General features: G+C 59.8%; 51 protein-coding genes and 2 pseudogenes. 23 read left to right on the top strand and 30 right to left on the bottom strand.

What is annotated here, in order from left to right:
* Window positions 1–426: transposase (locus ESO89_RS12075; RefSeq protein WP_164932792.1), on the top strand; the 426-nt coding region annotated here is incomplete at its 5' end.
* Window positions 427–988: 562 nt separating this feature from the next.
* On the opposite strand, the gene ESO89_RS12065 is transcribed toward ESO89_RS12075, so the two are convergent.
* On the bottom strand, window positions 989–1315 hold the full coding sequence (locus tag ESO89_RS12065; RefSeq protein WP_128905736.1) for a hypothetical protein: 327 nt from the start codon (window positions 1313–1315) through the stop codon (window positions 989–991).
* A gap of 145 nt (window positions 1316–1460) precedes the next feature.
* Window positions 1461–2189: a hypothetical protein gene (locus ESO89_RS18790; RefSeq protein ID WP_206731758.1), complete on the bottom strand. Its 729-nt coding sequence runs from the start codon at window positions 2187–2189 to the stop codon at window positions 1461–1463.
* A 662-nt stretch (window positions 2190–2851) separates the two neighbouring features.
* Here ESO89_RS18790 and ESO89_RS12055 point away from each other — a divergent pair.
* Entirely contained in the window at window positions 2852–3160 is a 309-nt protein-coding gene (locus tag ESO89_RS12055; RefSeq protein ID WP_128905734.1) for a hypothetical protein, read from the top strand.
* Window positions 3161–3162: 2 nt separating this feature from the next.
* Window positions 3163–3771: a hypothetical protein gene (locus ESO89_RS12050; protein WP_241686215.1), complete on the top strand. Its 609-nt coding sequence runs from the start codon at window positions 3163–3165 to the stop codon at window positions 3769–3771.
* Between the two features lie 316 nt (window positions 3772–4087).
* On the opposite strand, the gene ESO89_RS12040 is transcribed toward ESO89_RS12050, so the two are convergent.
* Entirely contained in the window at window positions 4088–5233 is a 1146-nt protein-coding gene (locus ESO89_RS12040; protein WP_122107030.1) for an ISH3 family transposase, read from the bottom strand.
* Between the two features lie 256 nt (window positions 5234–5489).
* Window positions 5490–6182 carry a hypothetical protein gene (locus ESO89_RS12035; protein ID WP_128905733.1) on the bottom strand — a complete coding sequence of 231 codons (693 nt, stop codon included), beginning with the start codon at window positions 6180–6182 and terminating at the stop codon, window positions 5490–5492.
* 155 nt (window positions 6183–6337) lie between these two features.
* Here ESO89_RS12035 and ESO89_RS12030 point away from each other — a divergent pair, with 155 nt between their 5' ends.
* The 5 genes and pseudogenes from ESO89_RS12030 (at window position 6338) to ESO89_RS18570 (ending at window position 13982) form a co-directional block, all read left to right on the top strand.
* On the top strand, window positions 6338–8695 hold the full coding sequence (locus ESO89_RS12030; protein WP_128905732.1) for a hypothetical protein: 2358 nt from the start codon (window positions 6338–6340) through the stop codon (window positions 8693–8695).
* A 44-nt stretch (window positions 8696–8739) separates the two neighbouring features.
* Window positions 8740–10776 (top strand): hypothetical protein, encoded by a 2037-nt coding sequence (locus tag ESO89_RS12025; RefSeq protein WP_128905731.1) that lies wholly within the window; start codon window positions 8740–8742, stop codon window positions 10774–10776.
* Between the two features lie 1404 nt (window positions 10777–12180).
* Window positions 12181–13221, top strand: a pseudogene (locus tag ESO89_RS19395) (AAA family ATPase); the annotation flags it as partial.
* A gap of 431 nt (window positions 13222–13652) precedes the next feature.
* A complete protein-coding gene (locus tag ESO89_RS19215) occupies window positions 13653–13775 on the top strand; it encodes a hypothetical protein (RefSeq protein ID WP_277750269.1) in 123 nt (40 codons plus the stop codon).
* Window positions 13776–13814: 39 nt separating this feature from the next.
* On the top strand, window positions 13815–13982 hold the full coding sequence (locus ESO89_RS18570; RefSeq protein ID WP_164932785.1) for a hypothetical protein: 168 nt from the start codon (window positions 13815–13817) through the stop codon (window positions 13980–13982).
* A 22-nt stretch (window positions 13983–14004) separates the two neighbouring features.
* On the opposite strand, the gene ESO89_RS12005 is transcribed toward ESO89_RS18570, so the two are convergent.
* The 4 genes from ESO89_RS12005 to ESO89_RS11990 all read right to left on the bottom strand — a co-directional run bounded on the left by ESO89_RS12005 (window position 14005) and on the right by ESO89_RS11990 (window position 16174).
* Complete coding sequence (locus ESO89_RS12005) at window positions 14005–14583, bottom strand: hypothetical protein (RefSeq protein ID WP_128905729.1); 579 nt, start codon at window positions 14581–14583, stop codon at window positions 14005–14007.
* 12 nt (window positions 14584–14595) lie between these two features.
* The gene (locus tag ESO89_RS12000; RefSeq protein WP_128905728.1) at window positions 14596–14808 is read right to left on the bottom strand and encodes a hypothetical protein; all 213 of its coding nucleotides are present in this window, start codon (window positions 14806–14808) and stop codon (window positions 14596–14598) included.
* Between the two features lie 268 nt (window positions 14809–15076).
* Window positions 15077–15556: a DUF7342 family protein gene (locus ESO89_RS11995; protein WP_128905756.1), complete on the bottom strand. Its 480-nt coding sequence runs from the start codon at window positions 15554–15556 to the stop codon at window positions 15077–15079.
* 93 nt (window positions 15557–15649) lie between these two features.
* Window positions 15650–16174: a sugar phosphate nucleotidyltransferase gene (locus ESO89_RS11990; RefSeq protein ID WP_128905727.1), complete on the bottom strand. Its 525-nt coding sequence runs from the start codon at window positions 16172–16174 to the stop codon at window positions 15650–15652.
* Window positions 16175–16330: 156 nt separating this feature from the next.
* On the opposite strand from ESO89_RS11990, the gene mntA reads away from it, so the two are divergent.
* Together mntA and hepT are read left to right on the top strand one after the other, a co-directional pair.
* Complete coding sequence (gene mntA / locus ESO89_RS11985; RefSeq protein WP_128905726.1) at window positions 16331–16771, top strand: type VII toxin-antitoxin system MntA family adenylyltransferase antitoxin; 441 nt, start codon at window positions 16331–16333, stop codon at window positions 16769–16771.
* The gene (gene hepT / locus ESO89_RS11980; RefSeq protein WP_128905725.1) at window positions 16772–17200 is read left to right on the top strand and encodes a type VII toxin-antitoxin system HepT family RNase toxin; all 429 of its coding nucleotides are present in this window, start codon (window positions 16772–16774) and stop codon (window positions 17198–17200) included.
* 27 nt (window positions 17201–17227) lie between these two features.
* Here the strand turns inward: hepT and ESO89_RS11975 are convergent, their stop codons facing one another.
* The 5 genes and pseudogenes from ESO89_RS11975 to ESO89_RS11955 form a co-directional block, all read right to left on the bottom strand.
* Window positions 17228–17482 carry a UPF0175 family protein gene (locus ESO89_RS11975; protein WP_128905724.1) on the bottom strand — a complete coding sequence of 85 codons (255 nt, stop codon included), beginning with the start codon at window positions 17480–17482 and terminating at the stop codon, window positions 17228–17230.
* A gap of 50 nt (window positions 17483–17532) precedes the next feature.
* Complete coding sequence (locus ESO89_RS11970) at window positions 17533–17682, bottom strand: NTP transferase domain-containing protein (protein ID WP_128905723.1); 150 nt, start codon at window positions 17680–17682, stop codon at window positions 17533–17535.
* A gap of 178 nt (window positions 17683–17860) precedes the next feature.
* Window positions 17861–18367, bottom strand: a complete 507-nt coding sequence (locus ESO89_RS11965; RefSeq protein ID WP_128905722.1) for a metal-dependent hydrolase — start codon at window positions 18365–18367, stop codon at window positions 17861–17863.
* A complete protein-coding gene (locus tag ESO89_RS11960; protein WP_128905721.1) occupies window positions 18360–18875 on the bottom strand; it encodes a hypothetical protein in 516 nt (171 codons plus the stop codon). Before ESO89_RS11960 ends, ESO89_RS11965 begins: the two co-directional genes overlap by 8 nt.
* Before the next feature lie 222 nt (window positions 18876–19097).
* A pseudogene (locus ESO89_RS11955) lies at window positions 19098–19220 on the bottom strand (NAD-dependent epimerase/dehydratase family protein); the annotation flags it as partial.
* Window positions 19221–19686: 466 nt separating this feature from the next.
* On the opposite strand from ESO89_RS11955, the gene ESO89_RS11945 reads away from it, so the two are divergent.
* Window positions 19687–20415, top strand: a complete 729-nt coding sequence (locus ESO89_RS11945; protein ID WP_394345379.1) for a DUF7437 domain-containing protein — start codon at window positions 19687–19689, stop codon at window positions 20413–20415.
* A gap of 9 nt (window positions 20416–20424) precedes the next feature.
* Window positions 20425–20955, top strand: a complete 531-nt coding sequence (locus ESO89_RS11940) for a hypothetical protein (RefSeq protein WP_128905720.1) — start codon at window positions 20425–20427, stop codon at window positions 20953–20955.
* Between the two features lie 309 nt (window positions 20956–21264).
* Here ESO89_RS11940 and ESO89_RS11930 read toward each other — a convergent pair whose 3' ends face one another.
* From ESO89_RS11930 to ESO89_RS11920, 3 genes are read right to left on the bottom strand one after another with little or no spacing between them, the layout of a single operon-like run.
* The gene (locus ESO89_RS11930) at window positions 21265–21624 is read right to left on the bottom strand and encodes a hypothetical protein (RefSeq protein ID WP_128905718.1); all 360 of its coding nucleotides are present in this window, start codon (window positions 21622–21624) and stop codon (window positions 21265–21267) included.
* Window positions 21621–22622: a hypothetical protein gene (locus tag ESO89_RS11925; protein WP_128905717.1), complete on the bottom strand. Its 1002-nt coding sequence runs from the start codon at window positions 22620–22622 to the stop codon at window positions 21621–21623. Before ESO89_RS11925 ends, ESO89_RS11930 begins: the two co-directional genes overlap by 4 nt.
* Window positions 22623–22669: 47 nt before the next feature.
* Window positions 22670–23665 carry a hypothetical protein gene (locus tag ESO89_RS11920; protein ID WP_128905716.1) on the bottom strand — a complete coding sequence of 332 codons (996 nt, stop codon included), beginning with the start codon at window positions 23663–23665 and terminating at the stop codon, window positions 22670–22672.
* 246 nt (window positions 23666–23911) lie between these two features.
* On the opposite strand from ESO89_RS11920, the gene ESO89_RS11915 reads away from it, so the two are divergent.
* Window positions 23912–24592 carry a winged helix-turn-helix domain-containing protein gene (locus ESO89_RS11915; protein ID WP_241686212.1) on the top strand — a complete coding sequence of 227 codons (681 nt, stop codon included), beginning with the start codon at window positions 23912–23914 and terminating at the stop codon, window positions 24590–24592.
* Window positions 24593–24621: 29 nt separating this feature from the next.
* On the opposite strand, the gene ESO89_RS18785 is transcribed toward ESO89_RS11915, so the two are convergent.
* The 3 genes from ESO89_RS18785 to ESO89_RS11900 all read right to left on the bottom strand — a co-directional run bounded on the left by ESO89_RS18785 (window position 24622) and on the right by ESO89_RS11900 (window position 25961).
* Window positions 24622–24915, bottom strand: a complete 294-nt coding sequence (locus ESO89_RS18785) for a hypothetical protein (protein ID WP_206731756.1) — start codon at window positions 24913–24915, stop codon at window positions 24622–24624.
* A gap of 100 nt (window positions 24916–25015) precedes the next feature.
* Entirely contained in the window at window positions 25016–25300 is a 285-nt protein-coding gene (locus tag ESO89_RS11905; RefSeq protein ID WP_241686211.1) for a nucleotidyltransferase family protein, read from the bottom strand.
* Between the two features lie 55 nt (window positions 25301–25355).
* On the bottom strand, window positions 25356–25961 hold the full coding sequence (locus ESO89_RS11900; RefSeq protein ID WP_241686210.1) for an aminopeptidase: 606 nt from the start codon (window positions 25959–25961) through the stop codon (window positions 25356–25358).
* A gap of 55 nt (window positions 25962–26016) precedes the next feature.
* On the opposite strand from ESO89_RS11900, the gene ESO89_RS11895 reads away from it, so the two are divergent.
* From ESO89_RS11895 to ESO89_RS11880, 4 genes are all read left to right on the top strand, one after another.
* The gene (locus ESO89_RS11895) at window positions 26017–27291 is read left to right on the top strand and encodes an RNA-guided endonuclease InsQ/TnpB family protein (protein WP_241686209.1); all 1275 of its coding nucleotides are present in this window, start codon (window positions 26017–26019) and stop codon (window positions 27289–27291) included.
* Window positions 27292–27445: 154 nt separating this feature from the next.
* Entirely contained in the window at window positions 27446–28540 is a 1095-nt protein-coding gene (locus tag ESO89_RS11890; protein WP_128905713.1) for a DUF4330 family protein, read from the top strand.
* Between the two features lie 70 nt (window positions 28541–28610).
* Window positions 28611–29303 carry a hypothetical protein gene (locus tag ESO89_RS11885; RefSeq protein WP_241686208.1) on the top strand — a complete coding sequence of 231 codons (693 nt, stop codon included), beginning with the start codon at window positions 28611–28613 and terminating at the stop codon, window positions 29301–29303.
* A 56-nt stretch (window positions 29304–29359) separates the two neighbouring features.
* Window positions 29360–30199, top strand: a complete 840-nt coding sequence (locus tag ESO89_RS11880; protein WP_128905712.1) for an undecaprenyl-diphosphate phosphatase — start codon at window positions 29360–29362, stop codon at window positions 30197–30199.
* 105 nt (window positions 30200–30304) lie between these two features.
* On the opposite strand, the gene glmU is transcribed toward ESO89_RS11880, so the two are convergent.
* The 7 genes from glmU to ESO89_RS19210 all read right to left on the bottom strand — a co-directional run bounded on the left by glmU (window position 30305) and on the right by ESO89_RS19210 (window position 39097).
* Window positions 30305–31528: a bifunctional sugar-1-phosphate nucleotidylyltransferase/acetyltransferase gene (gene glmU, locus ESO89_RS11875; protein WP_128905711.1), complete on the bottom strand. Its 1224-nt coding sequence runs from the start codon at window positions 31526–31528 to the stop codon at window positions 30305–30307.
* 215 nt (window positions 31529–31743) lie between these two features.
* A complete protein-coding gene (locus ESO89_RS11870; protein ID WP_128905710.1) occupies window positions 31744–32271 on the bottom strand; it encodes a hypothetical protein in 528 nt (175 codons plus the stop codon).
* Window positions 32272–32282: 11 nt separating this feature from the next.
* A complete protein-coding gene (locus ESO89_RS11865) occupies window positions 32283–32864 on the bottom strand; it encodes a DUF7437 domain-containing protein (protein ID WP_206731755.1) in 582 nt (193 codons plus the stop codon).
* Window positions 32865–33266: 402 nt separating this feature from the next.
* Window positions 33267–34607, bottom strand: coding sequence for a phosphoglucosamine mutase (gene glmM / locus ESO89_RS11860; RefSeq protein WP_128905708.1), 1341 nt, complete (start codon window positions 34605–34607; stop codon window positions 33267–33269).
* 660 nt (window positions 34608–35267) lie between these two features.
* Window positions 35268–37064 (bottom strand): glutamine--fructose-6-phosphate transaminase (isomerizing), encoded by a 1797-nt coding sequence (gene glmS, locus ESO89_RS11855; protein ID WP_128905707.1) that lies wholly within the window; start codon window positions 37062–37064, stop codon window positions 35268–35270.
* Window positions 37064–38275, bottom strand: a complete 1212-nt coding sequence (locus ESO89_RS11850) for a sugar phosphate nucleotidyltransferase (RefSeq protein WP_128905706.1) — start codon at window positions 38273–38275, stop codon at window positions 37064–37066. The genes glmS and ESO89_RS11850 overlap by 1 nt, the downstream gene beginning before the upstream one ends.
* Window positions 38276–38650: 375 nt before the next feature.
* Complete coding sequence (locus ESO89_RS19210) at window positions 38651–39097, bottom strand: VanZ family protein (protein ID WP_128905705.1); 447 nt, start codon at window positions 39095–39097, stop codon at window positions 38651–38653.
* A gap of 238 nt (window positions 39098–39335) precedes the next feature.
* Between ESO89_RS19210 and ESO89_RS11840 the strand changes: the two genes are divergently transcribed.
* The 5 genes from ESO89_RS11840 to ESO89_RS11820 all read left to right on the top strand — a co-directional run bounded on the left by ESO89_RS11840 (window position 39336) and on the right by ESO89_RS11820 (window position 45772).
* Complete coding sequence (locus ESO89_RS11840) at window positions 39336–40574, top strand: RNA-guided endonuclease InsQ/TnpB family protein (RefSeq protein WP_128905704.1); 1239 nt, start codon at window positions 39336–39338, stop codon at window positions 40572–40574.
* 371 nt (window positions 40575–40945) lie between these two features.
* The gene (locus ESO89_RS11835) at window positions 40946–42118 is read left to right on the top strand and encodes a tubulin/FtsZ family protein (RefSeq protein WP_128905703.1); all 1173 of its coding nucleotides are present in this window, start codon (window positions 40946–40948) and stop codon (window positions 42116–42118) included.
* Between the two features lie 153 nt (window positions 42119–42271).
* Window positions 42272–43603: an FtsZ/tubulin family protein gene (locus ESO89_RS11830; RefSeq protein WP_241686207.1), complete on the top strand. Its 1332-nt coding sequence runs from the start codon at window positions 42272–42274 to the stop codon at window positions 43601–43603.
* 315 nt (window positions 43604–43918) lie between these two features.
* The gene (locus tag ESO89_RS11825; protein ID WP_128905701.1) at window positions 43919–44998 is read left to right on the top strand and encodes a tubulin/FtsZ family protein; all 1080 of its coding nucleotides are present in this window, start codon (window positions 43919–43921) and stop codon (window positions 44996–44998) included.
* 75 nt (window positions 44999–45073) lie between these two features.
* Window positions 45074–45772, top strand: a complete 699-nt coding sequence (locus tag ESO89_RS11820) for a phosphoglycerol geranylgeranyltransferase (protein WP_128905700.1) — start codon at window positions 45074–45076, stop codon at window positions 45770–45772.
* A 42-nt stretch (window positions 45773–45814) separates the two neighbouring features.
* On the opposite strand, the gene ESO89_RS11815 is transcribed toward ESO89_RS11820, so the two are convergent.
* Entirely contained in the window at window positions 45815–46465 is a 651-nt protein-coding gene (locus ESO89_RS11815) for a riboflavin synthase (RefSeq protein WP_128905699.1), read from the bottom strand.
* A 127-nt stretch (window positions 46466–46592) separates the two neighbouring features.
* Between ESO89_RS11815 and ESO89_RS11810 the strand changes: the two genes are divergently transcribed.
* Window positions 46593–46880, top strand: coding sequence for a DUF7533 family protein (locus tag ESO89_RS11810; RefSeq protein ID WP_128905698.1), 288 nt, complete (start codon window positions 46593–46595; stop codon window positions 46878–46880).
* A gap of 57 nt (window positions 46881–46937) precedes the next feature.
* On the opposite strand, the gene ESO89_RS11805 is transcribed toward ESO89_RS11810, so the two are convergent.
* The 3 genes from ESO89_RS11805 to ESO89_RS19505 all read right to left on the bottom strand — a co-directional run.
* Complete coding sequence (locus ESO89_RS11805) at window positions 46938–48413, bottom strand: M24 family metallopeptidase (protein WP_128905697.1); 1476 nt, start codon at window positions 48411–48413, stop codon at window positions 46938–46940.
* Window positions 48410–50254: a UvrD-helicase domain-containing protein gene (locus ESO89_RS11800; RefSeq protein ID WP_128905696.1), complete on the bottom strand. Its 1845-nt coding sequence runs from the start codon at window positions 50252–50254 to the stop codon at window positions 48410–48412. The genes ESO89_RS11805 and ESO89_RS11800 overlap by 4 nt, the downstream gene beginning before the upstream one ends.
* Before the next feature lie 122 nt (window positions 50255–50376).
* A partial coding sequence (locus ESO89_RS19505; RefSeq protein WP_449404944.1) for a DUF7563 family protein occupies window positions 50377–50485 on the bottom strand: 109 nt, incomplete at its 5' end.

Raw genomic sequence — 50485 nt, 5'->3', positions numbered from 1 at the left:
TACCACGCGCCCGATATCGCACAGCTCTATCGGGCGCGCTGGGAGATTGAGCTGCTGTTCAAGGAACTCAAATCGCGCTTCGGTCTTGATGAGATCAATACGACGGATCCCTACATTATTGAAGCGCTGATCATCGTAGCGGCGCTCTCGCTGCTGATGAGCCGCGTTATTGTGGATGAACTCCGCAAATTAGACGCAAAGCGGCAGGGAAGCGACGACGACGCAGCGGCGTCGTCGACGCGTCTCCCACGCCGTCGGTGTTCTCACGCGCTCGAACGTCACGCACACTTGGTCCAACTGTACCTGATGCTAGATCTGGGGTATGAACTGCCAGATCTCGACGAATTGCTGTTGTGGTCGTCACGGGATCCAAATCCACATCGAGCAAGATTACGTGAGCAGGTTGAGTCAGGCGAGTTCTGGTAGAAACTCGCCTGACAAGCCGGTCAGCTCAGACGTTGGTAGTAGTGACAGCTCTGGATCGGCGACGCACTCACCGGAGTGAGTGCGCCGCCTTCAGAGAGTGACACAGATCTCATCATCCGAGACAGAAGAACATCCGTTCAGTTCTCCGATCACACTTCATCAGCGATTGGACTCAACACCGTCTTGGTCAACTATCCGCACAAACACCGCCTCAACGCGCCGCTAAACTACAACGGATGGATACGGAGAAGCATGTTCAGAAAGTTCTTGCTTGAGCGATTCCTCGCCTGCGTCTGGCCCATGCGGGCGAGGAACGATAGTTACGCACGACCACAGCGACGAGTCTTCGTCTAGATGCTCAAGAACACGCTGGCTTCCGTGCTTCACGTAGTATCCACGGCTGCCTTGTTCAGGGTACTTGTTTGAGTCGACGTGGTTCTGAAGTTCGTGCTTACAGACATTTGTCGTTGTGAGGTGGATGGTGTCTTTCAAGAGTTCCCACTGAGTCGTGTTCGCAACCGCGATCAAGGAACTCGTATCTGCCAGTATCGGATAGCGAGCCTCACTCGCCATTGCGTCCCGTCAGAAATTCAGATGTGTCTCGTTCCATAGCTGCCTCGAACGACTTGTTTTCTTCTTCCATTCTATCGAGCTTTTCACCAAGAAGAACACGAGCCACATCCTCACCAATCTCATCACGACTATATCGTTCGTAGACCGCGATCTTGTCCTGTTCATCTAATGACTGCCGGAGCATTTCGGCCAAGCCGACGCGAGCGAGTTCGCTCACGTTGACGCCACCGATATGAATCTCATCAAGGAGTTCCGCGGCCTCTTTTTCGGCTCCGGCACGGAACTGGATCACCTTATCATAGCTTGATCCGCTCATACACTACCGTTCGATGTAGAGGGAGATATATGTTATGACGTGTAACTATTTGTTACTACAAAAGGCGAAAAATGTCAATTCAAGTATATATTTCTCAAAGAAAGAATGTGTATCTGGAATTCTGTCGAACTATTATCTCACTGAATTACTCCCCGTCGAAGCCACTCCCACCCATACGCTCGACATCAGTGACCGGTTCACGACCAACTGGCCGCCAGCGACAGCCGGTCCACTCGTCGTCAATCCGCCACCAGCCGGGTCCGTCGTCGCGTTCGACGAACCGGATCCGACGACGTGACGACCTCGCGGGAACGAACGTGACACCGATCAATCCTGTACCAGGAGTGGACTCCGGACTACCGTCCGTCTCAGTCGCAGTGCTTGGCTCGTCGTCACGAGGTGACGAGTTCGGAATTTCTCCCTGATCGCTCGCAGCGTCCGACGTAGCTTCCACAGGCTCGTCGCCGTCGGCAGCCGGTGAGGGCTCGTGCTGGCGATACTTCTCGCTTTCTGGCGTGCCGTCGTCGTCGCCGAACAGCCGTTCTGCCTCCTCACTGGTCAAACGCGGCCCCTCGTAGTACTCCTTATAGTGCGTATTCCAAGCGTTACGGTGTTCGATCGGGAGTTGCCGGTGCCACTGCCGGTAGGGCGGCTTGTCCACCTTGTGGATATGGACGTGACAGCTCTGACACAGCGGGATCACGTTGGCGACGCGATCGTCGGTGTCATCTCCGTTGAGATGATGGAGCGAGAGCTTGTCTTGCCGCCGCTCGCCGCTGGTGGTGTTGAGCCAGCCCTCGGGAGACCGCCCACAGACAAGACACGCGTCGCCCCAAGCGTTGCGGACAGCCTGTCGGAACTCGTCGTCGCTCATTGTTTCTGTGCCTCCTTGGGGTTCGATGGTGACTGAGAACCTGCTCGTCGGTGGCCGACTGTCGGCCATTGTTCGGGTTCTCGCGGCCGAAGCGCTGCGTGACTCGATACAACTGGAACTCGTACACGTGTGACGGGACCCCACGTCGATAGTGTCGCCGTCAACGGGGGCAGAGCCACACGCATCGATCTCGTTGGTTGTTTCATTTCAGTGCGAGAGAGCGCTGGGCATCACTCTCACCCACCTCCCTCGCACCCAATTCGAGGGATACAAACGGAGCCAGTACCGGACCGCAGCCCATTCGGCTCGACGAAAGTTAACCAACAGAATTGGTCGTTATGTTGGTTAAGGTGGGTACTTTGACATCCAGTGGTGGGAGAATGGAGACTACAAATACCACTATCGGGAGGATGGACTAGAGTTTAGGTTCGGCCGCGAGGCAGCGAATGAAACCACCAGTAAGCCGGTACGGCACTTTCATCCGCCAAGCGATCTCGACGCACATAGACAATCCTGTATGGGGATTGAAATCCTCTCCTTCAGACATATTCTCGCCTGAATTAGCCGGCCGATGAGAGTTGCGTATTGACTATTGAGAATTTGTACTGACATGGATGGCACGTCACAACATCTATGAGGGTGGAGAGAGAATGTAGGGTAAGATGGCCACAAACAACGACAAGATCCAGTTTCGGGGGAAAACTGAAAAGAAGGCGACTCAGATTGTCGATCAGATGCGCCTTGGTGGGATCAACATTAGTGAGCTTGCTCGACAGGGTCTTCAAGAGAAACTCCGAGAAGTCCTCTCGGAGGAGGAGAAGATCACCCTCCACCAGCGATACAAGCAGGGAGAGCTTTCTGAGGAGGTTGCAGAGATCCTTCTTGATGGTGCCTTGGAAGAGATTGAGCGGGAGAGGGAGGCCTTCGAGGAGGCTACGGAGCTTGATACGACTGGAGTTTTCCAGAAGTGAAGATGGTGGACGATGATGTCCGCCATCCAGTTATTGTTGATACAGACGCACTAATCGCTGTAGCGAACACGTGTTTCTGGTCTCGAATTACGGACAATATCCGGCTGACGACGACTAACGTGTGTTATCACGAACTCAAGCGCCACGTTCGGGAGATGTCTGAGTACGCGCCTGAAGGGACGAGAGAGCGGTGGGTTCACGATGGGAGCAAGAGGGCACTTGAGCCGTTCGACGAAGAGGAGAAGCCGTTTACGGTCGTTCCGTGTGTCCCTCGACCGCATGGGGAGGATGCTGGGGAGAAGTCCGTGAAGATGGAAATCGAACAGCATACAGAGCTGTATCGGTTCGCTATTTTGATGGATACGCACGGGCGTCGGGCCATTAATCGAGTATTCGATGACGCAGAAGAGGCAACTGGGAAGGCAGTTGCTCCTACGTTTTTGCTGTATCTGTTACTAGACGAGGGAAAGTGTACTGTAGCGGAGTTTTGTCAGGCCTGTGGCGAGATGCTTCGAGGGGAAGGCTGGACAGGGTATCAAGCGATTCAGGCAGCATGGGAAGCGATCCCGGTCGATTGCTCGCAGTATCTCCCGAACGATCTACTTCCATGAATACTCCTAAATAACGAACCCGCATTATCAACTACTGTCAATCTGTCTAGCTATCTGTACTTCAGCTGTACTGACCACAACCGGGGCAGAATCTATCACTTTCTGAGGATTTCAGAGCCGTTAGCCCAGACTCAGTCGATCACATCGACAGCCGCGTAATCTCGTCTGATGGCGATGAATCAGATGGAACTGGTCGTGGCGCGTCTTCGAATCGCTGGTGAGTGTGATCTTCAGGATGGACCGTCGCTGTCGGCGGCGCACTGCCGCCGACGCGACAGTGTCGTCACTCACGACCGCTATCTAAATCGGTGGACAGCTACCGGAAGAATCGGCTGTCGAGTGGCTGGTTCGCTGGAATGGACCTACGTACACCAAGCGCTGTCCAAGCGGCCCGCAGCACCATCTCACAGAACTCCGTGAACGGCCACCTCCAGAGGCGGCGCCCCCCGCGGCGGGGCGCCGCCACGTACCGCCAGTGTAGATACCGCCAGCTATTCTGGAGCAGTAGGCTCACCACAAACATCACCAGCCGTAGCCCAGCGTCCTGAGAACTGGTGAATGCGAGGCTCTGCTTGGCTAATCGGTAGCTCGACTCGATGCCGAAGCGCTTGCTGTAGTGTTCTCGGGCATCCCGTGGTGTGTCGATAAACGGCGCGTCAGCGGCGTAGCCGTGACGCGCCACCCCGTGTTCGTCGTATCGTCCCTGTTGGTAGACGCAGTCGATGAACACAGGGAACGTTACCTTGCCGGCGAGATCGTGTTCGATCTCGCGGCTCCAGCCGCTACTGAGTTCGTCTTGGATCGTTTCACCCCACTTGACGATCGGCATCACGTAGGCGTAGTTGTGCGTGGACAACAGCCCAAGACAGGTGCTGTTGTAGAATCCGCGATCGAGATAGACGGCCTTGACGCCGAGGTCAAGGCCGTCGAGGAGTTCGAGAAACTCACCAAGGACGTCGCTGGTGGTGTCGCCAGCGACAAGCTGGCGCACCGCCAGCGTGTACCGCTTGTTGCGTACCCGCGCGTACAGCGTCGCGTACGCGTGAAACGTTGTGGTTCCTCGTTTCGCCTGTGAGAAGTACAGCGCTTCTGTTTCGTCTTCATCGCCGTAGTAGGGGTCGAGGTGGAGGTCTGCACAGACCTCCACCGGTCGATCTGGAAGCGTCTCAAGCGTATCTCGTTGAAGTAGCGTGTCCCCAACCGCCTCAACGGAGTCAAGTTCGAACTGCTCGGTGAGATGTCCTCGAACGGTGTTGGCGTGTGGCGAGTCCTCGGTCGTTTCGCAGACGTGATTGATCGAGGTCCCGCCGGCGCTGGCGCCGGCGAGGACCTCGTACAACGTCTCTGTCGTGACCTTGACGTTCTCGTCGAGATCTATCGCAAGCTCTTCGTTGAGGCTGTTGACGACAAAATTAAGGAGGTGCTCTTCTTCTATCTCGCTGTCTGCTTCGGTAGCTTCCACACCCTTCCCAAGCAGACACTTTCACTCAAACCCGATGTGATCGACTGAGACTGCTTTAGTCCCACAGCATGGGTTCGCTAATGAGCAAATCACATGGCTTCACGGTGAGCAACCCACTAATGAGTTCGGTAAGGATTTGTCCCCACATTGGACTGAGTCAGTCGAATAGCGTGTTTGCGCCGACAAAACCAACGGAATTGAGAATTTTACTGCTATGTCGAGACGAATCTGAAGAGGCTTGCTCACCCGTTGTATCTCAATTGTCGTTAACGAGATGTTGGAACTCAGATGGGACAGACAGTTTTCGTGGCCCATCTTCAGTTTGGATGTCTGCGATTGCTGCGTGGATATTTGCAAGCGCGATTTGTCTTGCTTCGGAGGGTGGATAGCGTCCAGATTCATAGAGTTTCTCGCCAGTTTCTGGGTCTGTCCAGTTCCCGTATTCTCTCCATTGGTGATACATATCTGCGATACTGATTTCTTCAGTTGGAGGTATCTCGTAGAGAGTCTGTCGTGGGGACACATCTGAGTTCGGGGAGTTGAACCAGTCAGTATACTCTCGCGCTGTTGTTACACCGTCAGCGAGAGCGGTTTCGAAGGTGAGAAATCGGTGGGCGCCAGCCTCGTGACCCGTGGTAATGGCATGTTGGAGGTATTCTTGTTCATTCGCGAGCGTATACAGAAAGGCGATCCCGTACGAGAGACTGTCTGGGTAGGCACCCTCATGACGAAGGCCGACGAGAATATCACGGAGCAGTGATTCAGGAAGCTCCTCCGTGAGCAGTTGAAAATCACGAAGCGCGTTCGTCACACGCTCTTGAATTGCTTGCCGACGTTGGTAGTCACGCTGATTGGCGGTCCCTGGGGTCGATCCATCCGTTTGTTCGCGGAGCCATTCGCGATCAGTAGCTGTGAGAATACCACGATCCCTGTCGTCGTGTGACGCCATCACTATCGCGATTTCCTTGATACAGTATATAAATCCCTGACGATCCGCCCCAACTCAGCCTAGTTTTGACGAAAGGATCCATCAAATCGGCTGGATTTGCTTAGCCGACTACGGGCCAATAGTAGCACACACGTCGACGCAGTCGGCGCACCACCATGTCAATCCAACCCAAGCAACCGACCAACGAATCGGGACCGACGAACCACAACGACGAGTTACCGCCACCAGAACACGTCCCGGACGGTCAGACGGAAGTCCCGGATCTCACCGGCGCGCCAACCCAACGCAAGAACGCCCTCCGAATCCGGCTCCCACGGGATCCAGCCAAACGCGAGGAACTCCCCGCAGCAATCAACGGCGTTCTCACGTGGGTCCTGAGCGATGTCTGTGGAGAATCCATCATTGAGAGCGTCGAGATCCTCATGTTCCCGGGGCCCCAGGGCTTGGAGTTCGTTCTCCACCCGCGCCCGTTCGCACTTGATGGCCGCAGCGACACGCAATCAACTCTCGACGACTTCACCAAAGAGCTCTACTCGCGGCCGCTAAGCGTCCTCACGCAGGCAGTCAAGCGCCGCTACCCCGAATCGGTCAACGTGGAAGTCGGCCACCTCGATCTCGAACCGGTCGGGGTCACCGACGTCACAACGACGCGACTCTACTCGATCGAAGACGGGAACCGGCCGATCCCAGGCAACACCAAAGCAAAGCCGCTCGAGGAGCTGTTCAAGGCGCTCCGAGAGGGCCACGACCCGTTCATCTATCAGGTGATCGTCGCCGGCGAGGACGGCAGCTACAACATGTCAGTGCGGCTCGCAACCTACCGCCCAAAGGACAACTACGTCGGCGACCGCGGGTTCGCCAAACTCGTCGCCGACGGCAAACCAACCGACCTCGAACGAGTCTTCGGGAATGGAAACCTCGTCTCGAACCACGATCCTGTCCTCGCGAACCGCTACTGGAAAACCAACTACACCCACACCATCGACGGACCTGATAGCTACGAGGCCAGATACGACTACGCGCTGGCTAACCAGTACAACCCGCGTTCGGAAATCCGCCGGCACGCAGAGACGGTCCGAACAGTCGTTCTCGGGAAGAAAGAACATCGACGACTCCTGAACGGTGACACAAGTACTGAACCCCTACTAAAAAACGAATTCAGTCGCTACGGATGGGTTTCACTGTTCGAGCCGCAGTTGCTCCCGTTCGTCTGGACGGTCACCCAGCGGTGGGAGACGAACCCCTGGCGTGCCGTTAAGGGCCGGTCCGCGCCGGTATTCAACTCGGTGAAGCCGATTACAATCGAAACGCCCAGTCAGTTCGGCGTTGGGGAAGGACTGGCGGACGCGGCCCCGGACGAGACGGCCGTCGCAAACGAGGGCGGCGCCGGCCATGGCTCGCTCGAACAGTACACTATCCGGGCCTTCACTGAGGGCGGTGATGAGATTCACAAAGTCGATCAAAACGCTGATTCGGTGCCGGATGAGCGACTCACAGCCGTCGATGGCATGATCGAGACCCTCGGCATCGAGGTTGACTCAGACATCGTGGCCATCGAGTGTGAAGACGAAAACATCTCCAAGGGCTCGAACACGCTCATCAACGCCGAGCGGGCGTACGCAGCCGGCCGACACGTCGTCTTCGTCTACAATCAAGAGGACGTCGAACGGGGCTACAGCCATCTCGATAAACCGTATAAATACACCGAGGACAACGGCATCATCACATACAACAGAACAGATCCAGTTCGGTCGCCGGACGGGCGAGCACTTGTTCGGGCCGGCGACGGGAACACAACCTACCGGGTCGCAGGCCAGACGATCAGCGTCCGTGATGACGACGGCGAACTGACCCGCGGGCCCGTAACTGATGATGTCGGTACCTTCGAGTGGCCGACAGAGCCAACCGAGGATGACACCACGGCAACGAGTACAGAGGCGAGCGAGACGCAGTGTGGGTACTACCGGAAGACTGACGATGGAACTCATCGCGTCGAAACTGCCGACGGGACGGTCATTATGGAGTACAGCGAAAAGCAGGCATTCCTCGCCGACTGGACGCAGATCCGAGAACCCCATGTCTCGATTGCGCTGAGCTATCTCGACTTCGTCACCGTCGCCTACCGAGACGAGAAGACGGACCAGCTGCGGGTGTATGATCCCCGGCCCGACTGGGAGACCACCGACAAAACCGAGAGTCAAAAAGCGGGGGTACAGCAGTTCTGTGAGGAATTCATCGTCGAGCGCGACGGGCCCGAGCTGACCTACGACGACCTCGAAGCAGCGCTTGCGCCGTGGTTCGAAGGCCAGTCCCAGTACCCAGCGCCAGTCCGGTCGGTGATCGGCGGGCATCTCCCCGACGAACTGAAAGACGCAAAAACGAGCGGGACCGGGAACGCCTATCGCTATTTCGATGGGTTCGATTGGCTGTTCAAGCCCGGAATCGACTCTCCACATCAGGCGGACGCCCCAGCCGATTACGACCCAGATGACGACACCGAAGAGACCGACTAACCGCAGCCGACACCGCTCACAATCCACCCTTTTTAGTCAAACAGATGACAGCGACAGCCGACCACCCGTGGCAAGCCCTCGAAATCGTCCTCAACCCGAATAGCGACAAGCCGTCGTACGCCACACCGATCGAACGAACCCTCGCAGCCGTGATCCATGAGGCACTCTGGACGTACGACTGTGGCCCGATCACGTACCTATCGCTGCCCGGGGTGACCCGCCAGCGAACACTGGTGTGGGCTGGATCCGCGCCAACACCCGACAACGCGACGACACTCCCGTCGCTCCCGACAGTCGAGACAACGGACGTAACGCCTGCGACACGGACACTTGCGAGTTGCCTCCACCAGCGGTGTACCGATCGAGTTGGGATCAGCGTCGTCACCGTCGATCCAAGCCCACTTGGCGCCAGTAGCGCTGCCACCCAACGAGTACTCATCCCAACAGAGACCACATCGCCGAGATTCGACACGGCCCCACCAGCCGTAGAAACAGCCCTCGCGGCCGTTGGTGACCGGCCGCACGCGCTTGCGGTCGTCGCGAGCCGCGGGCCAGATGAGACCACCAACATCGCCGTTCGGCTGGTCGATTTTACACCGACATCCCAGATCGACACCCGCGAGACGCTCGCGCAGTCGCGTGCCGATCCACCCATCGCAGTAAGCGAGCATCTCGGCGGCTCCAAGACGCTCACCAACTGGGACCTCCTCGAGGAACACGGCTGGGAGCTGACGACCGACGACCGACTGCCCGGCAATGAGAATGAAACTCCCGTCCTCCGAAAGTCGTTCCTCCCGTCATATGAAGCGTGGCGAGCCGATCGAGCGGCCGACCTCGCTGACGCCACCCACGAATACGCACAGGTGTTCGCACAGGCTCCCAGCGATCCCCGTGCCGACGCGTATGAACGCCTCGGGGTGACCGGCCAACTGCCCGTCGCAGCCGAGCAGTTGCCGGCGTTGTTCCCGGTTGTCCGCCGCCAGTACCCGCGATCGGTCTGGGACGACGTCGCTGGGCGGACAGCAGTTCGCATCCGGCCTGTGACACCAGTCGCTGTCCCGGATACGATGGCTGTCGCTGACCAAGATCCAACAGCGAAAGCAACACGAACAACACCAGCATCGGTCGATGGGGCAGCGTCGCCGTTCGAACGGGCCGTGCTGCGATGGTGTTTCGAACACGGTATCGACGTTGCCGAGACTGACTGCTCGCTGTCGCCGGTACCCTTCGAGCTGGAGATGCCATCAGGCACCCACACGCTCGCGTATCTCGTGGCTGAGGAGTTGAATCGCGGCCAACTGCTCGCCAGCGTCTGGCAGGTGTCTCACGATCCGACACTCGCAGGCGTCCGCGTCTTTACCGAGACACGCGCCACCGCGAAACAGGCGGCAATGACGCTGCTTCAACCGTTCAAAGACGCACGGCCGAGTGAGACTGAAACACCACTCTACCGCCAGCCCGCACTGTTACACGGGACTGCTGGGGTCGTTGTGCGGCCACCAGACACCCCACCAGAGCAGTGGGTCGTAACCCCGACAAACGACCTCCAGTGCCAGGTGGACGGTGCCATCGTCGCCCAGGGAGACTTCCTCGGGCCACTTGAGGTGATTGCGGACGAGCTTCCGCAGTTGGAGTCGACCACTGGAACAGCCACACTAACGCATCCTACCGACGGCGACCGGCACGTCTATGAGAGCCACGACGCCGCGCAGGCGGCAACAACACCGATCCACCGGCCGGCCCGACCGGCATCCCTCGCAACAGGGCTTGAATCCGCCACCGTCTTCTCGCAAGCGGGGTCGAACTTCGAGCAGTACCGCCCAACCGACTCCTGGAACAGCAGGCTGACGGCAACGCCTGAAGCTGCCGCCGCACGGATCTTCCGAGATACCTACACGGTATCGGACTCCGGCACAACGCTCTCGCGTGCGACGTTACGTCCGGAGCTTGTCTCGTATCTCTCTCAGCGGATGGACCGTCGACTCCCGCCATCAATTGTGACAGGGTCGATAGCCGATCGGCTGGCGCTGCGGACAAACCGTCGCTGGCGCTATCGACCGCCGACACACCTCGAAAGATAGAAATGTTCGTAACCGGCCTCGTGGATGTTCGATCCGATCGCTGTGTGGTGGGCGTGAGATCCCGGGAGTGACTGGACGAGTAGCTGTGAGTGTGATATGTATCAAACATATCATGGTACAATAAGAGAGGCAGCGTCCTCGTGATCAGATCCGCAGGAGAACTCGCACGCGACAAGACGACCTAACGAGATCTGTTCCAAGCCGCCGGCCCCCGCAATTAGATGGGGGGTGAGAGGGGGTGCGAACAGGGGTCGTAGAAGTGGTAGGGGTTTCCACTGGAATTGCGTCGTCGTCATGCGGTTAGGGGGTCGCAGATCCGACTGATAAGAAGAAGAAGATCCAATCCGTAGCAGGGGTTTCCCTTGATCAATACCGTCCTCTCAGGGCGGAGCCACAGCCCAACCAAGTACCGCGGCCGTGCCAGCAGAACACCCACCGTCCGCCGGAAGAATTACTTCCGGAAATAATATGTTTGGTTCGATATAATTCGTTTGGGAGCTAGATGAGTTGTGGCGGTACCACTATTTCGGGTCGGGACAGGAATCTGTAGCATCGACCTTCGGCGAGTATTTTTCCCAAATTCCATATGGTTTTGTGAAGGCCTATCGATCGATGCGGGGGAGACTGAGAGAGGTCCCGTTCCCAACAGCACTCACCAGCCTCGGCCGCAACCCCGAAGCACCTGAGAGTAGCGCAAGTCCGCATACCGGATCAGTCATTAGGTGGGAGGCTTCACGTATGTAGTTCGGTTTGTGTTGTTCTGGCCTCCGCGCTGATCTCTATGCGTTTGTTCACAGTCGGCTATTGATGCGGGACTCTTCTTCTTCTAATCAGTCGGAAGTGAGGCCCTCTAACCACCCCCCGTATGGTGGATTCCCACTTGTTTCCCCTCATCCTGACACAACACCCTCTAACGGGGGTGTTAACTGGAGATCGCGTTTACTCTCCGCCGAGCAGGCTGGAACCTCACCCCAAGTGTGTCCGTTCGCGATCGCTTCCAAGATGTACTGGGCATGCTCGGTCTAGTCCCCGATCGTGTTCTCCAACCGACCGCACTAGCCACGATTCCGGGCGACCTCAATATGGGCGTCTGTAACTGGCGTCTCGCCGCACCGCACTAACAGAGAGTACGATTCGTCTGTCTCGGGTGCGAACTGTGGGTCCCGCCTATACTGTGATAAACGGCCCATGCCACTCTGCCTCCTCACGTCGTTCATGGAAAACTGACATGACCGATCGAGGACGTGGGTGGGAGAGAGAACGTTTCGTCTGTCTTCGTCTCGGACGGCCGGAAGAGTAACTGACGCTTTGGCCCCTTTTCCCCACGGCCGTATGAGAGGAAAAATTTCGTCTGTCTCTCGCGTTCATTCACGGCCTCGACGACGGTGGAAATGAGTGTAAAACAAACGAATTATGTTGTACGGAAGAGCCGGATTCGGCAAGACCGCGGTGATCAAATACATGATGGACGTGCTGCGAGACGAGGTCGCGAAACGACCCGACGCGGACGAACTGTTCGTACACGAACTGAACTGTAACGGACAGACCGCGTACTCGGTCGTCCGAACGCTCATCAATGAACTGCTCCCGGAAGGAGCGAGCGAGTTCCCAAGACGGGGACTCAGTACGGCCGACGCGTTCGAGGAACTATACGCGCAATTTGATCGTCGGGGCGGGACGCATTTCGTCGTGTTCGATGAGATTGACCATCTCGACGACGTCGACACGTTCTGATACGAACTCCCGCGGGCGCGCTCGATCGGCCATATCACGAACTCGAAGGTCGGCGTTATCGGGACCAGCAACAACTACACCTTTCGGCAGGGGCTCTCACCGAATGTCAAGGACACCCTCATGGAAGCCGAAATTTCGTTCAGCCCGTACGACGCCAACGAGCACCGAGCGATACTCGCGGACTGAGTCGACCGCGCGTTCGTCGACGGCGTCTGTGACGACTCCGTCGTCGCGAGGGCGGCGGCGATCGCGGCGAAAGACAGGGGAAACGCGCGTCAGGCGATCGACCTCCTCAGAGCCGGCAGCGAAGAGGCGAAGAAGCGCGGCGACGACGGCGTCGACGATTCGTACATCGTCGAGGCCCAGGATCTCGTCCAGCGCGGTCGATTACGCAACCGGATTCGAGACCAGACCCAGTACGCCCACCTGCTGCTCGAAACGCTCGCGTCCCTCGAACAACGAGGCGCGACGCCGGCCCGGTCGAAGACGATCAAAACCCGGTACGAGCGCGTGACGAACGCACACGCCGTGGACCCACTTACGACGCTGAAACGCATCCACCTCTCGGATCGCCACAAGCTCGGCTTCCCCCAACGGACGAACCGGAATCGTGGGGAGAACGGCGGCCGGTACGACGAGTACGGCCTCGATCTCGCCCCCGAAATCGTCCTCGACAGCAGCGACGAGATTGAAACGGAACGCAACCGGTGATACCCCGCCGCGAAGACAGACGAAACGGACTCTCTCGCTTTGCTGGTGAGCGAGTGAGAATCGAGGGGACTCTGTCGGGGCCGTCCTCGAGACAGACGAAATGAGGTGTATCTCTCCACCACCGCACGCGATCCGACCTCGATACCCGACAATACGCCCATACGGTACGTACGTCTCCCGGATCCGCGTTGGGGTACCCCGCTCAAATGCGAGCTACCTAGGCATCGCCACGAGCGCGAGATGCCCGTGTTTCGTCAGCTCGCGCATTCCGTGTTCGATCTGGCTCTGTTTGAGCTTTTCACGAGCCCGATGACGCGCTTCTCTGTCAGTCGTTTCTGGGGATCACTTGTTGGGGCATGCCTGTGCCCCCCACGCCACCGAATACGAACTCCGCGCAAAAATTTATACCACCACACCGGTACGCCAATAGTATGTCTACCCCCAAAGTTGGCGAAAACGGAGACGAGGACAGTGACGAGTCCTCAGAAGCCGTTTCTGCCGAGGAAGCACTCGATATGCTGCCTGATACGGAAGAATTCGAGTTTGAATTCTAACGGCGGTTTTATTCGAGTCGGTGACTGTAGCTAGATGAAATGGTGGATCCCGACCACGTCGTGACTGCTGAAGATGTTGCCGACGCGACCGACCAGTCCATCGAAACGGTGGCCCGGGGCTGGCACGAACTGTCCGAAGAGCAGGTTGATACCGAAAAGTCCGAGTCGGAATCCACGGACCGTCGCCGGACGTTTTCTGACGGGTAAGGGTCCAACAAGGCCACGATTCTCAAAGATCCGAAGAGATACCCTTCATCGCCCTCCGAAGTCTTTGATAGTGGAACTGAGACTCAGTGAGGATCTCTTCTTCGACGAGGAGTGCTCGGAGATTGTTTCGACTTGTCCAGTCACGGGCTTGTGCGACCCGAAGGACCTCCGTGACCTGCCGTTTCGTAGAGAGGCCCCAGTGAGGAAGTTGGAAGACTTTGGAGAAAATGTAGAAGTCGACACTATCCGGGGAATTCTCGATAATTCGCGTGACGTCATCGTCGAACCAGAATACTGCCGAAACATCTGGGTCGCCGAATCGGATCACGTCACTGATCGATTGCTCCCCATAATCGTGAGCGCCCGTTGACGCATCGAACCGTGTCGAGACGACTTCGACATCGGAGTTGGCTTCGAGGCAATCCTCGGCTTTTTCTGCCATATCTTGTGTGTCTGGGTCATCCTGGCGAGGGCCAGTGATCTCGTCGTGGACTCCCTCAGCGACACGCAGATTCTGCGAGTGTCTGAGGAATTGCTGGCCGATTGAAGAATGAGTGAGCGCTAACGTTGCGTCTGTGTCGACGAGGAAAACTCCGCTCATCGAGGCAGAAAGCTAGACCTCAGGCCCGATAGAAACTACGTCAGAGAGCTCAGATGGGGACTTGCGCTCCGTCTGCTTCGAGAGGGCGACGCCAATGAGGCGCTCGATATCTTCGACGTTACTAAACTCGCGTTGAACGGTCGCCGCATCCACCTCTCCGTTTGTTAGCGCCTGGAGAGCCTCGCGGTGGTCCTCGAAGTGCCGGTCAGGACCGTGAAGTGACATATCTAAACTGAATATCGCCCAATATAAATAGGTTCTGGCCAAGCAGCGTCATCACGTGTCAATTGCTACAGGCGTGATGGCCGGTGGCTTGTCAGTTGATTCACCGCGTCGTACCCAGGAATTCTCAGTGTTCACGGATCGGTATCCCTGACTTTGGAGGGTGGCTGACGGCGGCTGGATCGGCAGATTAGCATTCAGCGTTTGAGCACGTGTTAGCGACAGGTGGTTGGTCAGAATCGGATTTTGCTCTCCAACACCATCCCATTGTTCACACCGGAACCCCGTCGCGGTCGGTCGCCCAATCATACTCTTTCAGCGCTGCCTTCACGACCGGCAACCGGTCAGCGAGGTGGTCCCACTCGCTGGCGATCGCACGCCGTCTCTCGGCCTCGTCAGGGGTATCGACCTCGGCAACACTCGCAAGGAGTTCGCTTGGCGACTCGACGTGGTACTCGGCTTCCCACTCTGCGATCCGCGCCCGCATCGACTCTAGGGCGTCGGCGAGTTCTTCCCGGTCGTGCTCGCGCTGGAGGGTCGCAACTTCGCGATAGGTCGCCATCAGTTGATCGACGCAGTAGAGCGTCTGGCTCCCGCGGTCGGTCTTCTGTAAAACGTTATCCTCGACGAGCTGATCGAGGTACTTCTGGGCCGTCTTCGTCGTAGTTTCTGTCTCTTCGGCGATCCACGATGCGGTTCGGGGTGTTCGGAGCGTTCGCGCGGCCGCACGAACTCGCTCACCTCGCGTCATCGAGGGAGCGTTTGGATCGGCAGCGTCCGTTTCGTTCGACATAGGACCTCTATGCTCCGGGAAAATATATCTCCAAGGGGTTGTAGATATCTATCACCCGTTTCTATTTGTTCTGCTCTCCCCACGCACCGTCTCGTTCGCCCGCTCCACGTCTTCGGACGTGTTCACGTTCACGCGCTCGCCGAGTCGAACCGTCGCCACGTCGTACCCCGCCCGCACCAACAACCCAACAGCCTCGCTCAGCTGGTACTCGCCCTCGGCCGACGGCCGGACCAGCGCACACGCGTGAAAGATGTCTTCCGGAAGCACGTAACACCCGGTCGTGACGAGCGTCGACGACGGCTCGGCCTGTACCACCGCGTGCCCGAGGCCCAGCCGCTCACGCTGGTGGACGTACGTGATCGGGACGCCCTCGAAGGTGTCGCCGAACCGGTCGACGATCTGGGCCGCCTCGTACCCGACGATCACGACCAGCGCGTCGGCCCCGGCGTCGACTGCCGTCTCGAAGACGTGCGCGAGGAGGGGTCGCCCCGCCACGTCGACGAGCCCCTTCGGTCGGTCCGCCGTCAGCTCGCCGAGGCGACTGCCGCGCCCGGCGGCGGGGATGACCGCATCCATACGCGAGACGCCACACGCCGGTCACCTAACCCCATCGACGCGGCTATCGCTTCCCGTGACCTCCCACGGCTCTCGCTCGACGGCCGATCGATCCGAGCCGACGGACGACCGTAATATTCACAAACGGTTTTGTCGCCCGGCACGTAGGAACACGACATGGTGGAGTCGAATCACGGCGGGTCGGCGATCGACGGGGTGGACGTGGCGGCGATCCGCCGCTATCTCGCGGAGACGGATGTTCGCTTCGCGGTCCTGTTCGGCTCCCGAGTCCGAGGAGAGACACACGACTCGTCCGACATCGATGTCGCCCTTCGATTCCCCGAGGAGCTATCCCCGAAAGAACGCTTCCGTCGACGGAACCGTATCGATACGGATCTCCAAGGGTATGCGGACGACTTTGTCGACGTAAGCGACATCGAAGACCTACCCCTTCCGATCGCACGCGCAGCCCTCCAGGAAGGAGTTCGGCTGGTCGGTGACGAACGAGAGATCGCCGCCTACCGTGAGCAGATAGACGCCGAATACGATCGAACTGCCGCCGATCGGGAACGGGACCGTCGAGAGTTCATCGATCGGCTCGCGAAGGGAGACATCTAAATGGTAGACGAGACGGTTGTCGCGACGAAACTGGAGCAGGCACACGAGTACACGAACGATCTCGCGGAGATGCGAGGGATCCCGAAGGAGGAGTACGTTTCGGACGTCGTACTACAGCGGGCAGTCGAACGAACGCTGATGAATCTGATCCAGTCCTGTATTGATCTCGCGCAACACGTTCGCGCAGCGAACGGTATATCGTCGGGTGGAACGGCGAAAGAAGAGATACGGGCACTCGGTGAGTTGGAGATCATCTCTCGCGACACACAACAGAAAATCGAGGAAGCGGTTGGGTTTCGAAATGTCCTCGCACATCGGTACGGAGAGATCGACCACGACGTGGTGTATGAGGTGTTACACGAGGACCTCCATTGGTTCAAGCGATTCCAGCAGGAAGTCGCACAGTGGCTTCGAGATCGACGGTCGTGAAGCGTGGTCTGTCCTCGCTCAACCAGATCAGATGTATCCTCGCGCGTACTCGACATCGAGCGCGAGATCCTCCTCGGTGTAGTGTCGGTCCACCTCGCGTTCTCCGAGGAGCCGATGGAACTCCGCCTTCGAGAGACCGGCTAGCTCTCGTGCCTTTCCGAAGGACAGATACCCCTCCCGGTACAGCGACACCGCGAGTTCCTGCCGGACGATCGGTTCGCGATCCTCCGGCGGTGCCGCGATCGCGTCCAACACGTCCGACGGGAGATCGATGCTGCTCATACCGATGGATCCGGCGTCGTGCTACTTAGTAACGCCGTTCGTCCACTCGTCTAGCTCACGACGTTCGTTGCCTCGACCGCCGTCTCGAAGGCGTGCGCGAGGAGGGGTCGCCCCGCGATGTTGACGAGTCGCTTCGGCTGATCATCGGTGAATTCGCCGAGTCGACTCCCTCGCCCGGCAGCAGGGATGACCGCGTCCATACAGGCACTGGCACACACCAGCCACCTCAATTCGGTGGTCGCTGTACCCACAGTGACGTTGAGCAATCCGGGATCGATGTCGCCTCCCACACCCTCGAAGCACTTCTTCTCGACTGTCGCGACACGCTCTTCTCAGTCGATCGAATACGGAACGAGTATTCGCGTGACAGTGCTCGGATCACGTGTCGAAGTGATCTGTGCGCATCCGGCGACGATCGACGACCCAAACGAGACCAGCGAGCACCGTCGCAGCGACTATCGGCCACCGGTCGGTACTGAGATAAAACCCATCGACGACAAGGCCATGGGTGACGAACGGCCACAACAACGGACTCGTGATCCCGGACGGCTTGTACAACAGCAAATCGAGCACGTAGTGGGAGCTAGCACCGACACTCAAGAGAACGAACACGACACGCCGATACGCGTTCGGGACGAGAAGTGCGCCAATACACACGATCAGGAGCGTGCCACCGACACGGTGGAGCGGACTCCACGTGAATGGCAGCCCCAAAAGCACTGAAATCGCTTCCTCGGGGACCACCAAATCGATCCGATTGAGATCTGGGAGCGTCGATCCGATCATTACCACTGTGACGAGCGGATAGGAGATCCACTCGTACCGCCACGAGAGCACGATCGCGAGGGTGTACCCACTCAAAATATGCGTGAAGAGGTCAGCCACTGGCTTCCTCCTCCGACAGATAGCGGGTATGAAGTGGTGTGTCCCGGGGTGAGAAGGTGACCGTCTCCGGATCGAACCGCCACCCATCGGCGATCCGGAACGCAACGAACAGTGCGCCAAGCACCGAGATCGCGTACATGTACGTCGTCTCCCACGGCTCTCGGACGACTGTCCGGTCCCGATCCGCGACAAGCGTCCCGTCCGCCGTGAGCGTGCCATCGACGATGACCTCTTGGCCCACGGCGACGTCCGGCGCATTCTCGACAGGGAGGTGTTGTGTGGTGGTGCCGTCGGTGACCTCAATAATGACAGGATCAGTTGCGATCACGACGCCACCGGTCTCAACATGGTCGCCGGCCAAATCGGCTGGTGTTACATCAGACTCTGCGAGGTCAGGCCCCGGACTGGTGGGTGCTGGATATCCTGCGCCAGCAAGCACAAAGAGCCCACTGAGAAGGACGACACAGATTCCGAGGGTGACGAGCCGGTACCCCACAGCACGAGACATCTAGGGAGTCGTCCGTCGGTAGCGAATAAAGATCCATCGATGGAGTGGTTCTGTGACCAGTCTACTCCTTTCGGCTCATGATGCGTCGCTAGACAGCGTTGGATTTCACTCATAGCTTGTAACTGGGGAGATCGCTGACCTCGAAGAAATGCCCCGCCCCGAGTGAATCGCCCTCTCACGTGACGGATGTCACGAAGCCCGTTACACACCGGCTACGGCATTGATCCCCTCGGCGTAGAGGGGTTCGAAGTTGTCGAGGACCGTCACGTCGTGGCCGTCGGCGAGGAACGACTCGGCGAGGCGGCTACCAATGAATCCGGCCCCTCCCGTCACGAGAAGCTGTATACGCGCCCTTCCAAAGGGCGACACAATATTCGCGCGGTTCGCCGAAAGCGTCGCCAAATCGATCGATGATCCGCCCCGCCTCGCACCCGATGACGACGACCAACCCGTCGGCCCCCGCCTCGACCGCCGATTCTCGAACACGTGCGCGAGCAACGCCCGCCCAGCCACATCGATAAGCCCCTTCGGCCGGTCGTCGGTGAGCTCGCCGAGTCGACTCCCCCGCCCCGCGGCGGGTATCACGGCGTCCATACGGGAGACGCCACACGCCGGTCACCGAACCCCATCGACGAGACTACCGGATCCAGAAGGCACACCGGTGGTCTTCAATCTCCGAGAGCACCATTAAGAGGATGTCACGCCGGTCGGTCGGGTGTGTCGTATCGTCTCCGGTCGTCAGTGCATCCGGTCCCAGATGGACGTGGTCACGGACGTTGTGACAGTCGTTTGCGGCGATAGTCTGAAGTACATGGACTTCGGACTAACAAGTATGACTGCTGATCACAACCGCGTTCGTCCGGATGGTGGGATCGACGCGCTGGACCCGCCACCGAGAGATGTGATGGGTGAAGAGGCGCTCAAGCCAGAGACGCTGGCCCAGAACGCTCCTCGGCTCGAGACGGTCGTTCAGTTGCTCAACCACCCCGCACTGACCCGTGTCTACGTCTACGTGTGTTACTGGGGGCCGGTTGCCCCGCCGGAGATCATGGAGGCACTCGATATTTCGAAATCGACGACCTACGAGTACGTCGATCAGCTTGTCGACCTCGGCCTCGTCGACCGTGATGACTCGACGCGCCCCCAGCAACTGACTGCCGATCCGATCGTCATCGTCGAGCAGTATGCCCCAATTGTCATCACACCGACCGTCCTCCACGCCCTCGCGCTCCAAGAGGTCGACGAGGACATCGCGTACTTTATCGACCGCTACGGTATCGGGAAACTCATCGCAGCTTTACGGGGTGCTGGACTCCATTTCGCGGGCAAGACAACCCAGCGGATGGTCGCCACTGATATCGACGTTCGCGAAACGGAAGCAATGATGATCATCTACGCACTCAAACCGGCACTCGCCGTTGGCCGAGACCACGATCCGTTCTTTGAGTATCTGTTCCCGGATGTAGATGACGAAATGGATCTCCCTGACCTTGACGCAATATCTGATGCCCCGACTCACTCGTCGGATTTCGATAGGTGAGTCGGACGAATGGACACCGACACACCATTCTCTGCTGACCAAGACATCCTTGTCGACGCGAATATCTTCTACGCAATTGGTAGTCCTTCGAACGCTCAGTATCAGCGCTTCCGGAGTGTAGTCCAAAATGCTGGCGTCGTCTGTAAACTCCCCCGGCGCGTGATCGGTGAACTTGGAGGACCAGAGACGGACCGTGTCCGAACGGCACTCGACGAGGGTTGGGCAACAATCATTGATGCTCCCTCACCGACGGATGGCGACGCTGTCGCCGCGAGTGATATCGCCAAACGAACCATTGCGAACGAAACCGATCAGGCCGAAAACGAGGTCGAAAAAACGGATGTGATTCTCGCCGGGTTAGCAATCCAGTACGTCAGAGACCGTTCAACGGCGGGTGTTATCGTCCTCACAGACGATAAGCCTGCCAAGAAGGGCATCGAGAACGCAGTCCGGGCGCAAGGGTACACGGACACGATCGCGGTTCACGGATTGGAAGACATCATCGGTGACGATTCGGGCGACTCGATACGGCTGATCTAGGTCAGGAGATGGCCGTTGTGCGGAAATCCCTCGGCCGGTTAAGAACCCGCGACCACAGCTGCGCGCCTCGTTCCTGCGGTGCTTGGCGCGGTCAGGGGACGATCGAGGCGGCCTCGTCCTAGCTGACCGCGTCCATACGCGAGACGCCACACGCCGGTCACCGAACCCCATCGACAGAACTACCCGGTCCAGAAGGCACGCTGGCGGTCTTCGCTCTCCGAAAGCACCGTCGAGAGAACGTCACGCCAGTCGGTCGGGTGTGTCGTATCGTCTCCGGGCGTCGGTGCGTCCGGTCCCAGATGGACGTGGTCACCGGGGCGTCCGTTCCGTGAACGTCTCGTAGGCTTCGGCGATCGTCTCGACAATTTCGGCTTTGTCTTCGTCTGCGAGGCTATCGCCCCGAAATTCGATGAGCGAATCGAGGACGACTTCAAATTTTGATGGATCAGTAGCCTTTGCCACGACTGTCCAGCCGTCCGGGTCGGTGTATGCGAGAGACGCCACGACGTTCGCCGTGAACACGAGGATGTCCCGAATGCCGCCAAGCGTTCCGTCGTCTCCGACAAGACTGTCCGGAGTCGCCGGCATCACGAGTAAGTCGTCACGCTCGTGGGACACTGTGAGTGTCTCGCTAGCCAAGAGTGGCCGGTCGGGGAGTCCGCTGATCATTCTGCTCTCGACTGGGTGTGATACTCTCGTCCGGTCTTAAACTGCGTCAACTCTTCGATCCGGCTCTCCAGTTCTTCGATCTCCTCGCGAAGTTCCGTGGCCTCGGGGTTGTCGCTCGTGGCGAGCCGATCTTTCAGTCCTTGTAGTCGCGTTTCTCGCTGTTCCTCATCCACTTCCGCCTTCCGGACGTACTCCGTCTCCTCGATGTCGTACACGTCCGATTCGGAGAGTTCCGTCACGTCGAGAGCGTCGTCGACCTTGTCGCGGTCGAGGCTCAACACGCGCTCGCGGTCGATGCCTGCGTCCTCCAGCATAGCCAGTACCTCCTCGTCGTCTCTGAGGTTTCGGTTACGACGCGCCGTTCGTTGCACGGAACCGAACTGGCCGTGAACGGGCTGGTCGTGGTGTAGCCGATCCAACAACACGTTGGTCACGTTCTGGCGCAGGTCGTTGGCATCACGCTGGATGTCCGAGAGCACGGTGTAGAGATTGATGAGGGCGGGCGTATCGAGCGCCTCGAGGGAGGAGAGATCGTTCCGCTCTAGCGCGTCGATGAGAAGGAGCGCATCGCTGTAGACATCCACGTCGGGCTCCGTGCGCTCGGTAGCTTCCTTCGCTGATTCGGTGTCGGCTGCTCCCCTGATGATCTGGCTTCCGGTCGGTTCGTCGGTTTCGCGGATCACACCCGCGCTCTCGTCGACCTCGAATCGGGGATGCAGACTCAACACGGCGGGATACGGATCGGCATCGGGCGGGAGCCGCGAAAGATCGAATCCATCGGGAGCGTCACTGATGCGCTCGTAGAGCGTCTCGAACTGGTCGCGCTGGAGCGGCCGTGTCTCGTCCACGTCACGGTCGAGAAATTCGACGACGATTCGGTGTTCCTGCACGTCGGTGATCTGGAAACGATCCTGAGAGAGTGGTGTGAGCAGAGTCGCATCCTCGGCGAGACCCTCGCACTCGTCGAGGAGCGTGTGCCATGTGACGCTGAACGGCATTACCGGGTGTATCGTCGGGAGACAGGTAAAGCGTGAGGATGGTTCGCTCAGATACCGAGATCGCGGAACGTCCAGTCGTTCGGCAGGTTTGCGTCGAAGCCGGCCTCTTCGACGAGATCACGGATGCGCTGTTCGACTGTTTCGTCCAGCTCGAACGTGTAATCGAATTCCTCGTCCCAGTCGTAGTACCGCGGCATCCCCGGCCAGTGGTCGTCCGTCTTCAGCCCGTAGACGCAATCGAGAAGGTAGCGACGATACGGCATATCGTCACGGGTGATGCGAGGGAGCGTCCCGTCGATCGACTGATCTCTCACCAACGTTTCGAGCAGATCGACCGCCGCGTACTGGTCAGCGTAGAACGCGTGTTCGAGTGTCGGGTTGACGGAGAAGATGTCTTCCGAGGCGCGGGCGCGGAGATGGTCGGCCACCGAGTGGTCGGGATGGCCGATTCCCCACCCGTATGCGTGGACTTCCTCCCGCGCAGTATCGGCCGTATCGGCGGCAGTGACTGCGATGGCATCGAGGTATTCGAGTGCCGCAACTGGAATCGCCGACACACCGTCGGTCAACCGCGTGCGGATCAGATTTCGTCCCACGGCATTCGCGATCGTGGGCGTCACAAGCGGAATCTCGTCATCCGCAGTCGGATCGTGTGCATCGATCACATCCTCGAGGAATTTCCAGCCCGCTGATCGCGCCGCCTCGTCAAGGGCGCCACTAACGCGCTCGTGGTACGGCCAGAACACGTCCCGATATGTGTCGCCACTGGTGTCTTCCTCGAGTGCAGCCGAGAGCGCCGCCTCGAACTCGACGACTGCGTCGTGAAGGGCGTCTCTGTCACCGTCCGAGAACCGGTCGAGTAGAGAATCAAGTTCGGCGATGGACGCGTTTCGTTCGTCGGCTGGCGATGAACCTGTGGATTGTGACTGCTCGAGATCAGCCGAGCCAACGGTTGTCTCTGATTGGACATCGCCACAGTCGTGGAGGCGGAGACGGGTGAGTGTCTCGAACGACCCTCCGCAATCGTCGCACTCGTGAGCCATAGTCCTACTACGGGTATGTGGGCAAAATGCGTTCCTTCTTTGATCAGTGAACTACCCCACCCTACTCAGCCACAGGCGTGGCTTCGTTGAGGGTGGGGTAGTTCACCCAGCCGAGCCGTCGTCACCTCGTACCCCGCCCGCACCAACAACCCCACGGCCTCGCTCTCGAGACCATCGAGACCAAACCCCGAAGCACAGATATCTGTGCCAGCAAAATATATGTGTGCTTAGGGCGTAGCGTAGCGTATGCCTGACGAGCCACTGCCTCCTGACGGCCCCGACGAGTTTCCCACCGAAGCGGAACTACCGGACGATCCGGTAACCATGGCTGATATTGACCCGTTCGCCGTTGCTGACGATGGCTTCGAGGATATCGATGACTTCGCGGCCGCAGAATGGAAACACGAGACCACTGCGAACGAGCGAATTCGCACGGTAATCGATAGAACGACGACTCCGAGATCGGCGGGCGACATCGCAGAGACAGCGCTCGTCTCAGAAACAAAAGCCAGAGCCACACTCAACAAGCTTGCTGCCGAAGGGATTGTCAAACGTCAGCAGACGGACTCCGGAAAACTGTACAGTCGAGACCCGGAGTGGCACCTTCTCAAGCAGATCAGGCGACTCGCCGGGAGCGAAACGCTCGTCGATCAAATCCACCGAGTGAAACAGGAGCTCGCAGCGTACAAAGCCAAATATGACGCAGCCGATCCAGAGGAACTCCTGATTTCAGACAAGGAACTCACCCAGAACGAACTCGACGACGTCTCTCACTGGCGGACAGCAGAACGAGAACTCAGCCACCTCAGAGCGGCATACCGCCTCAAAGAAGCAAAAGAACAGGCAACCACCGTAACTGAACCAAGAGACAGACAGACAGGGGATCAGACAACGGCCCCCGCTGGCGATCAGCCCCAACTCCAGTAATGGGGATGGGGAACGGCTCTCCAATTGATTCAGAAGCAATTGATGAGAGCGTAGAGCAGATACGCCAGCAACTCGGTAACGGAGTCGTCAAGGTCCGATACCGGTATCAGAAAGGTCACCCGTTCAAACAGCGGGAAGGAGAAGATATCAGAGCGGCACGGGTCACTGTCACCCCTGGAATCCACGAGCGAGGTGGATACCTCGATATCCAGTGGTGGGAGAATGGAGACTACAAATACCATTATCGGGAGGACGGACTGGAATTCAGGTTCGGGCGCGAAGGGGCGAATGAAACCACCAGTAAGCCGGTACGGCACTTTCATCCGCCAAGCGATCTCGACGCACACAGGCAATCCTGTATCGGGATCGAACGACCACCGACACTTGTCACAATTGCTGTCCTGAAGACGTGGTGGGCAGCGGTCAGGCGCGGTGATGAGAGTTTGGTGAACGCGCAAAACGGCTTGCCGTAATCGGAGTCCCCTCGAAGTCGTCGCCGAACCGGTCGACGATCTGGCCCGCCTCGTAGCTCACGATCACCACCAGCCTGTCGACTCCGGCGTCGACCACCGTCTCGAAGGCGCACGCGAGTAGGGGTCGCCCCGCCACGTCGACGAGCCCCTTCGGTCGGTCCGCCGTCAGTTCGCCGAGTCGGCTGCCTCGCCCCGCGGCGGGGATGACCGCGTCCATGCCGCGTCCGTCGGCCACTCGACACCTGAGTCCGTCGGTCACTCCCGGTTCAGGCGTGCGCGATAGACCTTCTTCACGGAATTCGCTCAACCGCGCTATCGAGCTCATCGAGAGTCGACCACTCTACGACCCGTTCGCCCACCGCTGTCTCGAGGGCGGCCAAGTGGGACGCGGCTATCCCATTTTCGTACTGCGCCCGCTGTATCTCCGGATCGTCGTACACGCGCTTCAGCAGCCACAACACGTCTCGCACACTCGTCTGCTGTCGATACAGGTAGCCAAGCTCCCAGACGTGACCGCCGTCGAAGTCTTCGATCACGCCGATAACCCACGTCGCCTGCACCGACAACGCCTCGAAGGCCGGCGCCCACAGATCAAGGTCGTCGGCATCGAACCCGAACTCCTCTAACCGGAATGCGACGGCATCCCGCCGATCATTCAACCGAGTACACACGCGTCGACGACGTTCACCGGACTCACCCGATCCACTACCCACTACAAGATACCGACGGCTCGCACGACGCACATCGTCAAACCGGGCCCCGTGGAGCCCGTCCTTGAGTCGCTGGTGTTGCTCGGGTGTGAGAGACAACGTCGCGTCATCGTGGAGTTCGCCATCTACAGGCTGAGAAGGGCGAGTGCCTCGGGGCTTGACCTCGAGGGTGAAGCCCGTCACCACGCCTGATGTACCAGAAATACAAGCTCTTACAAACCACTGTTTCTAAACAATATTCGTGCAGAAATCGCTGACCAGTACTCTGGTGTTTCAATTAGACATCAACGAGGGTAGTCAGCAACTGCTAGATTCTGGACAAGTCGAAGCTCGCCGCGTCGTCAACGAAATCTTCCGCTTAGATGCGCAAGGATACGATTGGGAAACCATCGAAGACGAAGTAGTCGAGCGGTCAAACCACGTCCAAAACACGACGCAGCGGCTCTTCGACAAAGCAACAGACGCACTTGAACGCTACTACGACGAAGACGACTACGGGCATCCTCGACAGAACCACGAGGAATTGTTCCCACTTCGTATGAATCACGGAGAAGGGTACCAACTCTTCGTAGACGAAGAGTCAGAAAGCATCTCGTTCCGTGTGACCGCGCTGAAACGGAACTTCGTCCGAGGAACACTCCAAAGCAGTCAACACTACATCGAGCGTCTAAAAACTGCGTTGACCAACGACGACTGGCGTGTCGGAACTGCAGAAGTCGTGCGAACCCGAAACCGTCACGAACTACACGTCAACGTCACGCACAAGACTGCTGAAGTCGCTGACAAGGAACACGCCAAGACGTTCATCGGTGTGGATGTGAACGAGGATTGCGTTGGATTAGCCGCTGTCACTGGATCAGGCGTGGAAGATTCAGTGGTCATCGAGTATCCAGAAATCAAGAAAGAACGACACGAGTACTTCACAATCCGCAAACGAATGCAGAGCGTCGGGCAAACCACGCTCGAACACGAAATTCGAGACAAAGAAAAACGGTTTGTCCACGACCAACTCCACCAAGTATCACGAGATATCGTGGAGTGGGCAAAGCAATTCGAGAACCCCGTCATCGTCTTTGAAGACCTCAAAGACATGAGAGACGACATCAATTACGGGACTCGAATGAACCGGCGCTTGCACTCGTTGCCTTTCGCACAACTCCAAGACTTCGTGTCGTACAAAGCTGCGTGGAGTGGAATCCCGTCAGAGAAAATTGACCCTGAGTATACGAGTCAGGAATGTGTAGATTGCGGGCATACGACTCGTTCAAACCGTCAGGGCAAGCGGTTCCAGTGCGTGCAGTGTGGGTTCCAAGACCACGCAGATCGGAAAGCGGCGATGCTAATTGGTACGAGAGGTTTGGAGAAGTTGAATCGGGATGTGCCTGCTCTCAACAGCCCTCCAATTGTGAGGGTGCGACGGCATGGCAACGGGCTGAGTGAACCAGCCGACCACGACCCTGTTTCCACCGTTCGAGACTACCAGACCGATGGTGAAACAGGGAGTGTTAGGAATTAATCCGTGGGAAGAAGCCTCGGGGCTTGACCCCGAGGCAGTTCACTGTCGGTCTGTCGGGTCTCGGTACATTCGAATTCGAACGTTCCGAAAAAGGGGAACCGTTTTACTCCCTGCCCAACACCCACGCACTAATGCGACTCTCGGGTGGTCTCCAATGGAACTGATTGACGACGACGGCAACCTCTTTGGCGCCGTCAACGTTATCGACGCGCTCGTTGTCCTCCTCGTCTTGGCGGTCGTCATCGCAGGCGCTGCTCTCGTCTTTAGCGGCGGCGACGCACCCGGACCAGACACCCAAACCACCTACGCCACCCTCGATATGGGCACGCAACCCGCCTACATCGCCGACGCGATTAATGAGGGTGATACCTACGAACCCGACGGCTCCTCCTCGGCCACGATTACGGATGTTCACCTGACTCCTCGTGGGAACGACATCGGCGTCACACTCCGCGTCGCTCTTGAAGGCGAAGTGAATGATGGGACGCTGACCTACGGGAACGCCCCACCGCGTCTCGGCCGCACACTCGCTATCGAAACGAGCCAGTATCAGGTAGAGGGTCAGATCCGTGCCGTTGGAAACAGTAATGCGCTTGCCACTGGGGAGCGACGCGTCATCATCCGTGACACCCTCGACGCCGAAACCGCCTCTGCGGTCACCCCGGGTGACGAGATCCGCTTGGCCGGCCGCACTGTTGCAACCATCGACGATGTGGCGACCTACGCGACGAACGGATCTGGACAGACCCGACTCCTCGCCGAGACGACGCTTGCGACGCACCGAGAAGATGGGTATGCCCGCTTCGGTGGCGTTCGTCTCCAACGCGGACAGTCACTCACACTCCCTGCTGATGACTACACCATTGAGGGAGATGTCGAGCGCACCAACGGTGATGGGCTGGGCGAGACCGCCACCCGGAACGTCACGCTTCGCATGACGGATGTGCGTGAAGACACCGCTGATTCGATTGAGCCAGGGATGATCGAAGGCCCGGCCAATGACCCGGTTGCAGAGCTCACCGATGTGGACACAGAACCATCGCTCATCATCGCCACCGGTGATGACGGGAGTGTCAACGTCGCTGACCATCCGATCAACCGCGACGTGACGATCACGGCACAGTTCCAGGTCCGAGAAACTGCGACGGGCGTCCTGTTCAAAGGCGACCGACTCCGCGGTGGCACGACTGTCACCCTCGATCTGGAGACGAGAATTATCGAAGTCGAGGTGGTGAGCGTCTCCAGATGACTGACTGCGGCCGGTCTCTCTCCATCTCCCCTGTGCTCTCTCAGCGGCACTCGAAAGCGAGGTGTAGCGTATGACGGCTCGCTCGACGGAGGAGCCTGACGCATCTCCTCGCGATGTGTCGGACGACACGCCGGCCATGCTGGCCGGCTCTCGTGTGGCGTCAGCTGTGCGGGCCGTAAGTGACCGTGTCGGTTTGTGGGTGCGTACCTCGGCGCTGTTTCAGTGGCTCACCGCTGAACCCGATCCCGAAGTGATCGTGATCGACCTTCGGGAGACGTGGACGGTCGGGCCGTTCTTGCGTATCTTGGACTGGATGATCGAGCGACTTGTCGATAGTGCAGCCGATTCTCGCGCCGTCGACATTGCCCAGCGCGGGGCCACCGCGACGTTCGCCGCGCCGCTTCGGGCGGCCGGACTCGGCGTCGCCACACTGGGTGCCGCCGTCGCGATCAGCAGTCTCTTCGGTGGCGTCTCGACAGTGCGTCTGGTTGTGGGCCTCGGACTCGCTGTTGGGGGACTGCTCGCGATGCAAGATACGCGTGACTGGGCAACACTCCGGGAGACGCGTCCCGTCACACTCGCCATCGCTGCGCTTGAGCCACCAGCCCCTCCGAATACTGACAGTGACGACACAAACGGACAGCCGCCTGCCGACTCGGGTGAGAATTCGACTCGCTCCATGGCTGACGATGCAGACGACTCAAATTTCCCGTCCTCGGACTCGTTGAAAGCGACTGAGGCGTCGGATTCGGACGACTGTTGACTACTCCAATCGAGAATCTGTATCGCTTAAGTAGCCGGCTCAATCCACATGAGATAGTGAATTCTACGGATATCGCGGTCGCAATCCTCGCGGGGGTCGTCCAAGGTGTCGTCGAGTGGCTCCCCGTGTCCAGTCAAGGCAACCTCGCGTTAGTGCTGACGGCGGTCGGTACTGAACCCGATGTCGCACTCCAACTTGCGCTGTTCTTACAGGTGGGGACGACCCTCTCTGCAGCGACGTACTACCGCGACGAACTCCGGACAGTCCTCGCCGCAGTGCCGGACTGGCGACCGCGAGCAGCCTACGAGGGTGAGAATGCGATCGCCTCGTACATCGTGATCGCCTCGTTCATGACCGGCCTCGTGGGGATCCCGCTCTACATCTTCGCCGTCGATCTGGCTGGCCAACTCACTGGTGGCGTGTTTATCGCTGTCATCGGACTGTTGCTAGTTGCAACCGGACTCTTGCAGCTCGCGTCTGAATCCGTCTCGATGGGGGCAAACAAAGCGCCAACATTCGCGGATTCGATCCTTGTCGGCGCCGTTCAGGGGATCGCGATCCTCCCCGGCGTTTCGCGATCGGGGATGACCACGAGCGCCTTCCTCTTTCGCAGCTATGAGGCGCCAACCGCGTTTCGACTTTCGTTTTTGTTGTCGATCCCAGCCAGCCTCGGCGCAGCGGCACTCACACTACTCAGTGCTGGGGGACTCCCGGGGATCAGTCCCACGGCTGCGTTCGTCGCGCTTGCTGTCAGTGCGATTGTTGGCTACCTCACCATCGACGCGCTCATGCGGATCGTCGAGCGTGTCCCGTTCTGGGCGGTCTGCTTCGGACTTGGCGGGTTAGCGATTGTCGGGGGTGGTGTCGTGTCGATCTTGACCTCCACCCCGGCCTGAAGGGGTCACCAGACTGGTTCGCTTTTGATTGCCTGCAGGCACAGTCTGACAACGACGTGGTAGTCAGTTGGACAGCTCTCTCGTTGCCCTTCACACCAAAATCAGTCAGTCATTCGTGAGACGGTCCCGTGTGAGCACCTCACCGGGCGCTGTCGTCGCACCAACGCCCATCGTGACGCCGGCGTTCAGCGACGTGTTGATCCCCGTCTTCGCGTCGTCGCCGACGATCACGCCGAGCTTTCGCCGACCCGTGTTGACCCGGTCGCCTTTCACGGTCAGCCGAACATTCTCGTCGTCGTGGCGCAGGTTCGCGACGTTCGTCCCGGCGCCGACGTTCACGTCGCGACCCAGTATCGAATCGCCGACGTAGGACAGGTGACCGACCGATGTGCCGGCCATGAGTACCGAGTTTTTCACCTCGACCGAGTGACCCACATGACCGTCTGGACCCACGACGGTCGCCCCCCGAATGTAGGCGTTCGGTCCGACTGCTGCACCCTCACAGATCAAGGCTGGCCCCTCCACGTACGCACCCGATCGAACACGGGCGCCTGCCTCGACGACGACAGCTCCCTCTAGGTGCACACCCTCCTCAACGGTCCCGTCGAGTTGCTGGTTGTCCCAGTTGCCGAGGACGACCTCGGTCGCCTCCAACAGCTCCCACGGCCGCCCAACGTCGAGCCACGTGCCCGCATACGATGCGACCGCAATCTCGCGGTCGTCAGCAAGGAGCAACTCGAGCGTGGTCGTGATCTCGTACTCACCCCGCTCGCTTTCGGGTGTTCGATCGATGTACTCGAAAACGTCCGGCTCGAACGCGTAACAACCGACGTTGGCTAGCGATGTCGGGGGATCTGCGGGCTTCTCGATGATACCCGCAAGGACATCACCATCGATGCCATTCTCGCTCGTCGTCGAAATAACACCGTACGACTGTGGGTCGTCGACGACCGTAGCGGCGACTGCAGTCCCACCCGCGTCGGCTAGCGCCCGCGGCAGTTCGGGATCAACGAGTACGTCGCCGTTGAGTACGATAAACCGGTCGTCGACGACTGACTCGGCCTGCGCGACGGCATCGGCCGTCCCTCGCGCCTCTCCCTGCTCGACGTAGTGAACGGGGCGATTGCGATACGAGTCACCGATCGTCTCGCGGATCAGGCCGCCGCGGTAGCCAATCACGACGACGAACTCGTCGACGACCTCGTACGCGGCGTCGAACACGTGTTCGAGTAGCGAACGGTCGCCGACCGGAAGCAACGGTTTCGGTCGCCGATCTGTCAGTGGTCGCATCCGCGTTCCACGACCCGCCGCGAGCACGACTCCGTACATATCTGGGTGCGACGACGGGACGAGGTAAAGCCGCTCTGATCGTCGAAGACAGCTCACGCCCCGATCGCATCGGTGTGTGCCCACCCACAAATCCGATCGGAGAGAGCCGCACGAGAAACGCAGAGCTTTAACGAAAAATTGGCTTTGTTGAAATCCTCTTTTTCAGACATATCCTCTCTCGAAACAGCTGTTCGCTGATGGCTGCTGACTGACCATTACGTGATCTCGTCAATCAGCTCAAACCCATTTTTGAACCGCACACGATTCTCGAACCCGTGGGCGTCGAGTGTCGCAACAACCGCCTCGCCGGCGTCGATGTCGGTCGTCACGATACAGACCAGACCGCTATCCGCTTCGAGCCTTTCAACTGCGGCCGCAGCAAGCGCGGTGTCAGCCTTTTCGATCCGATCCTCGCTTCTTTTCGAGGATCGAGCGATGTACGACCGAACGTCGTCCATCACTTGTGACACGGTGCCGTTCGTGTAGTCAGGCTCGTCGGCGACTGTAACCCAACCGGCATCAATGGCGCTATTGATCGGAGTCTGGCCCGGTGTACTTCGCCTCGGCGCACCACCGAGCTCGTCGTAGACCCGCTGCGGAATGACGAATGTGAGAGCGTTCCGTTGAGCAAAGCGTTCGAGAGCAGTGTACTTGTTGTTCTGTTGCCGACCACAGGCGATGAACAAACCTGTATCCGCTATCCAAGTCACGGAATCCTGCAACGGGTCGAACGTCTCACTCATCGCTCTCGTAGTCAGCCTTCGACCGGCGGATTCTCGTTGGCATCCCGAATCTCGTCGAAGTAGGGATCAACCGGCTCCATGTCGAGGACGCCGTCTCGTAGTGCCTGTAACACGGCAATTGCGAAGGCGTGCTGAAGGTCGAGTTCCCGGGCTGCAACTCGCTCCGACATGTTCCCGTTGGCGTACGGTATCGCATACGTGAGGGCGGCAGCGAGCTTTCCGAGACCGTCTCTCTCGATGAGGAGATTGAGGTCCTGATCCCGAGACGATCGGCCGAACGCTTCGATGAGCGTCGGCGTGATCGTATACTCGTCTCCCCCGAGATTTGCCGAGAGAGTGATCGGGACTGCTGAATACGTGTGTGTTTTCTGGCCCTCATCTCGAGTGAGGACCTTGAGCTCAACGAGCGAGCCGGCATCCGAATACGCTGTCGTCCGGGGAATCTCCAGTTCATCGACAATGTCGTCGATAGTGACCTCCTCTTGCCGGAGCACGAAGGTGTAGAGCCGTGCCAGTCGTGGCTCTTCCAGCAGCTGTGCAACTGACAGCAGGCCGTTGACGGCGCGTTCGGGGTCTCCAGCTGCCTTCGACATACAATTCATAATTCATGTACTATATAATAGTGTTTGGGGTTGCCCAATCGGACGAGATACTTCGGAAACCCTGTGCCGAGCGATTCGTGAGTCCTCTGTATTGACCGCAACCGGGGCAGAATATATCACCTACTGAGGATTTCAACAGAGCCGAAAAATTCGAGGCGAAAGCCTCGCCCTTCACAGTAGTTGCCGAATCGGCCCGTATCAGTCACCGATCAGGTGTGAACAACGGTCTTCAGTTATATACGTAATAAAGAGATATATAAATAGAATACACCGAGTTTGATGACCAGTATCCTCGATATGAGACGTGTTGTGAGGTTCGGCAACTACTGTTTAGCGCGGGGAGGATGTCAAAGATAACAAGGCGAGTGCCTCGAGGCTTTCCCCCAAGGCGGCTCACACCCGATTAACTGCTCGCTCGACCAGCTCGTAAGCCGTCTCGAACAGCGCCTCGGTATCGGCTTCCTCGCGTGCTTCGGCTGTCACTCGCACCAGCGGCTCGGTGCCGCTCGCACGCACGAGGAACCAGCCTGCGTCGGTCTCCACGCGAATCCCGTCACGTGTCGAGATGTCGTCGAACTCCGCGGCCGCGATCTCGGTGACGGCCTCGACAACTGTGCTCTTCGAATCTGTCCGCACCGACTCACGCCGGATCGGATATGTGGGCAGCTCGTCGACAAGCGCCGCGAGCGATCCCTCCTGAACAACGAGCGCGGCGAGTACAAAGGCGGCGAGTGGCCCGTCCGGACACTGGGTGTGTTCAGGGAAAATCCACGCGCCGCTCGGCTCACCACCGAAGACGACGTCTGGTTCTTCGGTCGCGGCCGCAACGTATGCATCCCCCACAGGCGTATAGGTCACCTCAGCACCCACGTCTGCGACCGCGTCCGCGACCAAGAGGCTCGTGTCGACTGGTACGGCCACGCGGTCACCCGCTTCGGCCTCGCGACGAGCGAACAACGCGAGCAGCGCGTCGCCGGAGACGAACTGTCCGTGTTCATCGATCGCCATCAGTCGATCAGCGTCCCCGTCGTGAACCAGCCCCAGATCCGCGTCGGTCGCCCCAACAAGTTTGCAAGCCGTCTCGCAGTGTTCGGCTGTCGGCTCGCTCGGCCGGCCGGGGAACCGTCCATCACGCTGGCCGTTGAGCGTCTCGACGGTACACCCCGCGGCGTGGAGTGCGTCGGCAGTCACGCGGCCGACACCGTTACCGACGTCGACGATGACGGACAGATCGTCGGGCAGCGATACCGCTGCGTGAAGTGCGCGCTCGTGTTCGTCACGAGGGCTTTCACCCTCGCGTCCGTCGGTGACACGACTGACTGTCCCGATCGCGTCGTGGGACGCGGCCGCGAACTCGCCCTCACGGACGATCTGGGCGATGCGATCGTTGCGCTCGTCATCGAACGCACGGCCCGAGGCGGTCCAGAGCTTGATCCCGTTGTCGGACGGGGGGTTGTGCGAGGCGGTGACGACGACGCCCGCATCTGCGTCCTCACGATCTACTGTCCGCGCGACCGTGGGTGTCGACTGTACGCCGACATCCGTAACGTCGCCGCCACACTCCGTGATCCCCGCGGTGAGCGCCCGGGTGAGCATGCGCCCGCTTGCGCGAGCGTCACGGCCGACCACGACTGTCTCGGCGCCGTCAGTCACAAGTGCCCGCCCCACGTCAAGTGCGAGATCGGCCGTGATCGTCTCGCCGACCGGACCGCGCACGCCGCTGGTTCCGAACATACGCTCGCGGTCGGTGGCCGTACCAAAGACGATTCTGGAAGCGCCGTCCATACGCCTGAAGATGGCAACGGCTCAGGCCATCACCGAACACCGACCGAAACCGATGCTCCCCGAGACGACGGCCCCAATTTCGGAAGCTGTTCGACGTGTTCATCGACGTGGGGACGACAATCTCCACCTCGTCGTTGGCTCCATCACAATTGACGCGCTTATACTAGGGCAAGGCGGAAACCCACCCTTTCAGGGTGAGAGAAAGATGATTTGCTTGGAATTTGCTCTGCTGACATCCTATTCTTCAGACACATCATCGACTGAACCTGCTGGTCGCTGAAGAGTGCGAAATAAAATATAGGCCATACTAACAGGACCTAGCGGCTGGCCATCATCTAAGTGTACTGTACCCGGCTTCACTACAACTAATCCCGTCTGAAACTGCTGTAATTGTAGCGACCCCCGTGTCAATACACTACTGGCCAGAGTGCGAAATATGTACCCTGTATTGACCGCAACCGGGGCAGAATACATCACTTGCTGAGGATTTCAACAAAGCAGCGGAGATATATTCACACGATCCTGTTCTCTAGATTTGAAATCAACGGTTCTATCGTTGTTCCTGTGCTCTTTGGGCAATTCTTTCCGCTGAGGTGTGGTCTGTGGTGTTCACTCCACAGTCACACTCTTCGCGAGATTTCGGGGTTTGTCGATCGACCGCCCAAGCTGGTTCGCGACATGATACGCGACCAGCTGTAACTGCGTGTTCGCAAGCAGTGGCAACACACTCGGATGTGCATCGGGCAACTCCAGCGTGTGGTCAGCGTACTCAGAGACTCCCGTACTGCCGTCCGTTACTGCGATGACCGGCGCATCGCGCGCTTCGACCTCCTTCACGTTGCTCACCGTCTTCTGCGCCGCTTTATCATCATCGGTGACGACGGCGATCACTGGTGTATTCTCAGTAACAAGCGCAAGCGTTCCGTGTTTGAGCTCACCAGCGGCAAGTCCCTCGGCGTGTTCGTAGGTGATCTCTTTGAACTTCAGCGCCCCCTCGAGAGCAACCGGATGGTTTGTGTTCCTACCGATGAAGAAGTAGCCGTTCTGGCCGACGTACTCCTCGGCGATTGCCGCGGCAGTCGATTCATCGAGTACCTGTTGGATAAGCCCCGGCAAATCACGAAGCGCTTCGAGTCGCTCTCGCGATGCCGTCGACCCGTTTTCACACAGATGTTCGACGAGCAGCGAAAGTGTCACCACCTGACTCGTGAACGTCTTCGTCGCGGCCACACCGATTTCCGGACCAGCTCGGATATAGAGTGCTTCATCACATTCTCGTGCGGCTGTTGAGCCCACCACGTTCGTGACAGCTACCGTTTGTGCACCCCTATTCTTGGCTGCTCGTAGGGCAGCGAGTGTATCAGCGGTCTCGCCACTCTGTGTGACCCCGATGACAAGCGCATCACCGACCGGGGGCGTCTGTGTCGCGTACTCGCTTGCGAGAAACGCCTGTGCCGGGATACCCATCGCTTGGAACCGTTGGGCGCCGACGAGGGCTGCGTGATACGATGTCCCACAGGCCACAAGCTGGACTGTTTGTGGCGAGTCTATCGCATCTACGTCAGTGAGTTCGACAGTCCCGTCGAGCTGATTAATCCGGCCCGATAGACACTGTCGGAGCGCGGTCGGTTGCTCGTTGATCTCTTTGAGCATGTAGTGGTCGTACCCACTCTTGCCCGTGTCTTCGATATCCCAGTCAACAGTCCTCACTGACTTCTCGACGAGTGTTCCCGCAGTATCACGCACGGAAAACCCGTCGGCAGTCATCCGCACTGTCTCACCGTCGTCGAGGTATACGACTTGCTCAGTAAACTGCAGAAAGGCCGGAACGTCACTCGCCAGATAATATCCGTCGTCGCCAACACCGAGCACGAGCGGGGAGTCGTTTCGTGCTGCATAGATTGCGTCTTCACTTCCGAACACGACAACGATCGCGTAACTCCCCTCAAGTCTGGAGACTGCCCGCTGGAAGGCGGTCTCCGGATCGACGCCGTCAGCGAGGTATTGTTCAATGAGGTGCGGAATGACCTCGGTGTCGGTGTCGCTCGAGAAGGTGCGCCCAGCAGCTTCTAGCTCGTCTTTGAGTGTTTGGTAGTTCTCGATGATTCCGTTGTGGACGACTGCTACATCTCCGGTCTCGCCGGTATGCGGGTGCGCGTTGCGGTCTGTCGGCGGACCATGGGTGCTCCAGCGTGTATGCCCAATACCGATCGAGCCCGTCGGAGCGGCCGTCTCGATCGCCGTTTCGAGGTTTTCGATCTCACCGGCTCGCTTGCGGACATCAATCCCGCCGTCGCTTACAGCGATTCCCGAAGAGTCGTAGCCACGATACTCTAACTGGTTTAACCCGGCCATCAACACTCGTGTGGCGTCTCCCGTCCCGACGTAGCCGATAATCCCACACATTAGCGGATCACCTCCCCTTCTCCGATGTTCGTGCGCACCTGCACTCCATCACCAACAGTTGCGTTCGGCCCGATCAGTACGCCGCCACACAGCGTTGCTCCACTGTGAATCTGTGCTCGATCTGCGATGACTGCGCCGAGGCGTCGGTCCGGATGGACCGTCGTCTGAATGTGGACGGCAGCCGGGCCACCGGCAGCAGTGACACCCGCTTCGATATGGGCTTGTTGTCCAGTGACACAATCACTGAGCGTCGTGTTCGGGCCGACGCGCGTGTCGTCGTCCAACACCGATCCCTCAACGACCGTGTTCGCTCCAATCGTGACGTTCCGACCGACAACCGTGTTCGGCCCGACTACGGCTCCGGGTCCAATGACCGCTTCATCATCGATGACAACGGGTCTCCGCAGCGTCACCGTCGAATGCACGCGAGCGCCTTCCGCGATCCAACAATCCGTTTGCTCTGTCGAGTGCTCCCCAGCAGGTCGGCCCCACTCCCGCTCCAAGAGTTGCTGGGAGGCTTCCAGCAGGTCCCACGGATACGTCGCATCTGTCCAGAATCCCTCTGTCCGGACACCGGTGACTGTCAACTCCGAGTCCGCAGCTGCCGCTGCAACGACCGTGGGAAGCGACAGTGAGCCCTCCACGCGCGGCGCCTGTCCAAGCACATCGAAGAAGACAGGATCGAACGCATACACCCCGGCGTTCAATAGCTCATAGTCGCCATCAGTCGGTCGTTCGACCAGATCGATAACCTCTCCATCGTTAGTGAGTTCGACGGCGCCATACTGGCTCGCCGCCTCGGTTCGAACGACACCAATTGTGGCGATCGTTGCGGCGTCGCGATGGGCTTCGATGACATCGTCAACAAGGTCTGGGTCGACGAGTTGGTCACCGTTCACGACGACGAACGGTTCGGCAAGGGCGTCACGCGCTTGGAGTAGGGCGTGACCGCTTCCAAGTTGTTTTGCCTGATGGTGATATTCGAGTTGCTTGCCTCGATACGTCGGTCCGAATCGATCTTGGACTCGATCTCCGTGATAGCCGATAACGAGATGAATCTCATCGATCCCGTTGGCGATCAACCCATCAAAGACGTGCTCGAGGATGGGTCGGCCACCAACTGGAAGCAATGGTTTTGGACGGTTTGCGGTGAGTGGCTGCAGTCTACTTCCCTCTCCGCCCGCAAGAACGACGGCTGTTGTGAGTGTCATTGGTGGGTAGTGCCGTGTTGTAATGACGATCGACCAGTCGACGTCCGACCGCGGTCAGGTACGATCTGTCGCTGAATGGGTGACTGCTCCCACCGCTTTGAGGCGCTGGTGTTCCCGGATAGGACCGTGTGGCCGCCAGCAGGTGCTCTGCGATTTCGGCGGATATGTGGAGGACTGAGATGGTGCTGTCGTCCGTCCGTTAAGAACGAGGACAGTAGACCCACTCGTGTTGGGTGGTCGACGGCGCGCATGGCCGGGCATATTGGCCACCTGAATAAAAACGTTCGCGAAGCAGTCACCGCCTCCCGCATCTCTGATGGACACCTCACCACCAATCGTCCGCCATCGACGATTGCGGTGCTCGGTCTACACGTACTAGCTGATCGGTGGTTCGAGATCGGCTGGTCGCGCCACTCGATAGAACCGAACATACCGCACAAAAACGCGCCAGCAGACAACCGCCACGGCCGCGCCAACCGCATTGACACCCATATCTCCGAACGCGAACGTTCGCGATGGGAGTCTCGACTGTAGCAGTTCGATCGTTACCCCGAACCCAACAGCACACACGAAGACAACAACAAACACCTGCCACTCTGATAGGTGAGAGTCCTGGAGTGCATACGCGAGCATCACCGCGAGACAGGCGTACGCAAGGAAATGCAGCCAGTCCGAGTAGGGGAACAGCCCAAGCGGTCCCGTCTGGAACGTTCCAGTACCGGGTCCCGCTTGGATCGAGTAATACAGAATAATCCCTGCAACCGTGAAGACGGCACCCCACCGGATCCAATGTGGAAGCACTGGGAGCCGTAGTCGACGCATGCGTATTGGTTCGGTTGCTACTGTACTGGTATGAACGTGTTCACTCGTTCTCGAAGAGCCTGTCGACGATCGTCTTGATAGTGCATCTTTGACTCATAATGACCACAAGGCGGAAACCCGCGTCTTTAGGCGCGGGAGGAAGCCGATAATCCATTACACGAACCATACCCAATAGCAGGCTGACTCCCCCACGTCAACACAACCGTTATAAGAACTCCCTACCTTATATGAAGTACAGATGGTGAAGGATTCACGGACTCGAACCGTTCCCATCAAACTCGATGTGGACGAGAGTGCCGCTACCCTTCTCCACCAGACAACCGATCACTTCCTTGACGCCGCCAACTACGTCGTAGACGTAGCGTGGGAACCAGACTGGAAAATCACCAGCAAACAGAAACTCCACGAGCAAACGTACTACGACGTTCGAGACGACTCACCGCTCCCGGCCAACCTCGTGCAAGCCGCACGGAACCGCGCCGCAGAAGCCGTCAAAGGCGTTATCGAACGCTGGAAGGAAGGCAAGAAAGCTTCGAAACCACACTTCACGTCACGGTTCGCCAGCTATGACGCACGAACCGTCACCGTCAACGACGACCACGCCACGCTCGCCACCATCGACGGGCGAGTCACCGCAGAGTTTGTCCTCCCCGATGAACAGCGTGACACGCCACACTCGGCGTACCTGTTCAACGAAAATCACGACGTGAAGGGTGCTACACTCCACTACGACGAGGTTGAGGACTGTTTCTATCTTCACGTGCGGACAAAGCCCGCCGTGGAGAACGATGATACCGAACAAGGCGATACCAAGCACGTTTCCGTCCTTGGTGTTGACCTCGGCATCACAAACATCGCAACCACCTCAACCGGCACGTTCTGGAGTGGCGGCGAACTTAACCACTGGCACCGAGAGTACGAGAAGCGACGGGGCGACCTACAACAAACCGGGACTCGATGGGCACACGAGAATGTTCAACGAGTCGGTCGAAAACAAACCGGGCGCTTCGAGCAGCTGCTTCACACGATCTCGAACGAACTCGTGGAGGAAGCTCTTAAAAACGACTGTACGCACATCGTGTTTGAGCAACTCAAAGGCATCCGCGAACGCCTCCCGCACGCGAAAGCGGTTCACAAGTGGGCGTTCCACCGACTCTACGAGTATGTCACGTACAAAGCCGAGTCTGAAGGACTTGAGGTGAAGCAGATTAACCCGGCGTACACGAGTCAGCGTTGCTCGAAGTGTGGATTCACGCACGAAGATAACAGGCCGACACAGAATGGTCAGGATGTGTTCGGTTGTCTGAAGTGCGGGTACGATGTTCATGCGGATTACAATGCGGCGAAGAATATCGGTCTGAAGTATCTCCGCGACCAGCAAAAGTCTGGTCGCGGAGGCGCACCCGTAGGCGTGCGCTTGAACAGCGGGACGTTGAACGTGAATGGCGAGTATTCGCCTACCGCGCTCAGCGGGTAGAACGGGAGTCCACGCTGAATGCCACGCCCTTCAGGGCGTGGTAGCTTACTGTTACTGAGCGTGAATGAGAGAATGTATGCTACTGCTCAAGGCTGAATCTCCCTCAACGAAAGCGAATCCTACCCTGATCCTGTATGCCAATATTGCCAGCTATCCGACTTACAGCGTAGGTGGCTAGAGTGAAAGTAGAGCAATACACACGAGAGATGTGTCGTTCAGAATGATTTTCTCTTTTTGTCTGACGCAGGTTAATACGTACTGAGTCGTATAACCCAGTATCCGATGATTAACCAGAGAGACGTTCAAGTTAGGTATCCTGAAACACAGCAGCGACTATCGCAATCTCACCGCACTCGTCTGAGGAACACCCAATGAAGCTTGCAACAATCGGTGTCGGTAACGCCGGGAGCAAGCTCATCGACCAAATGATCGAATTTGAGTTCGAAACGGGCCGCAACCTCTGTCGGCATGCACTCGTGATTAATACGGCTCGGACGGACCTCGCAAAACCACAACACATTGACGAGGAGCGCCGCGTATTAATCGGTGATACCCATCGAAAAGCCCGTGGTCACGGCGTTGGTGGAGATGCCGAAATTGGTGCAGAGGTCGCAAAAACGGACATTGACGAAATTAGACGCGTCTTCGACGACGTCGAGATTCACGAAGTCGATGCCGTTCTCGTCGCAGCTGGTCTCGGTGGGGGTACCGGCAGCGGTGCCGCACCCGTCGTTATCGACGAGTTGCAAAAGATGTACGACGAACCAATCTACGGCCTTGGCGTACTGCCCGGGACCTACGAAGGCGGCCGACCAGCACTCAACGCTGCCCGCTCGCTACAGTCATTCGTCAACAAGGTAGATAATTTCATTGCGTTCGATAACGACGCGTGGCGCTCCCGTGGACAGACGATAGAGCAGGGATACGAAGAGATGAATGAGGAGCTCGCAACACGAATTGTCACACTTCTCGCAGCCGGTGAAGTTGATGAATCCGAGGTCGGTGAAAACGCGATGGACTCCAGTGACATCATGCGCACGCTTGATACGGGCGGTGTGTCTTCAATCGGATATGCATCGACTGACGTTTCCATCACGAAAGAAGGGTTGTTAGCAAAATTCAACGAATCTGAGGAAGTTCAGAGTGAATCGACTGATGCCGCAAAAATCAAAGGACTGGTTCGCCGCGCAACAAACTCACGTCTGACCGTTCCGTGCGACGTGTCTAGTGCAGATCGTGCGCTTATCGTTTTTGCTGGCCCACCAGAAGTTATCTCACGGAAAGGTGTTGAGTCCGCCCGAGAATGGCTCGAACAAGAAGCTGACACTGTTGATGTGCTCGCCGGTGACGACCCCCGACCTGACTCTTCGACCCTTGCCGCAGTTGTATTGCTCTCAAACGTCACCGACACGCCACGAATCAGCGAGATACAGAACCAAGCAGTCGATGCACAGAACAAGATTCAAGAACAAGACGCGGTCCGCGAAGAAGAGATTCAGTCGTTGATTACGGATGACGACAATGATCTGGATCCGATCGTCTGAGTGGATGGTTAAACGACTATCCACCTCTCGTACTCAGACAGGTGGTTCGAGTCTACCGGTGAGTCAATGAAAATTGCGTTTATCGGCGTTGGTAGCTGCGGGACCCGAGTCGTTGACCAATTGGTCCGTGCTGAACGTGATACAGGGCGATCAGTGACTGATGAGAATGTTCTCACGTTCAACACCGAATCACGAGCGTTCAATCACACAACAGCACTCGCTGCTGACCAGCAGGTACTCATAGGCGATACGCATCCTGCAGTTACTCGACGAGACTCAAGCAAAGATAACACGGGTGGTGACGAAGAATCTCGCTTTGTTGGCAAGAAGATGACTGAAGCAGGTTCATCCACAACAAAAGATCCACAAAACACTATCCCAAGTACTGACGAAGGCCCAGACAGATTAACGACTGACCTCACCGAATATGGTGTAGGTGGTGACCCAGAAATAGGTGCACAAGTTGCCCAAGCAGATCGACCAGAGATTCATCGGGCACTTGACCGTATTGATGAGACAGAAGTTGCGGCGACGATGCTTGTGGTCGGCCTTGGTGGCGGAACTGGATCTGGTGTTGGCAGCGTTCTTTTAGAAGAACTTCAATCGATCTATGAAATGTCTGTGTACACACTCGGTGTCCTTCCTGCTGGCACAGAGTCCGAATGTCGGGCGCTGACGGCGGCTCGTGGGCTCCGTACGATGGTTCCACGTGCAGATTCTGTTTTTCTTGTCGACAACGACGCGTGGTGTTACAACACTGATACCGTTGCTGATTGCTATAACTCGATTAATACAATGACTGTAGAGCGACTGTTGAGTATTTTTGGTGCAGGCGAGCGCGACCCCGGGTCTGTATCCGAGATACGGATCGATTCTGCAGACATCAAAAGAACGCTGGATGTTGGTGGTGTTGCGACAATCGGCCGGAAGACAGTTGATATCGAGATCGAGAGCGATGGGCTTTTTGCCCGGATTCTTCGGCTACTTGGTCGTTCTTCAACAACCGAAGACACGCCTGTTGATGCGTCCACAGTAAAAAATCTCATCAGCCAAGCAGTTCAGTCAAAAATGACACTACCGTGCGATATCACCTCAGCAGATCGTGTGCTTATCATCCTAACTGGACCGCCAGACACGATCTCACGGAAGGGATTCGAAACCGGGCGATATCTTCTTGAAGAGGAAACCGAGACCGTTGAAGTTCTTGCCGGCGATGAGCCGGTACAGGATGCTACAGAACTCACAGCAACGGTGCTTCTCTCAAACGTGACGACAGTCCCACGGATCAACCAACTACAGCGTCAAGCAGTTGCTGTACAAGAAAAAACCAGTAGAGGCGATAACGCGACAACGCCCTCCAATACCGAACGTGTCGATACAGCGTCCTTCGACGGTCGAGAGCCTAACCAGTCGAATTCAGACGGAGATACAACGAGTTATGAGTTTGATTTCGGCGGAACTGACAGAGACACTAAAAGCCAGTGAGATGCCGTCCCCAAACCACAAGGGGTGGCGAACCGGTAGTGGTTCGCACGGCGATGACATGGAGTCCGAAGGGGCCTCATTGACCGGGCCACAGTCCTACGAGGGAGACAAACGAGAGTTCCCCCGGTGTGTCGCCGGTTCCCTCCGAGTGCGGGTTGGAACCGAAGGGAGACAACCGTTCGAATCCGATGGTCGGATGCCTCCGTCTTCAGGCGGAGGAGGAGGGAAATCGGCCATCTCAATCTAATTTTAGAAAAACAGCTGTATTAAACACCGGGGAAAAGATATTACGATGGGATCAGTTATCATACAATCATGAAAGCGGTCCTCCTCGGCGTCGGACAGGCGGGCGGGAAGCTCACGACCGCGCTCGCTGAGTTCGACGTCGACGCCGGCTACGGTGCGGTGCTCGACGCGCTCGCGGTGAACACCGCGTCGGCAGACTTAGAGCCCCTCCCGCTCGACACGGTCCTCGTCGGTCAGTCCCGGGTGAACGGACACGGCGTCGGCGGCGACAACGAGCTCGGCGCCGAGGTGATGGAGGAGGACGCGGTCGAGGTGCTCGACGCGCTGGCGCCGAAGGTGAACGCCGACGCCGAGGCGCTGTTCGTGGTCGCGGGGCTCGGCGGCGGCACCGGCTCCGGCGGCGCACCGATACTCGTCCGCGAGCTGAGCCGCGTGTACGACGTGCCGGTGTACGCGCTCGGAATTCTCCCCGGCCGCGACGAGGGGGCGATGTATCAGGTGAACGCCGGGCGGTCGCTGAAGACGCTCGTCCGCGAGGCGGACGCGACGATCCTGCTCGACAACGACGCGTGGCGCTCCTCGGGGGAGTCGGTCGAGGGCGGCTACGCGGCGATCAACGCCTCGATGGCCAAGCGGGTCGGGCTCCTGCTCGCGGCCGGCGAGTCGGTCGAGGGCGTCGCGGAGTCGGTCGTCGACACGAGCGAGGTGATCAACACGCTGCGCGCCGGCGGCATGGCCGCGGTCGGCTTCGCGTCCGCGCCCGCTGCCGCGGACGCCGAGGAGAACGTCACGACCGTGATGAGCGCGATTCGGAGCGCGGTGATGACCGGGATGTCGCTCCCGAACGCGACCGAGGCGGACACCGCCCTCGTCGCCATCGCGGGCGATCCCGACCGGATCTCCCGGAAAGGCGCGGAGAAGGCGCGCAAGTGGCTCCAAGAGGAGACCGGGTCGATGGAGGTGCGCGGCGGCGACTTCCCGCTCGACTCCGACCGGGTGGCCGCCCTGGTCCTCCTCGGCGGCGTCGAGCGCTCGCGCCGCGTCGAGGAGTTCCTCGAACGCGCGCGGCAGGCGGTTCGCGACGAGCCGGAAGGCCACATCGACCCCACAGAGGCGTTCCGAAACGACGAGCTCGACGACCTCCTGTGAGGTCCGGGTCCCGGGCCGTCCGCTCGCGAGACAGGTTCCGCACCTTTTTGGTTCCGCCCGGTGGAGTCGTTTCCGATGAACAACCCGTGGGACGACTGGGACCACGTGCTGAAGGTCGACCCGGACAAGGAGCTGCACGGGGACGACACCTTCGAGGACGTCTGCCGGACCGGGACCGACGCGATCGAGATCGGCGGGACCCTCGACGTCACCGCGGAGAAGATGACCCGCGTCGTCGACGCCGCCGCCGAGTACGACGTGCCGCTCTACCAGGAGCCGTCGAACCCGGGCGTCGTCATCGACTCGCCCGCCCTCGACGGCTACCTGATTCCGACTGTGTTCAACGCCGGCGGTCCGTTCTGGATCACCGGCGCGCACAAGGAGTGGGTCCGCATCGACGACCTCGACTGGAGCCGGACGCACACGGAGGCGTACATCGTGTTGAACCCCGAGGCGTCTGTCGCCCAGCTGACCGATGCCGACTGCGACCTCAGCGCGGACGACGTGGAAGCGTACGCGAAGGTGGCCGAGCGCATGTTCGGTCAGGAGATCGTCTACGTCGAGTACTCGGGCACCTTCGGCGACACGGAGAAGGTCGCCGCCGCCCACGACGCGCTCGACGAGGCCACCCTCTTCTACGGCGGCGGGATTCACGGCTACGAGTCGGCTAACGAGATGGCCACCCACAGCGACGTGATCGTCGTCGGGGACCTGCTCCACGACGAGGGCGTCGACGCGGTCCGCGAGACGGTGAAGGGCGCCAAGGACGCGTAGCCCGGTCTGACGCGTCGAGTCTGTCGCGCGGTTCCGGCCGCGTCAGTACCCCTCGACCATATTTTCGACGTACTTCGCGATCACGTCCACTTCGAGATGGACCGGGTCGCCGACCGACTTCTCGGAGAGCGTCGTCAGCTCGTAGGTCGTCGGGATGATCGCGACGTCGAACGCCTCGCCCCGCTTCTCGGCGACCGTCAGCGAGATGCCGTCGAGCGTCACCGACCCCTTGTCGACGAGGTAGTCGCCGTTGCCCTCCGGGATCGCGAAGGTGAACCGCCAGTCCTCGCCGACGCGCTCGATCGCCGTCACCTCCGCGACGGCGTCGACGTGGCCCTGCACGACGTGGCCGTCGAACCGCCCGTCGGCGGGCATCGCGCGCTCGACGTTGATCGCGTCGCCCGCATCGAGGTCGCTGAGGTACGTCTTCGCGACCGTCTCGCTCGCGAGGAACACCTCGAACCACCCGTCGGCGTCTCCGTCGTTGGTGTCGTCCGCGTCAGCATCGATGTTGCTGGCGGCGTCGGCGACGGTGTCGTACTCCTCGACCGTGAGACAGACGCCGCTGACGCTGATCGACTGGCCGTGGTGGAGGTCGTCGAACCCGTCGACGGCGATCCGGAGCCGGAGCCCGTCTTCGGTCTCGGTCCGCGCGTGGACGGTCCCGGTGTCCTCGACGATGCCGGTGAACATACCGGAACTGGGCGCGCGCGACACATATCGGTTCGGTGTTCGCTCGCCTCCCGCCACAGTCGAGGCGCACAATCGCCCCCCGCCGACGCCGCGCCCCTTTTGACCCCCGGGAGCCAACCCGGTCACAATGAGGCTCGGAGTGACCGACATGATCGGGCTGGCGGCGTCGCTGGTCTTTGCCCTCCCGCTCGCGAACTACGCGGTCATTCGGCTGTTCGCCGGAGAGCTCGCGCTCGGTGTCGGCCTGCTCGTGGTCGCCGTTGCGATGGTCGCGCTCCCGCAGTACTTCCTCGATCCGGGGCGGCTCCTGCGGGAACTGCTCGCGGGCCTACTGCCCCGGCAGCTCCGCGGGCTCGCTGATCTCGATGCTGCCGAGACGGGGTCAGGTGATTTGGACTCGGCTAAGGAAGAGTAGACAGAGGCGACGCCCGAAGACGCCACCGCGGTCGAAAAGTAGGCTCTCCGTCCAAATTCACTCGCGAGCGGCCGGGGCGATCCCGAACGGGTACTCGGCCAGCAGCTCGTACCCCTCGTCCGTGACGGCGACGAGGTCCCCCAGCCGGACCTCGCCGGCCGACGGGTCGGAGACTCCGGGCTCGACGGCGATGACGTGGCCCCGCCGCAGCTCCGTCCCGCTCGACAGCGACGGCGGTTCGTGGAGACTCACGCCGACGCCGTGGCCGGCGCCGCGGGTGAACCCGGCCGCGCCCGCCTCGGCGTTCGGGTCGAACCCGTACGCGCCCAGCTCGGCGACGGCCTCGCCGCGGACGCTCGCGGCGGTCGCGCCCGGTTCGATCTCGCCGAGCGCGACCGTCCGGGCCGACTCGACCGCGAGGTACGCCCGCCGCTCCCAGCCACCGTCGCCGTCGACGACGAACGTCCGGGCGAGGTCGCCGCGGTAGCCGTCGGGGCCGCGCGGCGAGACCTCGACCAGCACCGTCTCGCCCGGGGGGATCGGGTCGTCGCCGGCGTCGCCGCGGTCGGCCGCCGACGGGCCGACGCCGATCGCGGTGTCGCCGGCGTCCCGGACCCCGCGGGCGGCGAGCGTCGCGTTCACGGCCCGCCGCAGGCGCTCGGTCGTCAGAGGGGCGCCCTCCCAGCGGAGGGCGAGTCGGCGGTCGGGCTCCGAGCCCCCCTCGGGCGCCGTCGCTCCCGCGGTCTCCGCCCCGCCGACCTCGCTCGCGGCCAACACGGTCTCGGCGCACGCCATCCCGGCGACCGCCGCGCGCTGGACGCGGCGGAGGCGGTCGATCTCGGCGTCGGTCTTCCGCGCTCGGGCGTCCGCGACCGCGTCGGTCGACGCGAGCGCGTTGCCGGCGCGTTCGAGGTACACGGCGGCATCGTGCGGAATCGACGCGGGGACGAGGACGGTGGAGTCGCCGTCGTCGGGAGCGTCTCGGTCGCCGTCGTCGGGGGCGTCTCGGTCGCCACCGCCGCCGCCCTCGTCGCCACCGCCGAGCAGGTCGCGCACGACCGCCGCGGCGCGCTCGCCCGCGTGGTCGCCGGCGCGCTCGGTCCACACCTCGCGGGCGACGCCGTCGTGGAACTCGCAGTCGCCGTCGCCGTCAGCGCCGCCCCGGTCGCGCGCGCCCGCCACGAACTCCCGCTCGGCCTGCGCGCGGACCGGCGAGGGGACACAGCAGACGGCGCGGGCCGTGGCGTCGTCGCCGCCAGGGACGACCACCAGCGCGTACGCCCGATCTGGCCCGGCAAAGCGCGTGAGGTACCGGAGGTCGTCGTCGAATCGGTCGCCGACCGCGACGAAGGCGTCGGCGTCGGCGGCCGCGACCGCCTCGGCGATCGGGGTGAGATCGGTGCGGAGCGGGCGGAGTCGGTCGGGGTCGTCCGTATCGGCGCTCGTGCCGCCGAAGTCGGCGCCCGTATCGCCGCCCGTGCCCCCCGAACCGGCGCCCCCGTCGCCGCCCGCGTCGTGGCGCCCGTCGGTCACGGCTCGGGTTCGGGGACGGCCAGCTCCGCCTGCACCTCCTCGATGAGCTCCTGTGCGGGCTCGTCGCGGAGCTCGTTAAAGAGCAGGACGCTGATCGGGAGCGTCGGCGCCCCGCTGATGAGACTCTCCATGATCACCAGCCGCTCGCGGGCGCGGGACATCCCGACGTAGAAGACGCGGCGCTCGTTGTCGGTGAGGACGGGGACGGGGCTCGTGGTCTTGGTGAACTCCTCGACGCCGCCCACGTCGGTCGGGTCGTCGAGGGAGGCGGCCATCTGCTCGACCACCTTCTCGGTGAGGTCGGTCGCGACGAACACGTGGTCGGCCTCGCGGCCCTTCGCGGAGTGGATGGTGCCGACGCGGACGCGGGTCGGGTCCATCCCCTCGTAGTCGCCCTCGAAGTACGCGCCCATCGACTTCCGCTGGAAGCTCGTCACCTTCCGGACCATGTCGTCCGCGCTCGCGGCGTCCGGCATGAACGGGATGAACTCGTCGAGCTCGTCGGTCGTCACCTCGAGCTGGGCGACGTCGTCGGCGTCGGCGGCCTCCTCGCGGTCGTCGAGGAAGTCGTAGAACTCGTCGCGCTCGTGGGTTCCGAACGCCGAGTCCTGCAGCATGTCGGCGAGTCGCCGGGCCTCCAGCCCGTTCACGGGGTCGCCCGCGTCGGCCTTCTCGATGGCGCTGACGTAGTCCCGCACGCGGTCGGTCCACATCCGGCCGTCGGTCAGCATCGTGAACGGAATCCCGTGGTCGATGAACTCGTCGATGAAGTCGAACATCTGGTAGCGCGCCCGGAACAGACACATCACGCTGCCCTCGTCGTCCTCGACGGTGTACCGGACGTTCCGGACGAGTTCGAGCATCGACGGCGACTCGATTGCCTCGACGGTGCCGCCCTCCTTGCGGGGGTGGAGGTCCTTCTCCTGTCGCTTGTCGATGTGGCGGATCTCGGCGTTGACGACGTTGAGGATCTCCGAGGGGAGCCGGTAGGAGTTCGGGAGGACCACGTCCTCGTCGACGTCGGTGTCCAAGAGGAGGTCGGGGTCGGCGCCCTGCCACGCGTAGACGACCTGGTCGTCGTCGCCGGCGATGAGCACCTTCCGCATGTGGGGTTTCCACTCCTCGAAGACGTTGTACTGCAGCGTCGTGATGTCCTGGAACTCGTCGATGATCAGGTACTCGACGTTCGGCACCAGCGAGCGCTGCGCGACGCGTTCGAGCATGTCCGCGAAGCCGACGAGGTCGTGGTCCCCCTTGTAGCCGCGCCACGCGCGGATCGTCTCGGGGATGTCGATCCGGTCGTCGTCGGAGGGCCACGTCGGGGTGTACTTGTTCCCCTGCTGGGCGTTGGGGTCCTCCTCGGGCGGGAGCCGGACCTCCTCGACGTTCCACTGGAAGGGCACGTCGTACCAGTCGGCCACGTCGCGCTCGGTGCGCTGGAGCCACTGCGAGGTGGCGATGATCTTGTTGCCGATCGTCGTCGACCGCGCGGTCCGGCGCCCGGCGCCGCCGTGCTGGTCCTCGAACTCGATGCCGTACTCCTCGCAGAACGCCTCCTTGTCGTCATCGCCGACCACGTCGCCGCGCGACAGATCCAGCAGCTCGTACGCCTTCGCGTGCATGGTACAGACGTTCCCCTGGAGGCTGCGCGGGGAGATGTCGAGCCGCTCGGCGAGTCGCTCGCGGATCTCGGCGGCGGCCGCGCGCGTGTACGAGACGACGAGCACGTCGCGAACGTCGGCGTCGTCGTCCGCAAGAATCCCCTCGACGCGGTCCAGGAGCGCGGTGGTCTTCCCGCTGCCCGGACCGCCGAACAGTCGCGTCACCGTGGGATCGGTCATTGGTTACTCCTGATCCCGACTCTCCTTAAACACGGTGGCTCGGGCCGTTCCGGAGGGAACGCCCCGTCGGATCGTCGACATGCTCGTCGGATCGTCGACATGCTCCCGCGAGCCGCCGGCGCTCAGTTGCTTCGGGTCGCGCGCGCCTCGCGCACGTCGGCGCCGTCGCGGACGAGGTCCTCGCAGGCGGGGCAGACCCGAGGCCGATCGACCTCGTTCGGCGTGAACACC

It is taken from the genome of Halorubrum amylolyticum, assembly GCF_004114995.1.
Taxonomy (GTDB): domain Archaea; phylum Halobacteriota; class Halobacteria; order Halobacteriales; family Haloferacaceae; genus Halorubrum; species Halorubrum amylolyticum.
The sequence above is the reverse complement of the archived record's forward strand: the minus strand, read 5'-3'. Positions and strand labels throughout refer to the sequence as shown.

Excerpts from the sequence above, each read along its gene's own strand:
- ESO89_RS12030 (WP_128905732.1), top strand. The coding sequence starts at position 6,338 with ATGTCAATCCAACCCAAGCAACCGACCAACGAATCGGGACCGACGAAC.
- ESO89_RS18790 (WP_206731758.1), bottom strand. The coding sequence starts at position 2,189 with ATGAGCGACGACGAGTTCCGACAGGCTGTCCGCAACGCTTGGGGCGAC.
- ESO89_RS11990 (WP_128905727.1), bottom strand. The coding sequence starts at position 16,174 with ATGGATGCGGTCATCCCCGCCGCCGGGCGCGGCAGTCGCCTCGGCGAG.
- ESO89_RS11800 (WP_128905696.1), bottom strand. The coding sequence starts at position 50,254 with ATGACCGATCCCACGGTGACGCGACTGTTCGGCGGTCCGGGCAGCGGG.
- ESO89_RS12055 (WP_128905734.1), top strand. The coding sequence starts at position 2,852 with ATGGCCACAAACAACGACAAGATCCAGTTTCGGGGGAAAACTGAAAAG.
- ESO89_RS19215 (WP_277750269.1), top strand. The coding sequence starts at position 13,653 with ATGTCTACCCCCAAAGTTGGCGAAAACGGAGACGAGGACAGTGACGAG.
- ESO89_RS11835 (WP_128905703.1), top strand. The coding sequence starts at position 40,946 with ATGAAGCTTGCAACAATCGGTGTCGGTAACGCCGGGAGCAAGCTCATC.
- ESO89_RS12025 (WP_128905731.1), top strand. The coding sequence starts at position 8,740 with ATGACAGCGACAGCCGACCACCCGTGGCAAGCCCTCGAAATCGTCCTC.
- ESO89_RS11825 (WP_128905701.1), top strand. The coding sequence starts at position 43,919 with ATGAAAGCGGTCCTCCTCGGCGTCGGACAGGCGGGCGGGAAGCTCACG.
- ESO89_RS11840 (WP_128905704.1), top strand. The coding sequence starts at position 39,336 with ATGGTGAAGGATTCACGGACTCGAACCGTTCCCATCAAACTCGATGTG.
- ESO89_RS11970 (WP_128905723.1), bottom strand. The coding sequence starts at position 17,682 with ATGGACGCGGTCATCCCTGCTGCCGGGCGAGGGAGTCGACTCGGCGAA.
- ESO89_RS11820 (WP_128905700.1), top strand. The coding sequence starts at position 45,074 with ATGAACAACCCGTGGGACGACTGGGACCACGTGCTGAAGGTCGACCCG.
- ESO89_RS12050 (WP_241686215.1), top strand. The coding sequence starts at position 3,163 with ATGGTGGACGATGATGTCCGCCATCCAGTTATTGTTGATACAGACGCA.
- ESO89_RS12065 (WP_128905736.1), bottom strand. The coding sequence starts at position 1,315 with ATGAGCGGATCAAGCTATGATAAGGTGATCCAGTTCCGTGCCGGAGCC.
- ESO89_RS11920 (WP_128905716.1), bottom strand. The coding sequence starts at position 23,665 with ATGGCTCACGAGTGCGACGATTGCGGAGGGTCGTTCGAGACACTCACC.
- ESO89_RS11815 (WP_128905699.1), bottom strand. The coding sequence starts at position 46,465 with ATGTTCACCGGCATCGTCGAGGACACCGGGACCGTCCACGCGCGGACC.
- ESO89_RS11850 (WP_128905706.1), bottom strand. The coding sequence starts at position 38,275 with ATGACACTCACAACAGCCGTCGTTCTTGCGGGCGGAGAGGGAAGTAGA.
- ESO89_RS11930 (WP_128905718.1), bottom strand. The coding sequence starts at position 21,624 with ATGATCAGCGGACTCCCCGACCGGCCACTCTTGGCTAGCGAGACACTC.
- glmM (WP_128905708.1), bottom strand. The coding sequence starts at position 34,607 with ATGTTCGGAACCAGCGGCGTGCGCGGTCCGGTCGGCGAGACGATCACG.
- ESO89_RS11870 (WP_128905710.1), bottom strand. The coding sequence starts at position 32,271 with ATGAGTGAGACGTTCGACCCGTTGCAGGATTCCGTGACTTGGATAGCG.
- ESO89_RS11865 (WP_206731755.1), bottom strand. The coding sequence starts at position 32,864 with ATGTCGAAGGCAGCTGGAGACCCCGAACGCGCCGTCAACGGCCTGCTG.
- ESO89_RS11975 (WP_128905724.1), bottom strand. The coding sequence starts at position 17,482 with ATGAGCAGCATCGATCTCCCGTCGGACGTGTTGGACGCGATCGCGGCA.
- mntA (WP_128905726.1), top strand. The coding sequence starts at position 16,331 with ATGGTGGAGTCGAATCACGGCGGGTCGGCGATCGACGGGGTGGACGTG.
- ESO89_RS11885 (WP_241686208.1), top strand. The coding sequence starts at position 28,611 with ATGACGGCTCGCTCGACGGAGGAGCCTGACGCATCTCCTCGCGATGTG.
- ESO89_RS19210 (WP_128905705.1), bottom strand. The coding sequence starts at position 39,097 with ATGCGTCGACTACGGCTCCCAGTGCTTCCACATTGGATCCGGTGGGGT.
- glmS (WP_128905707.1), bottom strand. The coding sequence starts at position 37,064 with ATGTGTGGGATTATCGGCTACGTCGGGACGGGAGACGCCACACGAGTG.
- hepT (WP_128905725.1), top strand. The coding sequence starts at position 16,772 with ATGGTAGACGAGACGGTTGTCGCGACGAAACTGGAGCAGGCACACGAG.
- ESO89_RS12005 (WP_128905729.1), bottom strand. The coding sequence starts at position 14,583 with ATGAGCGGAGTTTTCCTCGTCGACACAGACGCAACGTTAGCGCTCACT.
- ESO89_RS11810 (WP_128905698.1), top strand. The coding sequence starts at position 46,593 with ATGAGGCTCGGAGTGACCGACATGATCGGGCTGGCGGCGTCGCTGGTC.
- ESO89_RS11890 (WP_128905713.1), top strand. The coding sequence starts at position 27,446 with ATGGAACTGATTGACGACGACGGCAACCTCTTTGGCGCCGTCAACGTT.
- ESO89_RS11960 (WP_128905721.1), bottom strand. The coding sequence starts at position 18,875 with ATGTCTCGTGCTGTGGGGTACCGGCTCGTCACCCTCGGAATCTGTGTC.
- ESO89_RS18570 (WP_164932785.1), top strand. The coding sequence starts at position 13,815 with ATGGTGGATCCCGACCACGTCGTGACTGCTGAAGATGTTGCCGACGCG.
- ESO89_RS12000 (WP_128905728.1), bottom strand. The coding sequence starts at position 14,808 with ATGTCACTTCACGGTCCTGACCGGCACTTCGAGGACCACCGCGAGGCT.
- ESO89_RS12035 (WP_128905733.1), bottom strand. The coding sequence starts at position 6,182 with ATGGCGTCACACGACGACAGGGATCGTGGTATTCTCACAGCTACTGAT.
- ESO89_RS11925 (WP_128905717.1), bottom strand. The coding sequence starts at position 22,622 with ATGCCGTTCAGCGTCACATGGCACACGCTCCTCGACGAGTGCGAGGGT.
- glmU (WP_128905711.1), bottom strand. The coding sequence starts at position 31,528 with ATGTACGGAGTCGTGCTCGCGGCGGGTCGTGGAACGCGGATGCGACCA.
- ESO89_RS11945 (WP_394345379.1), top strand. The coding sequence starts at position 19,687 with ATGGACTTCGGACTAACAAGTATGACTGCTGATCACAACCGCGTTCGT.
- ESO89_RS11995 (WP_128905756.1), bottom strand. The coding sequence starts at position 15,556 with ATGACGCGAGGTGAGCGAGTTCGTGCGGCCGCGCGAACGCTCCGAACA.
- ESO89_RS11940 (WP_128905720.1), top strand. The coding sequence starts at position 20,425 with ATGGACACCGACACACCATTCTCTGCTGACCAAGACATCCTTGTCGAC.
- ESO89_RS11915 (WP_241686212.1), top strand. The coding sequence starts at position 23,912 with ATGCCTGACGAGCCACTGCCTCCTGACGGCCCCGACGAGTTTCCCACC.
- ESO89_RS18785 (WP_206731756.1), bottom strand. The coding sequence starts at position 24,915 with ATGAAAGTGCCGTACCGGCTTACTGGTGGTTTCATTCGCCCCTTCGCG.